The sequence below is a fragment of the Paraburkholderia phytofirmans PsJN genome, from assembly GCF_000020125.1.
Classification (GTDB): Bacteria; Pseudomonadota; Gammaproteobacteria; order Burkholderiales; family Burkholderiaceae; genus Paraburkholderia; species Paraburkholderia phytofirmans.
Map to the genome: position 1 here is coordinate 3,772,503 of NC_010681.1, position 57,671 is coordinate 3,830,173.

Genomic DNA, 57,671 nt, shown 5'->3' on the forward strand with positions numbered 1-57,671 from the left:
AAGACGCGTGCGACGGCGCTCTTGCGGCGGCCCGTGCCGTAATTCCAGTTACCGATCATGTGGGCTCCCCTTAGATCTCGAGCGCTTTCGGCTGTTGTGCCGAATGCGGATGCGTTGCTTCAGCGTAGACCTTCAGCTTCTTGATCATCGCGTAGCCGAGCGGGCCCTTCGGCAGCATGCCCTTGACCGCTTTCTCGAGCGCACGGCCCGGGAAGCGTTCTTGCATCTTGCCGAACGTCGTTTCATAGATACCGCCCGGGTAGCCCGAGTGACGGTAGTACTTCTTGTCAGTAGCCTTGTTGCCCGTGACGCGCAACTTACCCGCGTTGATAACGATGATGAAATCACCGGTGTCGACGTGCGGAGTGAATTCAGGCTTGTGCTTGCCGCGAAGACGGTGTGCCACTTCGCTGGCGACACGCCCGAGAACCTTATCCGTCGCGTCAATCACGTACCATTCACGCGTAACCTCATGGGCTTTTGCGGAAAACGTCTTCATGATCGATCCAAAAAAATTGCTGCGCCCAATGTGTTTGTTCCTGCTTGTAGTGTGCGCATCGAGGCGCGTGCAGGCTCTCCCTGGTTCTTCCTCCGCGGGCGCGGATGCGGAAAAGCCTTGAATTATAATGGAATTTGCTACGGCAAGTCAAAACGTACAGGAGTGAGCGCGAGATTCCGCTGGAATCTGGTAGCTGGAAGCGTAATTTAGCGAGCTATCCGGCTCTAACCGGCTGTGCGTCGCGCAGGACGCGGGCGAAAAAAAACCCGAACGAGCGGTTCGGGTTTAATCCACCAAAGGAGGAGGTGGAGGAGACAAAAACGATTATATGAGCCGACCTTGTGCGACGCAAGAACATTTGCAATGCGAAATGCGATTTCATAATGTGGCAGCGTAGTTTTTTGGCTAGAATTTTCTAAATTTTCTTTGAAATCAAGCGCCAAGCGAGAACCGCACGGCCATATCCATAGAGACGAACTAGAGTAAAACCCCTAAATCTGCTAGGGCATTCCCGAATCGGCTGGACATGCCGCGGCGCAACACGCAAGCCGTCATCCGGCATAACTTGGGGCAAAAGTCGCCTCGGGCAGACACGCAAACGCCGGGCTACAATGCCCTCTCGATAAGGCAAAAGCGCGGTGGAGCACAGCATGGAATGCAAAGTGACCTGGATGGGACAGGACGGGATGGCGTTCGCAGCCGAGACGGGCAGCGGCCACCTGGTGGCAATGGACGGCGCGCCTGAAGGTGGCGGCCGCAACCTCGCGCCGCGTCCGATGGAAATGGTTTTGCTCGGCACGGGCGGCTGCACCGCCTACGACGTCGTGATGATCCTGAAGAAAAGCCGTCAGGAAATCAGCGATTGCTCGGTGACACTGAAGGCCGAGCGCGCCAGCGAAGACCCGAAAGTGTTCACCAAGATCCACTTTCACTTCACCGTGACGGGCAAGAATCTGAACCCGGCCACCGTGGAACGCGCGATCAATCTGTCGCATGACAAATACTGCTCGGCCTCGATCATGATGGCCAAGACCGCCGAGCTGACGCACTCGTTCGACATCGTCGCGGGCTGAACGCTGTCAGGCGGTCGCCGCGCGGCGCGGGCCTGAGCGCTCGCCGCCGAATGTGCGCACAAAAGAAAAATGCCGGCGTCCATCTGGACGCCGGCATTTTTTTGTCAGGTGGCAAAGCAAGCCGATAAGCCGGATTCTGTGCACGCGCAACGTCCGAAGACGCGACGCGCGTGGCAGCCATTCCTCTAGACGCGCCATTGCTGACGCGCTCAAGCTTCCTACCCGCAGACGTGACAGGGGCCCCGTCCTGCATCTCGAAGATGCTAGCCTGCCTACTTGGAATTGCTCCGGGTGGAGGTTACCGTGCCGGTCTGCCTTGCAGCAGCCGCGGTGCGCTCTTACCGCACCGTTTCACCCTTACCTGATCCCGGCTTGCGCCGGGCCATCGGCGGTTTGCTTTCTGTTGCCCTGTTCCGCGTGTTGCCACGGATGGCCGTTAGCCATCACCCTGCCCTGTGGAGTCCGGACTTTCCTCGCCCTCTTTGGCCGAAGCCGCTAAGGCCGCGACTGCCTGGCCTGCTTTGCTGGGGCGGATTTTAACACCTGCGGGAGCGGCAGGCCGGTTCTACGGGTGAAATAGCCGAATCGCCAAGGAGTCCTGCGACAAACCTCATCGCGCTCAACGCGCACGCCGCCCTGAGCGGAACACGGAGGTGTCGTCGTAAAACGCGGGCGAATCGTTCTCCGGCCACCAGCCCGGAACGCCCAGCACGGGCAACGGCGCGAACATGCGGCTTGTCAGCGCATCGGTGGTCAGCAGCGCCGCCGCGACGGCCTCGTCCAGCCAAGCGTCTCGCTTCGCAGCGTCCCATTCGAAATACACGGGCGGCACTTCGACTATCCACGCATGCCCCGTGCAAGCCTTGAACGGCGCAATCAGCTTTTCCATCAGCGCATGGCCAAAACAGCGCACTTCGCAACGGCTTCCCCATGCGTCGCGCCGGGCCACGAGCAGCGTGTGCCAGTCGAATCCACGCAAAGCCGCGCTCAAAGCAGGATCAGCGCAAGCGAACAGCAATGCGTTCTCGTCAAACAAGGTTAGCGTATCGGGCACGCCGCCTCGCGTCGGACCGACGCCCAACACCTCGATGGCCGCCCACTGCCGCGCGTTCAGCGCTGCTTTGATGCGCGGAAAGGCAAACCACATCGACGCATTGAAGAAGTCGTGCAGATTGTGGCGCGTCGGAACGCAGCCGGTCGACGCGATATGTGCTTCGTACGCCGCGCCGGGTGGCAAATCGTCCTGGGCGATAAACGCGAGGCGCTGGCCGCGCCCGGTGCTCTGCCGCATATCACCGGCGTCGGCGTTCATTTCGGCGAGCAATGCCGCGTAGCTCGTCAGGGCCGCTTGCTGCCACCGCTTGCCGCGTTCGGCAAAAGGCGCGAGCCACGGCTTGGTCCAGTCGATTGCAGCGAAACCTGGCGGCTGCGCCTCATGCGCCTGCATCTTGCTGATGCCTTAAACCAGCCGCCAGCCAATCGACTCGCCGCCGCGCAGCGGCACGACCGGCGTATCGCCGACCGGCAATTCGGCCGGCAGCGTCCATTCCTCACGACGCAGCGTGACCTTCTCTTCGCTGCGCGGCAGACCGTAGAAGTCCGCGCCGAAAAAGCTCGCGAAGCCTTCGAGCTTATCGAGCGCGTTGGCGTTATCGAACGCTTCCGTGTACAGCTCCAAAGCGTGCAATGCCGTGTAGCAACCCGCGCAGCCACACGCGTGCTCTTTCAACCCCTTCGGATGCGGCGCACTGTCCGTGCCGAGGAAGAAACGCGGATTGCCCGACGTCGCAGCCTCGACCAGCGCCACGCGATGCGTCTCCCGCTTTAACACCGGCAGGCAGTAGTAATGCGGGCGAATGCCACCCTGGAAGATCGCGTTGCGGTTGTAGAGCAGGTGATGCGCCGTGATCGTCGCGCCCAGCAGCTCAGGCGCCGCGCCGGCTTCGCGGATATAGTCGACCGCGTCTTTCGTGGTGATGTGCTCGAACACCACTTTCAGCGCCGGAAACGCGCGGCGCAGCGGCGTCATGACCCGGTCGATGAACACCTTCTCGCGGTCGAACAGATCGATCGACGAATCGGTCACCTCGCCGTGCACGAGCAGCGGCATACCGACTTCCTGCATGACTTCGAGCGTTTTGGCGCACTTCATGATGTCGGTGACGCCCGCGTCCGAATTGGTCGTCGCGCCCGCCGGATACAGCTTTACGCCATGCACGAAGCCGCTTTCGCGCGCGCGGCGGATCTCGTCGGGCGGCGTGTTGTCGGTCAGGTACAGCGTCATCAACGGTTCGAACTTCGCGCCTTCAGGAATCGCGGCGACGATCCGCTCGCGATACGCCTGCGCCATCGCGGTGGTCGTGACCGGCGGCTTCAGGTTCGGCATGATGATCGCGCGGCCAAACTGGCGCGCGGTGTCCGGCAACACGGCGGCCAGCATTTCGCCGTCGCGGACGTGCAGGTGCCAGTCGTCCGGGCGGGCGAGTGTGATGGAGTCGATGGAAGCGTTGGAAGCGGTCATGGCGGCGGGAAACGAGATTCGACGACAAAAGCCAATCTATGCGGTCAAACCGCAACGTTGCGGCATAAACACACGTCAATTTTGCTATTTGGCGTTTCTGGCTCGGTGATATGCTTGGAAAATCATCATTGTAACGGCTCGCCCCGTTCACAGGCTTACCCGCAACATGTGCCAACTTCTCGGAATGAACTGCGCCGCGCCAACGGATGTCACGTTCTCGTTCACCGGCTTTGCGGCGCGCGGCGGCGTCACCGATCACCACGCCGACGGCTGGGGCATCGCCTTCTTCGAAGACAAAGCCTGCCGCCTGTTCATCGACCATCAATCGTCAGCGACCTCGCCGATCGCCGAAATGGTCAAGCGCTACCCGATCAAATCGAAGAACACCATCGCGCATATCCGCAAGGCGACGCAAGGGCACATCCTGCTGGAAAACTGCCACCCGTTCATGCGCGAATTGTGGGGACGCCACTGGATTTTCGCGCACAACGGCGATCTCAAGGATTATTCGCCCGTGCTATCGGGCGTGTATCAGCCGGTCGGTACGACTGACAGCGAACTCGCTTTCTGCGCGTTGCTCGAAGGCCTGCGCAAAGCGTTTCCCGGCGCGCAGCAGCCGCCGCTCGACGAACTGTTCGCCGCGCTCGAAACCCTCACGCGCGAAATCACGCAGTTCGGCGTGTTCAACTTCCTGATGTCGAATGGCCAGGCGCTGTTCGCGCATTGCTCCACACATCTGTATTACATCGTGCGGCGCTGGCCGTTTTCCACCGCGCATCTCGTCGACGCGGACGTTTCGATCGACTTCGCCAAATACACCACGCCCGAAGACCGCGTCGCGGTGATCGCCACCAAGCCGCTGACCGACAACGAAGTGTGGACCGCCTTCGAACCGGGCGATCTGATGATGTTCCAGCACGGCGAAGTGATCGGGCGCGTCAACGTGCCGGTGCCGGATTCGGTGCTGGAAAAGCTGCGCAATCCGGCTTTGGATGCGTCGGCCTCAGCAACCACGATCGCCGCTTCGGCCGAAACGCTAGCGCAGCCGGAGGCCGAACTCGACCTCGAAGCGGCCGACGACACCGCCGCGTTCGAATCCTGATCACTTGACCATCCGCTCAAAAGAGAGCCGCCACAAACGAAAAAGCCGCTTCGAAAGAAGCGGCTTTTTTCTGCCCGCGCCGCGCCGCATGAACGACGCGAGGCGACGCCATAACAAACTCAGTGCAGAATCTTCGCCAGAAAGTCCTTCGCGCGATCCGACTTCGGATTCGCGAAGAAGTCTTCCTTGCGGTCGTCTTCCACGATCAAGCCCTTGTCCATGAAGATCACGCGGTGCGCGACCTTCTTCGCAAAGCCCATTTCGTGCGTCACGCACATCATGGTCATGCCTTCCTGCGCGAGTTCGACCATCACGTCGAGCACTTCGTTGATCATTTCCGGATCGAGCGCCGAAGTCGGCTCGTCGAACAGCATGGCGATCGGATCCATCGACAACGCGCGCGCAATCGCCACGCGCTGTTGCTGACCACCCGACAATTGGCCCGGAAACTTGTCCGCGTGCGCACGCAGGCCGACGCGATCGAGCAGTTTCAACCCCTTCGCCGTAGCTTCGTCGTTCGAGCGGCCGAGCACCTTCACCTGCGCGAGCGTGAGGTTCTGGACGATCGACAGATGCGGGAACAGCTCGAAGTGCTGGAACACCATGCCAACCTTGGCCCGCAGTTTCGACAGATTGGTTTTCTTGTCGGTGAGCGACTGCCCGTTGATGACGATCTCGCCCTTCTGGAACGGCTCGAGGCCGTTGACGGTTTTGATCAGCGTGGACTTGCCCGAGCCCGACGGCCCGCACACCACCACCACTTCACCCTTTTTGACTTCCGTCGTGCAGTCGGTCAGCACTTGAAACTGGCCGTACCACTTCGAAACATTCTTGATAGAGATCATCTTGCGACCTTTTTCTGAAGACCTTTGACGAGGCTCGACGCGACCACACAGATCACGAAATAACACGCGCCCGCGAACAGTACCATCTCGACATTCGTACCGTCACGGTCGCCAATATTCGTGGCGGTGCGGAAGAAGTCGGCGAGGCTGATCACGTAGACGAGCGACGTATCCTGAAACAGCACGATGCCTTGCGTGAGCAGCAGCGGGACCATGGCGCGGAACGCCTGCGGCAGCACGATCAGACGCATGGACTGCGCGTACGTCATGCCGAGCGCGAACGAAGCGTTGACCTGCCCGCGCGCCACCGACTGAATGCCGGCGCGGATGATCTCCGAATAGTAAGCCGCCTCGAACAGCGAGAACGCGACCATGGCCGACGCGAGGCGAATGTCGATATCCGGCGACAAACCGAGCACGTTTTGCAGCACCTGCGGCACGATCAGGAAGAACCACAGCAGCACCATCACCAGCGGGATGGAACGGAAGATCGTCACGTAACCCTTCGCGAACCACTCGAAGGGTTTGAACGACGACAGCCGCATCATGGCGAGAATGGTGCCCCAGACGATGCCGAACACGATCGCGATCAGCGTGATCTTGAACGTGACAATGGCGCCGGTCCACAGCGTAGGCAATGCGCCCGGAATACCGCTCCAGTCGAAATGGTGCATTACTTGCCTCCGATATAGCCGGGCAACCGGGTCTTGGCTTCGACCCAGCGCATGAGTTGCATCACGACCAGATTGATCAGCATGTACGCGATCGTGACCGCGATGAACGACTCATACGTCTGCGACGTGTAGTCGACCAGTTGGCGCGCCTGAGCGGACAGATCGAGCAGGCCGATCGTGGACGCCACCGCCGAGTTCTTGAAGATATTCAGAAACTCGGAAGTCAGCGGCGGCACGATGATCCGGTAGGCGACCGGCAGCAGCACATAGCGGTACGTCTGCCATTGCGTGAAGCCCATGGCCAGGCCCGCGGCGCGCTGACCTTTCGGCAGCGCGTTGATACCCGAGCGCACCTGCTCGCATACGCGCGCAGCCGTGAAAAGCCCGAGACAGATGATCGACGACGAGAAAAACTGCGCGCCGGGCGGCAGTTGCTTGAACCAGTTGCCCATCGAAGCGGGCAGCAACTCCGGTATCACCAGATACCAGATGAAGAACTGCACGATCAGCGGGATATTACGGAAAATCGCCACATACAGCGTGCCGATGCCCGACGCCCATTTATTCGGCACCGTGCGCAGCACACCGAACAACGAACCGACGATCAGCGCGATCACCCACGCCGACAGCGACACGGTAATCGTCACCCAGAAGCCCGACAGCAGCCAGCCCAGATAGGTGGTCGGCTCGCCGGTGGAGACGGGACTCAGCAGAATGCCCCAGTTCCAGTGATATGACATGACCAAGACTCCAGCAAAAAGAAACGGAAGAAGCGCGTGGCCCCTTCCGTCTCGTTCAGCGTTTCAAAAAAACAGCTAAGGTTTAATCGATTGCCTTGTCATTCGGGCTCTTGTAGAGAGCCTTGATATCGTCGCTTTCCGGGAAGTTCAGATTCAGGCCCTTCGGCGGAATCGGCGATTCGAACCACTTCTTGTAGATCGCGTCGGCTTCGCCCGAGGTTTCGACCTTGGCGATCGCGTCGTCCACCACCTTCTTGAATTCCGGATCGTTCTTGCGAATCATGCAGCCGTACGCTTCATGCGATTGCGGCGCGCCGACGATCACAAAATCGCCCGGATTGTTCGACTTGGCGCGCTCGCCCGCGAGCAGCGCGTCGTCCATCATGAAGGCAGCGGCGCGGCCGGTGGAGAGCGTCAGGAACGACTCGCCGTGGTCCTTCGCGCTGATGATGTTCATGCCCATGCTCTTGTCCTGGTTCATCTTGCGAAGCAGGCGCTCGGACGTGGTGCCGGCGGTCGTGACGACCGTCTTGCCCTTCAGGTCCGCCCAGTCCTTGATGCCGGAGTCTTTCTTGGTCATCAGACGCGTGCCGATCACGAAGATTGTGTTCGAGAAGGCAGCCTGTTGCTGACGCTCAGCATTGTTCGTGGTCGAACCGCATTCCATGTCGACGGTGCCGTTCTGCACCAGCGGAATACGGTTTTGCGACGTGACCGGCGTGAGCTTCACCTTCAGGTTCGGCATGTTCAGCTTCTGCTTCACCGCCTCAACGACCTTCAGAGCGAATTCCTGCGAGTAGCCGATGACGTTCTGCTTGTCGTCGTAATACGAAAACGGAATCGACGATTCGCGATGACCCAGCGAAATGACACCCGTGTCCTTGATCTTTTTCAGCGTACCAGCGTCTTGCGCATGCGCGCCAACCGTAAACAGTCCGAGAGTCGCGAGCAGCAGCGCAGCTTTTTTAACCTTCATGTGTGATCTCCTTGGCAAGAACCGGCGCCAGTTTAGCAAAGTAATTATTCTGAAAGTATGGCTATAAACCATGTTGTTGCGTGTGCGCCGCTACGGGTTGGCGGCGCTTCCGGCCGGTCGGTCAACCTTTCCGCATATGCAAAGGCGGGCGGCATCGATACGATGCCGCCCGCCGGGTCGAACACGCCGTCTTGTGGACCGCGTTGAAGCAAGGATTGGCGGCGGCCCCGCGGAGTAGCGGAACCGCCGTTTGAAGCGGAAAAGAAGCCGATAGAAGCGGAAAGATCAGGGATACAGGCCGCGCAGTTCGCGCGCTTCCAGAATCCGCTTACACGCGACGATAAACGCCGCCGTCCGCACGGACACCTTCTGCTCGCTCGACACTTGCCACACCGCGGCAAACGCTTCACGCATCACACGCTCGAGGCGCTGGTTGATCTCGTCTTCCGTCCAGAAGAAGCTCGAGAAGTCCTGCACCCATTCGAAGTACGACACGGTCACGCCGCCGGCATTGGCCACCACGTCCGGAATCACGAGGATGCCGCGATCGTGCAGGATGTCGTCCGCAGCCGTGGTGGTCGGGCCGTTCGCGCCTTCCACGACGATCTTCGTCTTGATCTTGCTGGCGTTCTTTTCGGTGATCTGGTTTTCCAGCGCCGCCGGGATCAGGATGTCCGATTCGACGGTCCAGAATTCCTCGTTCGTCACCGAGTCGGCTTCGGGGAAACCACCCACGCCGCCCGTTTTGGCCACATGTTCGAGCAGTGCGACGGCGTCGATACCGGTCGACTTGTACAGCGAGCCGGTGTGATCCTGCACGGCGACCAGCTTCGAACCGGCTTCCTGGAACAGACGCGCCGCGATGCCGCCCACGTTACCGAAACCTTGAACCGCAATGCGCGCGCCCTCGATGTCGACGCCGATACGGCGTGCGGCTTCCGAAGCCGTCACGAACACGCCACGGCCCGTCGCCTCGCGGCGGCCGAGCGAGCCGCCCAGCGTAATCGGCTTGCCCGTCACGACGCCGGTGGCCGTTTGGCCCTGGTTCATGGAGTACGTGTCCATCATCCACGCCATGATCTGCTCGTTCGTGTTCACGTCCGGCGCGGGAATGTCGGTATTCGGTCCGATGATGATGCCGATTTCGCTCGTGTAGCGGCGCGTCACGCGCTCCAGCTCACCACGCGACAAGGTGCGCGGATCGACACGGATGCCGCCCTTCGCGCCGCCGTATGGCACGTTCACGGCAGCGTTCTTCACCGACATCCACGCCGACAGAGCCATCACTTCCGACAACGTCACGTCCTGGTGGTAACGCACACCGCCCTTGCCCGGACCGCGCGACACGTTGTGCTGCACGCGATAGCCTTCGAAGTGAGCGACCGTGCCGTTATCGAGTTCGATAGGCACGTCGACGATCAGAATGCGCTTCGGGCGCTTCAGGGTTTCGAGCCAGCGGGACAGGGAGCCGAGGTACGGCGCAACGCGATCGACCTGACGCAGGTAGTTGCCCCACGGGCCGAGATCGTCTTTATTCAGGTAGGAAGGAACCGACTGCAACGTTGATGCGGATTGGACTGCTTGTTGCTGGGATGACATGAACGCTCCGGCGTTGAACGAATGACAGCATTGTCGAAAAACGCCGTTTTGAAATCCAATGCCGTTTCCTTATCCGATTATGTTTTTTTTGCATAACGATTAAGAAGCCGCAAATTGGTGTCGTCGGGAGCCAGGATTTTCAGGCCGTGCCTTGCGCCAGTTCCTCCGACACCACTTCCCACAATTGACGCGCGAGGATTTGCCGCGCGTCGTCGCTCTTCGCCGCGAGCTTGTCGCGATAGAGACGAATCTCCATGGTCAGCGTGAGCTGGCCTTCCGGCGTACCGCGCGTGGCGCGGTCGAGGCGGATCAGCTTGCCATCGGCGACCGCGTCTTCCACCGCACTGTGCGGCAGGAAGGCGATGCCGTGCCCGGCCAGCGCCATCGCCTTAAGTCCCTCGGCCATGTCGGTTTCGTAGAGGCGGTCGAGGTACAGGCGCTCCGGTGCGTTGGCGAGGATCACTTCGGTCATGCGGCCCAGGTACGCGTTCGGCGTGTACGACAGGTAAGGCGTGGGCGCCTCGGCCGTGCCCGGCAACGTGTGACGCGGCCGGCCGGCGCGGCCCGGCGCCGAGAACGGACTGATCGGTTCGTTGCCGAGCGTCAGCATGTCGTAGCGGCCCAGATCGAGCGCGACCGGATGGCTGGGATGGTGATAGCCCATCATCAGATCACAGCCGCCTTCCACGAGCGATAACGCCGCGTCGTGCACGTTCAGGGCTCGCAGACGCGTGTGGATCGGACCCAGATGGGCTTCGATCCGCTGCAGCCAGCGCGGGAAATAGGTCAGCGACAGCGTATGCGGCACGGCGAACTCGATGGTCGCCTGCGGCGTCGCCGTGTGACCGCGCAGCAGCGCGCGCGCTTCGTGGAACTGTGAGAGCATCGCGAGCGCCTGCTCGTTGAACACCTGGCCGGCCGCCGTGAGCCGCGTCGGATAGACCGAGCGGTCGATCAGCTCCGTGCCAAGCCATGCTTCGAGCGCCTGGATCCGCCGGGAGAACGCCGGCTGCGTGACGTGGCGCAATTCAGCCGAGCGGCTGAAACTACGCGTTTCCGCGAGCGAAACGAAGTCTTCGAGCCATTTCAGTTCCATGCGGGGCCTGCTGCCGACGGGAGAGAGGAAGTCAGCATTCTAGTGGGTGTCGTGAAGCGGGCTGTCGCCGCAGTGCGCCAGAACGCCGCAATCTCGGCCTTCTCTCGGCCTTCGACATCGACCTGTGCGACGACGAGAGCTTCATCCGGCGCGTAGTCGAAGCAGGCCGCAACGTGATCGCAGTGGACGATCCGCAGGCCAGCTGCCTGCATCTGGTGCATCCCGCGTCCACCTCGCGCTGTTTTTCGCGCTACTCGATGCCGTCGTTCACGCTGCCTACCCTGTTTCCCGGCTATGACGGTTACCCGGGCTAGCCGCTGCACGGGCGTTATGCCGTCGCCGCGTGACGCCGCGTCGAAATCAGGCCGGTCAGCGTCCGGTGGTAAAATTCGCGGTTCCCGCAGTTTCCTCCGCGTTTTCATCCTTGCGCCACGCCCCCATCATGTCCGACACCCGCCCCGACACCCTGTTCGCGCTGAACGCGCTCTCCCCGCTCGACGGCCGCTACGCCTCGAAAACCGAAGCCCTGCGCGACTGGCTCTCGGAAGCCGCATTCATGCGCAATCGCGTGACGGTCGAAATCCATTGGCTGATCGCGCTCTCGCGCGCCGGTTTCGCCGAAGTGCCGCGCTTTTCCGAAGCGTCCGAGCAATTCCTGCTGCAGCTGGCCGAGCGCTTCACCGCGCACGACGCCGCGCGCATCAAGGAAATCGAGCGTGTGACGAATCACGACGTGAAAGCGGTCGAGTACTGGCTGAAGGAATCGGTGAAGGGTCAGGCGGAACTGGAGCGCGCGAGCGAGTTCATCCACTTCGCCTGCACGTCGGAAGACATCAACAACACCTCGCACGGCCTGATGCTGGCGGGCGCCCGCGAACACGTGATTCTGCCGGCGCTGCGCTCGGTGCATCAGCGTCTCGTCACTCTCGCCCACGCGCACGCCGAACAGCCGATGCTGTCGCGCACGCACGGCCAGCCGGCGAGCCCGACCACGCTCGGCAAAGAACTCGCCAACGTCGCGGCCCGCCTGGAACGCGCGATCGATCGTATCGCCAAGGTCGAACTGCTCGGCAAGATGAACGGCGCGGTCGGCAACTTCAACGCGCACATGTCGGCCTATCCGGAGTTCGACTGGGAAGCGTTCTCGCGCGAAGTGGTCGAGCAGCGCCTGAAGCTCACGTTCAATCCGTACACGATCCAGATCGAGCCGCACGACTACATGGCCGAACTGTTCGACGCGGTCTCGCGCGCCAACACGATCCTGCTGGATCTGGACCGTGACGTATGGGGCTACATCTCGGTCGGTTACTTCAAGCAGCGCACCAAGGCCGGCGAAATCGGTTCGTCGACCATGCCGCACAAGGTCAACCCGATCGACTTCGAAAACTCCGAAGGCAATCTCGGCTTGGCTAACGCCACACTGCGCCATCTCGCCGACAAGCTGCCGGTCTCGCGCTGGCAGCGCGACCTGACCGATTCGACGGTGCTGCGCAATATCGGCGTCGCGTTCGGCTACTCGCTGCTCGCGTACGACTCGCTGATCCGCGGCCTGGACAAGCTCGAAGTGAATGCCCAGCGTCTGAACGAAGACCTCGACAATTGCTGGGAAGTGCTGGCCGAGCCGGTGCAAACGGTAATGCGCCGTTACGGCATCGAGAATCCGTACGAGCAGTTGAAGGAACTGACGCGCGGCAAGGGCATCACGCGTGAAGCGCTGCAAACGTTCGTCAACGGCCTCGCGATTCCGCAAGATGCGAAAGACCGCTTGCTCGCTATGACGCCGGGTTCGTATATCGGCAAGGCCGTCGAATTGGCTAAGCGGATCGCTTAAGCGGTCTCGTTGCTGATTGCCTCGTTGAAGTCGAGGCGTAAAAAAACCGCTCCGTGGAGCGGTTTTTTATTTGCAGCAGCGAAACAAACTCACTTGCGAGCTTCGACTTGCTTCAGCACTTCGACGACGATCTCTTCCGGCGACAGCTCGATGCTCACCGTGATGGCTTCGTCCGGTCCCGGCTCTTCGAGCGTATCGAGCTGGCTTTGCAGCAGCGACGGATCGAAGAAATGCCCGGTGCGCGTGGTCAGCCTCTGCTCCAGCACTTCACGCGAACCCTTCAGATACACGAAGCACACGTCCTTGTCGCCGTCGCGCAAAACGTCGCGGTACGAGCGTTTCAGCGAAGAGCACGTGAACACCGCCGTTTCGCCCGCCTTCTGCTTCTCGACGATCGCCACGCGGATGGTTTGCAGCCACGGCCACCGGTCTTCGTCGGTAAGCGGAATGCCGTGGTGCATCTTCTCCTTGTTGGCGGCGCTGTGAAACGCGTCGCCATCCGTGAACGCGCAGTGCAGGCGTTCCGCCAGCATTTCGCCAATTCTCGTCTTGCCGGCGCCCGACACGCCCATTGCGATCAGAATCATCAAAAACTCCTTACACGACCGCCGCGAGTGCGAAGGTCAAACCCAAGCCCATCAGTGAAATGATGGTTTCGAGGAGCGACCATGTCTTGAAGGTCTGCCCCACTGTCATACCGAAGTATTCCTTGATCAGCCAGAAACCGCCGTCGTTCACGTGCGAGAAGATCAGCGAGCCCGAACCGGTGGCGAGCACCAGCAACTCCGGCTCGACATGCACGCCGCTAGCCGAAGCGATCGGCGCGACGATGCCGCATGCGGTCGTCATGGCGACCGTCGCCGAACCCGTGGCCAGACGAATCAATGCGGCCACCAGCCAGCCGAACAACAGCGGCGACAGATGCATGGCCGTCGCCACATTGACGATTTCCTTCGAAATGCCGCTATCCATCAGCACGCGCCCGAAACCGCCGCCTGCGCCGACGATCAGCGTAATGCCCGCGATCGGCGCAAGACAGTCGCCGCAGAATTTCTGAATCTGCTCGCGAGTGAAACCACGGCTCGCGCCGAAGGTCCAGAAGCTCACCAGCACCGCGATCAGCAGCGCGACGTCCGAATTACCGGCGAAATGCAGCAGATCGTTCGGCAAGGTTTTCGGCGTGGTGAAGAGATCGGCCCAGCTTCCGACCAGCATCAGAATCACCGGCAGCAGAATCGTGAGCAGCGTGATGCCGAAGCTCGGCAGTTCGCGCTTAGGTGCTACGTTCTGTGCTGCGGTCTGCGCGCCGTTTTTGGTTTCGTCACCGTGACCCAGGAATTGCGCGGCGAGCGCGTTCTCTTTCGGCAGCTTGATGTAGCGGCTGATCATCAACGCGAACAGCGGACCCGCGACGATCGCGGTCGGCACACCGACGATCAGCCCATAAGCGATGGTCCGGCCGATATCCGCGTGATACGCCTGCACCGCGAGCATCGCGGCCGGATGCGGCGGAAGCAGGCCGTGCACGACGGACAGACCCGCGACCATCGGCAAGCCGACCAGCAGCAACGACTTGTTGGTGCGCTTTGCGACGTTGAAGGCGATCGGAATCAGCAGCACGAAACCGACTTCGAAGAACACCGGCAAGCCGACAATAATCGCCACGATCATCATCGCCCAGTGGATGTTCTTCTCGCCGAAGAAGTCGATCAACGTGGTGGCGATGCGCTCGGCGCCGCCCGATTCGGCCATCATCTTGCCGAGCATCGTGCCGAGACCGACCACGATGGCGATGTGCCCAAGGGTATTGCCGTTACCCGTTTCGAACGATTTGACGATGGTCGCCATCGGCATGCCGGATGCAAGACCCAGCAGCAGCGACACGATGATCAGAACGAGGAACGGATAGACCTTGTAGCGTGTGATCAGCAGGATCAGCAATGCGATGGCGATCACCGCGAAGACCAGCAGCGTGCTGCCGTGGACAGCTTCCATGAAGCCCCTCCTTTTTGCGTTATTGATTTGAGTGCGTGCGGAACACAGCCAGCACCTTGTCTCATGGCGGCCTGTGCGGCACCTTGAAACCGGGCTGACCGCGCGGACGCTGAATTTTACTGTTTGTTATCTGCAAACGTGCGCCAATTCTGCGCGCATATCGCAAAAGAGCCTCGCCAAGACAGCCTGAGCAGCTGTATCGACGAGGCTCCTTTGTGTCGGACCTTGGATAACGGGTTAACGAGCGCGCGGCTTGAACTTAGTGAGCCGGTGCCGCCAACTGGCTCGCGGCACGCGCCAGACGCGTGACCTCGTCCCAGTTTTGCGCGGCGAGCGCGGCTTTCGGCGTGAGCCACGAGCCGCCCACGCACACCACGTTCGGCAGCGACAGGAAATGCGTCGCCGTTTCCGCCGTGATGCCGCCGGTCGGGCAGAACTTCAGATTCGGGAACGGGCCGTGGAATGCTTGCAGCATCGGCACGCCACCGGCTTGCTGCGCCGGGAAAAACTTCACGATCTCATAGCCGAGTTCCAGCGCCGTGATGATGTCCGTCGGCGTCATCACACCCGGCAACAGCGGCAAGCCCGCATCCTGCGCGGCCTTGTGCATGTCTCTCGTCAAGCCAGGGGAGACGCCGAACTGCGCGCCCGCCTTCTTGGCCTGAGCGCAGTGCTCGGGCTTCGTAATCGTGCCGACACCGACCACGATATCTTCGGCCAACTGGCTCGCACGTTCGATCGCTTCGAGGCCTGCTGCGGTGCGCAAAGTAATTTCCAGCACCTTCACGCCGCCCGCATGCAGCGCTCGCGACACGTTCTCACCCTGCTCGACCGAATCGAACGCGAGCACCGGAATCACCGGGCCGAGGCGCACGATATCGCTTACTGTTTTCGACGTCATAGTCAGACTCCTTGTTCTGCAGCACTTAGCTGGCGTGAGTGGTGCTTGTGTGTTTTGCGGTGTGAGCTTTGGCTGCTTCGCCGTGATGAGCCGAACGCTCGCCCACCATCGCGCCGAATACCGACGCACCCTGCTCCGCCGGCGCCGCCGCCGCACGGAATACACTGAACAGTTCGCGGCCGAAGCCGACTTCGTTTTCCGCCTGATGCTGCGGCACGGCGTTAGGGCGGGCTGCCCATTCGGCTGCGTCGATCTCGATGTCGAGCACGCCGGCTTCGGCGTCGATCACCAGCATGTCGCCGGTGCGCACCTTGCCGATCGGCCCTTGCAGCAACGCTTCCGGCGACAGATGAATCACCGCCGGCACCTTGCCCGACGCGCCGGACATGCGGCCGTCCGTGACCAGTGCAACATGGAAACCTTGATCCTGCAACACACCGAGCAGCGGCGTCAAACGATGCAGCTCAGGCATGCCGTTTGCCCGCGCGCCCTGGAAGCGCACCACGGCGATGAAGTCGCGCTTCAGCTCGCCCTTGTCGAATGCTTCCTGCACGGCTTCCTGCGAATCGAATACGATCGCCGGCGCCTTCACCTTGCGATGCTGCGCCGCCACCGCGGAAATCTTGATCACGCCGCGCCCGAGCTTGCCCTGCATCAAGCGCAAACCGCCGTCCGGCTGGAACGGTTCCTTGATGCCGCGCAGCACCGCCGTGTCTTCGCTGGCTTGCGCGCCCGGCACCCATTGCAGCTTGCCGTCGATCAGCTTCGGCTCTTCGGTGTAATGCTTCAGGCCCTTGCCCGCGACTGTGTTGACGTCTTCGTGCAGCAAACCGCCTTCCAGCAGATTGCGCACCAGGAACGCGACGCCGCCGGCCGCGTGGAAGTGGTTCACGTCGGCCTTGCCGTTCGGATAAATCTTCGCGAGCAGCGGCACGGCTTGCGACAGTGTGTCGAAGTCGTCCCAATCGATCACGATGCCCGCCGCGCGTGCAATCGCGACCAGGTGCAGCGTGTGGTTGGTCGAGCCGCCCGTCGCCAGCAGCGCGACGATACCGTTGACGATCGCTTTTTCATCGACCACGTGGCCGATCGGCGTGTAGTTGCCGCGTTCTACGGTCAGCTCCAGCACACGACGCGCGGCTTGCGCGGTCAGCGCGTCGCGCAGCGGCGTATGCGGATGCACGAAAGCCGAACTCGGCAGATGCAGGCCCATGACTTCCATCAGCATCTGATTGCTGTTCGCGGTGCCGTAGAACGTGCAGGTGCCGTGGCTGTGATACGCGGCGGCTTCCGCTTCGAGCAGCGCGCCGCGGTCGCACTGGCCAGTCGCGAAGAGCTGGCGCGTCTTGGCTTTGTCGTCGTTGGACAGGCCGCTGCCCATCGGGCCGGCCGGCACGAAGATGGTCGGAATATGGCCGAACTGCAGCGCGCCGATCAGCAGGCCCGGCACGATCTTGTCGCAGATGCCGAGGCACAGCGCCGCGTCGAACATGTTGTGCGTGAGCGCGACCGCAGTGCTCATCGCGATCACTTCGCGCGAGAACAGCGACAGTTCCATGCCGGCATTGCCCTGCGTGACGCCGTCGCACATGGCCGGCACACCGCCCGCGAATTGCGCGACGCCGCCGTTTTCACGCGCGGCCTGCTTGATGATGTCCGGGTAGTTTTTGTACGGCGCATGGGCCGACAGCATTTCGTTGTACGAGGACACGATGCCGATGTTCGGCTCGCGGATCTGCTTGATGACGAGCTTGTCGTTGCCTTCGAGGCCGGCGAAACCGTGAGCGAGATTGGCGCAGGAGAGCGCGCCGCGCGCCGGAAACTTGCCCTGCGCCTGGTGGATGCGGGCGAGATACGCCTCACGCGTCGGCTTGCTGCGCTCGACCACACGTTGCGTGACCTTCAACAATTGCGAATGCGGGGAAACCATCGGAGCTCCTTCGTCGCTGGCTGAAGAGGTGCGTGTGCGCGCACTGTGCCAGGTAGGTATCGCGGGGATGTCGAATCAGTTGACGACGCCATCTTAGTAGAAAAACTACACGATCGCAATGTTCATTGCTGCTGCGCTGCGGCATATTCAAACTGCCTAAAACGCCCATGGGCTTTGACTTCGCGGGTTTCATTCGAAACCTAGGGATTACACCTACGGGCTAAAATGTAGTTTTTGTACCTTTCCGGCAATCGGTATATAGTCCACGCATTCTTCAGCATAGTGCGAGTTTTCCAATGATGCTGTCCCAGGTGGAAGAGATGCGCGAGCAGTTGCGGCCCTCCGAGCGCAAACTCGCCGACTACGTGATCGAGGCGCCACGCGAGGTGCTCGATCTGTCGATGACGGAAGTGGCCGCGCGCGCAGGCGTGAGTCAGCCAACCATCGCGCGGTTCTGTCATGCGCTCGGGTTTTCGGGGTTTCGCGAGTTCAAGATACGGCTGGCGCAGGGGATTGCGTCGGGCGTGCCGACCGTCTATCGGGATGTGCGGCCGGATGAAGGCGCGCCCGGACTGATTGCCAAAGTGTTCGATCGAACCATCGGCACGCTGATCGAGGTGCGCAACAGCCTGTCGCCGGATAGCGTGGAAGCGGCCGTTGAGTTGCTAGCGAACGCGGCGCGTATCGAATTCTATGGAGCGGGCGGATCGGGCATCGCCGCGCAGGATATCCAGCACAAGTTTTTTCGGCTCGGCATGCCGAGCGTCGCGTACTCCGATCCGCATACTTACTCGATGTCGGCGGCGCTGCTGGGGCCTGGCGATGTCGTGGTCACGGTGTCCAACACGGGTCGAACCCGCGACATCATCGAAGCGGCGCGCTCGGCGCTCGCTCGCGGCGCGAAAGTGATCGCGATCACGCATGGCAGTTCGCCGCTTGCGCGTGTCGCGTCGATTTGCCTGTTCTCGAACGTGGTCGAGGAAAACGACGTGTTTTCGCCGATGACATCGCGCATGTCGCATCTGGCGATCGGCGATATTCTCGCGGTGGGCGTCGCGCTCAAGCGTGGGCCTGAGTTGGTGGAGCGGGTTGGGCAGGCGAAAGGGGTGATCGGCCGGTTGAGGATTGACGGCGAAGGTTGAAGGGGTGCGGATAAAAAGGCCTGCGCGATGGCAGGCCTTTGGGGTCGAACATCAAACGATGCGTGTCGCTGCTTACTCGGCGAACACGCGGACATCGACGCGACGGTTCTGCGTGCGGCCCTCGGCCGTCGCATTCGGCGCCACTGGATCAGCGCTGCCGAGACCACGCGCGACGAACTGATCGGCGTGGAGACCGCCGTCTCGCAGATATTGCATGACAGCCGCAGCGCGCGCTTGCGACAGTTTGAGGTTATGCGCTTCCAAACCTGTCTTGTCGGTATAACCCGTCACCGTCACGCGATGCAGGTTGACGCCCTGGTTCACGTTCATGAAGCGGTCGAGGTTTTCCTTCGCAACCGAGCTAAGCGCCGCGCTGTCAGTGGCGAAGTTGGCGTTGCCTTGCAGCAGTAGACGAACCTGCGGAACCACCGGCTTCACTTGCGACTGCGGAGCCGGTTGTGGCGGCGCTGCCTGCGGAGCAGGCTGTTGCGCGACCGGCTGCGGGGTCGGCTGTTGCATGACCGGCTTGCCACACATGAAGGTCCATTCGCGCGGATCTTGCTTCGGCGCGCCGCCGCTTACGCGATCGACTGCTTCCACCCACGTCACAGGCTGGGCCTTACAGGTTTCCTCGGCGACCCGCACACAGGTCTGCGAGCTTTGGAAGAGTCCTGAGCAACTCACCCGGTAGATCGGCGCCTGCTGATTCGGCACGCTGATCGCGTGAAGCGTATAAGTCGCCCCCGATTGGGCGGTACATGCAGCAAGGAATGTCACAAACGCGCCGAGCAACAGCGCGCGCAAGGATTTGAAAAGAGTTACGTTCATTTTCACGGATTCAGTCAATTGAAGCGGCGCCCTTGCCGCGTGCATTGCGGACAAGAGCGCGCTTGCAGTTAAGTCAGAGCAGACCCGGCTGACAGGACGAGGCTTGCGCCCCATCCGTCACACCATTTACCACTGGTACGAAGCACCCAGGCCCACCGTCGTGCCTTGCGAGCTCGTACCCGCACCGACCTTCATCTTCAAGTTCTCGGTGATACGTGCCGACACGCCGAGCGCGACAGCCTGCGAACCCTTGTACGTGCCGCCGCCGACACCGACCGCGATCGTCTTGCCTTGATCGACATCCGGAATCATCGTCAGCGCGGTAGCTGCCGCGATACCTGCGTAGGCGTTCTTCGCGACCTGGCTGACGCTGTTCTGCACCGAATTGATCTGCTTATCGGTGTAGTCCTTTGCCGTCATGCCGGCCGGCAGATTGCCGAGCGACGAGCCGATTGCTTCGTTCAACTGGCCGACGTTGACTGCGTCGGTCGTTGCCGTACCGGCTGCCACATTGGTGACCTGGCGTTCGTTGCCCGCCGAGCCGACCGACACCGTGTTGTCACGGTCCGCCACCGAACTCGCACCCAGTGCCACCGAGTTGGCCCCGGTCGCCTTCGCGTTCGCGCCCATCGCCGTGGAATGCGTGCCGCTGGCGACTGCTGCTTCCGTGTCACGGTTGCCGTCTGCTGCGAACATCGGGTTGCTCGCCGCGGTGGCAATGTTCGTGACGGCGGAGATCACCGCGTTCATCTGGTTGACGTTGACTGCATCGTCACCGGCCGTGCCTGCTGCCACGTTGTGGATCGTCGTACCGCCTGCAGCGCCGTTACCCATCGTGACGCTGTTGTAGTTGGTCGTACCGTCCGCCTTGCGGTCATAGGTCACGGCAGCATTGGTCGTGCCGTCCGGATTGATCACGCCCGACGCCTTCAACTGCGCGACGTTCACCGCATCCGTATCGGCCGTTCCAGCCGCCACGTTGGTGATCTGGCGTTCGTTACCCGCCGAACCGACCGACACGGTGTTGACACGATTAGCCACCGAGTTCGAACCCAATGCAACCGAGTTCGCCGCCAGCGACTGGGCGTTACCGCCGATCGCTACCGATTCCATGCCCGTCGCCTGCGAATCAGCCAACGAGGAATTAGCGTGGAAGTATGTGACGCCCGAACCACTGTTGATGTTATTCAGCACGTTGTTGATGTTGCTGATTGCCGTGGTGTTCTGCGTCACGCGACCGTCGATGTTGGTGATCACCTCACCCACATTGTTGAAGGTCGAGCCACCGGCCACGTACGTCGGCGCCGAAATCGTGCCATCCGGGTTCACCGTCGAACCACCGCCAAGCGCATCCGCGGTCGACTGGCTCACGCCGTACAGTTGCGAACCGTTCACGGCGTCCACACTCATCGCGTTCACCGCGCCGGCCGTCAAACCCGTCAGAGTGCGCGTGCCTGCCGTGCCCGTGAAGTCCACCATCGCGCCGTCGGTATCCTTCGCCACCGTGATGTTGCGTGACGTCGAATCCTGCTGCACCAGACCCACCGAACCGTTGTTGATGTTCGTCGTCAGGTTCTTGATTTCAGTGGTGTTCTGCGTCGTACGGTTATCGATGTTCGTGACCACGTCGCCCACGTTGCTGAACGTCGAGCCGCCGGCCACGTACGTGGGGTTCGTGATTGTGCCCGTCGTCGTGTTGTAGGTCGACCCGCCGCCCAGCGACGAAGCCGTGCTCGTGCCGATCTGGTTCACCTTCGCGTCTTCCGACTGCAGTTGGCTCACGTTCACCGCGTCCGTCGCGTTCAGACCCGCTGCGACGTTCGTGAGGCGGCGTTCCTTGCCTGCCGCGCCGACCGACACTTCACCGCCAGTAGCGGTCGCTGCTGAGATTGCGCTGCCGCCCGGGTTGAAGCCTGCCGTGGTCAGCGTGGTTGAGTTCGCCACCGAGTTCGAGCCCAATGCCACCGAGTTCGCCGTCGTCGCTGATGCGTTGCCGCCGATTGCTACGGCATCCACGCCCGTTGCCGACGAGTCCGCCAGCGTCGAGTTCGTGTGGAAATACTTGATGCCGTTGCCACCGTTGGTGATGTTGTTCACCGTGTTGCTGATGTTCGTGACGTTGCCCGCGATGTTGCTGACATTGTTGCTCAGGTTGTTCACGTTGTTGTTGACCGTGTTCACCTTCGCGTCTTCCGACTGCAACTGGCTCACGTTCACCGCATCCGTCGCGTTAAGACCCGCTGCGACGTTTGTCATGCGACGTTCCTTGCCTGCTGCGCCGACCGACACTTCACCGCCGACCGCCGTGGCTGCCGAGATCGCCGTGCCGCCCGCCGGCGTGTAGCCTGCCGTTGCCAGCGTCGCCGAGTTCGCCACCGAGTTCGAGCCCAGCGCCACTGAGTTCGCCGTCGTCGCCGATGCGTTGCCGCCGATTGCTACGGCATCCGTACCGGTTGCCGACGAGTCCGACAACGTCGAGTTCGCGTGGAAATACTTGATGCCGTTGCCACCGTTGGTGATGTTGTTCACCGTGTTGCTGATATTCGTGACATTGCCCGCGATGTTGCTGACGTTGTTGCTCAGGTTGTTCACGTTGTTGTTAACCGTGTTCACCTTCGCGTCTTCCGACTGCAACTGGCTCACGTTCACCGCGTCCGTTGCGGCCGAGCCGGCTGCAACGTTCGTGATGCGACGTTCCTTGCCTACGGAACCCATCGACACTTCGCCGTTTGCTGCCGAAGCCATACCCGACAACGTGCCGCTGCCCGGGTTGTATCCCGCTGCCGACAGGTTCGCCGTCGTCGTCGAGTTCGAGCCCAGCGCCACCGAGTTCGCCGTCGTCGCCGAAGCATTGCCGCCGATCGCCACCGCATCCGCACCGGTTGCCGACGAGTCCGCCAGCGTCGAGTTCGCGTGGAAATACTTGATGCCGTTGCCACCGTTGGTGATGTTGTTCACTGTGTTGCTGATATTGGTGACGTTATTGCTCAGGTTCGAAACGTTGTTGCTGACGTTACTGACCTTCGCGTCTTCCGACTGCAACTGGCTCACGTTCACTGCATCGGTGCCGTTCAGGCCTGCTGCCACGTTCGTGATGCGACGCTCGCTACCCGACTTGCCCACCGACACTTCACCACCGACCGCCGTGGCTGCCGAGATCGCGCTGCCACCGGCCGGCGTGAAGCCTGCCGTCGCCAGCGTCGCCGAGTTCGCTACCGAGTTCGAGCCCAGCGCCACCGAGTTCGCCGTCGTCGCCGATGCGTTGCCGCCGATCGCCACTGCATCCGTACCGGTTGCCGACGAGTCCGCCAGCGTCGAGTTCGCGTGGAAATACTTGATGCCGTTGCCACCGTTGGTGATGTTGTTCACCGTGTTGCTGATATTCGTGACATTGCCCGCAATGTTGCTGACGTTGTTGCTCAGGTTCGAAACGTTGTTGCTGACGTTATTGACCTTCGCATCTTCGGACTGCAGCTGGCTCACGTTCACCGCATCCGTCGCGCTCAGGCCCGCTGCGACGTTCGTGATACGGCGTTCCTTGCCTGCTGCGCCGACCGATACTTCACCACCAGCTGCGGTGGCCGCCGAGATCGCCGTGCCGCCCGCCGGCGTGAAGCCTGCCGTTGCCAGCGTCGCCGAATTCGCCAGCGAGTTCGAACCCAGCGCCACCGAGTTCGCTGTCGTCGCCGAAGCATTGCCACCGATTGCCACTGCATCCGTACCCATTGCCGACGAGTCCGCCAGCGTCGAGTTCGCGTGGAAATACTTGATGCCGTTGCCACCGTTGGTGATGTTATTCACCGTGTTGCTGATATTCGTGACATTGCCCGCGATGTTGCTGACGTTATTGCTCAGGTTCGAAACGTTGCTGGAAACGTTGTTCACCTTCGCGTCTTCCGACTGCAGTTGGCTCACGTTCACCGCATCGGCGCCGTTCAGGCCCGCTGCCACGTTCGTGATGCGACGCTCCTTGCCTGCTGCGCCGACCGATACTTCACCACCAGCTGCGGTGGCCGCCGCGATCGCCGTGCCGCCCGCTGGCGTGAAGCCTGCCGTCGCCAGCGTCGCCGAGTTCGCCACCGAGTTCGAACCCAGTGCTACCGAGTTCGCCGTCGTCGCCGATGCGTTGCCACCGATTGCCACAGCGTCCGTACCGGTTGCCGACGAGTCCGCCAGTGTCGAGTTCGCGTGGAAATACTTGAGGCCGGAGCCACCGTTGGTGATGTTGTTCACCGTGTTGCTGATGTTCGTGACGTTGTTGCTCAGGTTCGAAACGTTGTTGCTGACGTTACTGACCTTCGCATCCTCCGACTGCAACTGGCTCACGTTCACCGCATCGGTGCCGTTCAGGCCCGCTGCCACGTTCGTGATGCGACGCTCCTTGCCTGCTGCGCCGACCGATACTTCACCGCCGACCGCCGTGGCTGCCGAGATCGCCGTGCCGCCCGCCGGCGTGTAGCCTGCCGTTGCCAGCGTCGCCGAGTTCGCCACCGAGTTCGAGCCCAGCGCCACTGAGTTCGCCGTCGTCGCCGATGCGTTGCCACCAATTGCCACTGCATCCGTACCCGTTGCCGACGAGTCCGCCAGCGTCGAGTCCGCGTGGAAGTACTTGATGCCGTTGCCACCGTTGGTGATGTTGTTCACCGTGTTGCTGATATTCGTGACATTGCCCGCAATGTTGCTGACGTTGTTGCTCAGGTTGTTCACGTTGTTGTTGACCGTGTTCACCTTCGCGTCCTCCGACTGCAACTGGCTCACGTTCACCGCATCGGTGCCGTTCAGGCCCGCTGCCACGTTCGTGATGCGACGTTCCTTGCCCGCCGCGCCCACCGACACTTCACCACCAGCAGCGGTCGCTGCCGAGATCGCCGTGCCGCCCGCCGGCGTGAAGCCTGCCGTCGCCAGCGTCGCCGAGTTCGCCACCGAGTTCGAACCCAGCGCCACCGAGTTCGCCGTCGTCGCCGATGCGTTGCCACCGATCGCCACTGCATCCGTACCGGTTGCCGACGAGTCCGCTAGCGTCGAGTTCGCATGGAAATACTTGAGGCCAGCACCGTTGGTGATGTTGTTCACCGTGTTGCTGATGTTCGTGACGTTATTGCTCAGGTTCGAAACGTTGTTGCTGACGTTACTGACCTTCGCATCCTCCGACTGCAACTGGCTCACGTTCACCGCATCGGTGCCGTTCAGGCCCGCTGCCACGTTCGTGATGCGACGCTCGCTACCCGACTTGCCCACCGACACTTCACCACCGACCGCCGTGGCTGCCGAGATCGCCGTGCCGCCAGCCGGCGTGAAGCCTGCCGTCGCCAGCGTCGCCGAGTTGGCCACCGAGTTCGAACCCAGTGCTACCGAGTTCGCCGTCGTCGCCGATGCGTTGCCGCCGATTGCTACAGCATCCGTGCCCGTTGCCGACGAATCCGCCAGCGTCGAGTTCGCGTGGAAGTACTTGATGCCGTTGCCACCGTTGGTGATGTTGTTCACCGTGTTGCTAATATTCGTGACATTGCCCGCAATGTTGCTGACGTTGTTGCTCAGGTTGTTCACGTTGTTGTTGACCGTGTTCACCTTCGCGTCCTCCGACTGCAACTGGCTCACGTTCACCGCATCGGTGCCGTTCAGGCCCGCTGCGACGTTCGTGATACGGCGTTCCTTGCCTGCCGCGCCCACCGACACTTCACCGCCGACCGCCGTGGCTGCCGAGATCGCCGTGCCGCCCGCCGGCGTGTAGCCTGCCGTTGCCAGCGTCGCCGAGTTCGCCACCGAGTTCGAACCCAGCGCCACCGAGTTCGCCGTCGTCGCCGATGCGTTGCCGCCGATCGCCACTGCATCCGTACCGGTTGCCGACGAGTCCGCCAGCGTCGAGTTCGCGTGGAAATACTTGAGGCCAGCACCGTTGGTGATGTTGTTCACCGTGTTGCTGATGTTCGTGACGTTATTGCTCAGGTTCGAAACGTTGTTCGAAACGTTGTTCACCTTCGCATCTTCCGACTGCAACTGGCTCACGTTCACCGCATCGGTCGCTGCCGAGCCGGCTGCCACGTTCGTGATGCGACGCTCCTTGCCTGCCGAACCCACCGACACCTCGCCATTGGCCGCCGATGCCGTGCCCGACAGCGCAGCCGTGCCCGGGTTGTACCCCGCCGCCGACAGGTTCGCCGTCGTCGTCGAGTTCGAACCGAGTGCCACCGAATTCGCTGCCGTCGCTTTCGCATTGCCGCCGATCGCCACTGCATCTGTGCCCGTGGCCGACGAATCCGCCAGCGTCGAGTTCGTGTGGAAATACTTGATGCCGTTGCCACCGTTGGTGATGTTGTTCACCGTGTTGCTGATGTTCGTGACATTGCCCGCGATGTTGCTGACGTTGTTGCTCAGGTTCGAAACGTTGTTCGAAACGTTGTTCACCTTTGCATCTTCCGACTGCAACTGGCTCACGTTCACCGCATCCGTCGCGTTAAGACCCGCTGCGACGTTCGTGATACGGCGTTCCTTGCCTGCTGCGCCGATCGACACTTCACCACCAGCCGCGGTCGCTGCCGAGATCGCCGTGCCGCCGGCCGGCGTGAAGCCTGCCGTTGCCAGCGTCGCCGAATTCGCCAGCGAGTTCGAACCCAGCGCCACCGAGTTCGCTGTCGTCGCCGAAGCATTGCCACCGATTGCCACTGCATCCGTACCCGTTGCCGACGAGTCCGCCAGCGTCGAGTTCGCGTGGAAGTACTTGATCCCCGTGCCGCCGTTGGTGATGTTGTTCACCGTGTTGCTGATGTTGGTGACGTTGCCCGCGATGTTGCTGACATTGTTGCTCAGGTTCGAAACGTTGTTGCTGACGTTATTGACCTTCGCGTCTTCCGACTGCAGCTGGCTCACGTTCACCGCGTCCGTCGCGTTCAGACCGGCTGCCACGTTCGTGATGCGACGCTCCTTGCCCGCGACACCCACCGACACTTCACCACCAGCCGCCGTGGCTGCCGAGATCGCCGTGCCGCCCGCCGGCGTGAAGCCTGCCGTTGCCAGCGTCGCCGAGTTCGCCACCGAGTTCGAGCCCAGCGCCACCGAGTTCGCTGTCGTCGCCGACGCATTGCCACCGATTGCCACTGCATCCGTACCCGTTGCCGACGAGTCCGCCAGTGTCGAGTTCGCGTGGAAGTACTTGATGCCAGCACCGTTGGTGATGTTGTTCACCGTGTTGCTGATGTTCGTGACGTTGCCCGCAATGCTCGTCACGTTGTTGCTCAGGTTGTTCACGTTGTTGTTGACCGTGTTCACCTTCGCATCTTCCGACTGCAACTGGCTCACGTTCACCGCATCGGTCGCTGCCGAGCCGGCTGCCACGTTCGTGATGCGACGCTCCTTGCCTGCCGAACCCACCGACACCTCGCCGTTGGCCGCCGATGCCGTGCCCGACAGCGCAGCCGTGCCCGGGTTGTAGCCCGCTGCCGACAGGTTCGCCGTCGTCGTCGAGTTCGAACCGAGTGCCACCGAATTCGCTGCCGTCGCTTTCGCATTGCCGCCGATCGCCACTGCATCCGTACCGGTTGCCGACGAGTCCGCCAGCGTCGAATTCGTGTGGAAATACTTGATGCCCGTACCACCGTTGGTGATGTTGTTCACCGTGTTGCTGATGTTCGTGACATTACCCGCGATGTTGCTGACGTTATTGCTCAGGTTCGAAACGTTGTTGGAAACGTTGTTCACCTTCGCGTCCTCCGATTGCAGCTGGCTCACGTTCACCGCATCGGTCGTATTCAGACCGGCCGCCACGTTCGTGATGCGACGCTCTGCACCTGCCGAACCCACAGACACTTCACCACCAGCCGCGGTCGCTGCCGAGATCGCGGTGCCGCCAGCCGGCGCGAAGCCCGCCGTCGCCAGCGTGGTCGAGTTCGCTACCGAACTCGCGCCCAGTGCCACCGAGTTCGCCGCCGCCGCGATCGCGCCATTACCTACCGCCACGGCCGAACCGGCGTTTGCCATGGAATAGCTGCCAATGGCCAGCGAATTGAAGCCAGTCGCCGTCGAAAAGCCACCTACAGCAGATGCATGTGCGGCGGTCGCCAGCGCGCCGGTGCCCACTGCAAGGGCGTCATAGTTTGAAGATGTTGCATTGAAGCCCAACGCAGTATTCTGGCCCCAAGCTCCCGCGACTGTCACCGCGTATGCGCCTTGGCCAATGGCGATTCCCTGTCCATTCGACATCCCATGATTACCGGCCTGAGCGCCGGTACCCATTGCTATTGAATTACCCAGGTTCGTGGTTGCGCCGGTGCCTATCGCGATCGAGTTACCCGAGCTTGCCATAGCTGCGTTCGTTTCGGCGCTCGCTCCCACTCCGATTGCGATATCGCCCGCATTACCTGATGCTGCGGCCGGACCAACTGCTATCGAATCTGTGCCCGTTGCCGATGAGTCCGCCAGCGTCGAGTTCGCGTGGAAATACCTGATGCCGCCACCGTTAGTGATGTTGCTCAGGATGTTAGAGACGTTAGTGACCTTCGCATCTTCCGACTGCAACTGGCTGACGTTCACTGCATCCGTTGCTGCCGAGCCGGCTGCCACGTTCGTGATGCGACGCTCCTTGCCTGCCGAACCCACCGACACCTCGCCATTGGCCGCCGATGCCGTGCCCGACAGCGCAGCCGTACCCGGGTTGTAGCCCGCCGCCGACAGGTTCGCCGTCGTCGTCGAGTTCGAACCGAGTGCCACCGAATTCGCTGCCGTCGCTTTCGCATTGCCGCCGATCGCCACTGCATCTGTGCCCGTGGCCGACGAATCCGCCAGCGTCGAGTTCGTGTGGAAATACTTGATGCCGTTGCCACCGTTGGTGATGTTGTTCACCGTATTGCTGATGTTCGTGACATTACCCGCGATGTTGCTGACGTTATTGCTCAGGTTCGAAACGTTGTTCGAAACGTTGTTCACCTTTGCATCTTCCGACTGCAACTGGCTCACGTTCACCGCATCCGTCGCGTTCAGACCCGCTGCGACGTTTGTGATGCGACGCTCGCCACCCGAGGTGCCCATCGACACTTCGCCCGCAGCCGTGGCGGCCGAAATCGCCGTGCCGCCCACCGGCGTGAAACCTGCCGTTCCCAACGTTGCCGAATTTGCAACCGACTTGTAGCCCAATGCAACCGAGTTATTCGTCGAAGCGCTAGCGCCTTGCCCAACCGCTGTCGAGTTTGTGCCAGTCGCAGATGTGAACGCACCAACGGCCGTCGCCTGGTCGCCAGTTGCGCGAGCCTGCGAGCCCAACGCCGAGGAGTAGTTGCCCGAAGCCGTGGACCAGGCGCCAATCGCGTCAGTGGACCAGTTCGTCGCGGTCGCACTCGCGCCGAGCGCCAATGCTTGTGAAGACGTCGCGCCAGAGTTGCCCGCAACTGCGCTGGAGCCGATGGCAACGTTCGCGCCATACGCCACAGAGTTGCCGCCGTATGCGGTGGAATTAGCGCCAATGGCTATCGCACCGGCGCCGTTGCCCGCGCCTGCCCCAGTGGTTGCATTTAGACCCATCGCGATATCGTTCGCCATGGCTGTGGTTGCTAACGGACCTATTGCAACGCTGTTGACGCCGACCGCCGACGAATCCGCCAGCGTCGAGTTCGTGTGGAAATACTTGATGCCGTTGCCGCCATTGGTGATGTTGTTCACCGTGTTGCTGATGTTCGTGACGTTGCCCGCAATGTTCGTCACGTTGTTGCTCAGGTTGTTCACGTTGTTGTTAACCGTGTTCACCTTCGCATCTTCCGACTGCAGTTGGCTCACGTTCACCGCATCGGTCGCGTTCAGGCCCGCTGCAACGTTTGTGATACGGCGTTCCTTGCCTGCTGCGCCGACCGATACTTCACCGCCGACCGCCGTGGCTGCCGAGATCGCGCTGCCGCCCGCCGGCGTAAAGCCTGCCGTTGCCAGCGTCGCCGAGTTTGCTACCGAGCTCGCGCCCAGTGCCACCGAGTTCGCCGTCGTCGCGCTCGCGGCCTGGCCGATGGCGGTTGCCGAAGCGGCTGACGCGGTCGCTGCATCGCCCAGTGCCACTGATCTGATACCGCTCGCCAGCGCCCTGCCGCCCAACGCCTGCGAAAAGTCCGCCGTCGCGGTGGACAGATACCCGAGCGCTACAGAATTGGCGCCGGATACGTTAGCGAGATAGCCCACACCCGTGGAGTTGGCCCCAGAGGCAGTGGCGCTGTAACCCATCGCCTCACCATAGTTGCCCGACGCCAAGGCCCCGCCGCCCACAGCGGCGGAGCCGGTACCCGTCGCGGAGGCTTGGGTACCGAGTGCGGTTGCCCATGTACCTGCGCCCGAAGCCGTTGTCGAGGCACCGAGCGCAATGTCGCCCACGCCGCTAGCGACTGCGAGGTTACCCATCGCCTGACTGTAGTTGCCCAATGCTTGAGCGGTGGTGCCCATCGCGATCGAGCTCGTACCCGTAACGGTACTGGCACCCCCTATTGCGACGCCGCCGGCCTGGCTAACCAACGAGTTCTCACCGATGGCGATAGCGTAGCCTGTAGCACCGGTGCTTCCATTCGAAGCTGGTGTGGCGTGCGCGTTGCCGCCGATGGCGATGCTTGTGCCGTACGACGCGGAGGAATTGGCGCCGATGGCAATCAGATCTATGGAGTTCGCAAGACTGCCGCCGTTGATACTGGCGTTGTAGCCAATAGCCACGCTGTTCTTAGCACCGTTGATATTGGAAAACCCGCCCACAGCCGTGTTTCCAGACGACATGGCGGTACCAGTGGCGGTGTCGACAACGGAGTTGTACCCGATTGCCGTGTCATAGCTGCCGCCTGGGCTGGTCGCGTTGCCTGTGATCGCGCCGGTGCCGTAGGCGATCTGTCCTGTACCTGTATTCACGGTACCGCCATCCAACGCGCCAGCATGAGCCTGCAGCGCAGTAGCGCCAGCCACAAGCGCCATGGCCAGCGCTTTCCCGCTGCTCGTTTTCTTCCCGCGCGCCTTCGCTGTTTCCGACGCTGCCACATAAGTACCTGTGGTTTCGTTCCAGACCGATTTATAAGACTTATTCACGTTCCAAATTCCAAAAAAAATTTCTGAACTCACCTGGCACAAGCCACGCGAAGAACTTTCGATGTCAGAGGTTCGGAAAGGAATCACGCGAGAACAATCGGGAGACCAACATCACGAAGCGCTATCTCATTAACCCTCTGACGATGACGTAAATCTAAATTTCAGAAGGACCGAACTAAATAAGATGAATCCGAAACGGCCTGAAATGTACGGAAATCGCCCAAGACAAGCGAGATGGCATGGATTTAAAGCGAGGAATGTTCTACGTATCTTTGGGAATATTCTTGGCACCCCCCGTTAACTAAGAAAAGTCTTATTTTTCTTGGTAGCTCCACCAATCAAACTAAGAAATTAAACGTTAAGCGCGGTATGAAAGGAGCGGCTGAAATGAGAAAGCACTGTCTTGCAATAGTTTGGGGATTGGCGATGATTGGCTCTCACGCCCTTGCCCAGCCGAAGTCCGACGAGGACGTCATCACGGCAATGGAGCAAACGTGGGTCCGCGCAACGGCAGTCGGCGACAAGGAAACGGTGAGGGAACTGTTGGACGACAGCTATATCGAGCGCACCCCTACCGGCGCAACGCGCACCAAGGAGGATGTGCTGCAAGCGCCGCCGCCATCCATGACGTCCACTCAAGATCTGGACGACCTGATTGTCGTGGTTCGCGGAGATACCGCATCCGTGACCGGCACCAACAGGTATCGCGCCGCACCGGGCGTAACGCCGGTGGATTACGTGTTCGTCGATGCGTTTCAGAAACGTGAGGGTGTTTGGCGAATTGTCAGATCACAGATGGCCCGACGCGGTGGCGAATTGTCAAAGTAACATCGCCAGCATAAAAGACGCCGTGATCGCAATTTGGACCGGTGCATAGCTTCGCATCCACGGGCGATCAAGACGAGGTTGTGGGATTTTTTTCTATGCCTGGCCCCGGTGCGGTTTCCCGCGCAGTTTCTTGGTAACCCGGCAAGAGGGCGGCTCGCCAACCGGCAAACCGCCCTTCCTCTGTAAAACAAATTGGAATCGAGCTATCAAACTGCGCAAAACCCAAAGCTCAGAACGGCTTGATCACCATCAACGCCACCGCCGCGAGCAGGCGTGGGCATGTCATCCGTTGTAGAACGAGGCGCACATGGGGGCGGCACATAAGCGCGCACGCAACGTGCGGTATCGCCAAGTCCGAAGAGCCCTGATTCGATCGAATCGCGTCTCTTCTTAGTTGCCGCAACGTATCTAAGCCCCTCTCAGTGCGAAGCCACAGCCAACGCGGGATCGGTTTTGCGTTCCGCCGGTTTGCGCGTCATCGCCGCACTTCTTGCAGAACCTGCCTCTTGCTTTTGCGCACCTGCAAGCAGTTTCGCCGCACCGCCAGCCGTAATCCGTCGATGAGCAATCCCACGCGCATCGAGCGCGATCACTTGATACAACTCGCGGTCGCATTCGACTTCCCGCTCATACTCCTCGCACGTTTCAACCAGCAACTCGAGCAGCACTTGACGGCTGCGTCGTTCGTGGTTCGTCAGTGCAGGATTCCTATATATCGAGGTCGCAAGTGTGGCCAGTCTGTTGAGTTGAGTCAGTTGTCGTTCGCACGAACCGAATGCCGACATGGCGAGTTTTTCGTACTGCAAGGCATCGACTGGCGGACGTGAGGCGGGTTGCTTTTTGTTGGACTTGCTCATGGTGCGATCTCCCTAAAACTTACCTGGATCGCCCGACACTCGCTTGCAAAGAGGGTGAGCGGGCATGTAGCGAAGTTGACAGACCGGGCTTGAAACAATCCGGCGAGCCTTGCGGCTCCTCCACCACAGCCCGCCCATAGAAAATACAGACGTGCAGAGATAGACGCACGACCCGCCTGGGCGGGTGTGCGGTTTCAAGCGCGGGCTGTCAAACCCGACCACCGGTTGGTGCCGATGGTGCGGAAATTATAAATCACCCCGCACGTGCATCGGCCGTCCCAATATAGGCTGGCAAGCGAACTAGCCATTCGGCCTAGAACGCCGCATCGCGCCCCAGCGCCGCCCATAAAAAAGGCGGTTTGCCGAACCCGGCAAACCGCCTTCTATAAAATCAAAACCCCATCCTAAAACGGCTTAATCACCACCAACGCCACCGCCGCCAACATCCCCAGCACCGGCAGTTCATTAAACATCCGATACCACTTATCCGAGCGACGATTCTCTCCCCGCTCGAACGTCCGCAGCAGCACACCGCAATAAGCGTGGTAAATCAAAAGCAGCACCACCACGCCGACCTTGGCATGAATCCACCCCTGCCCGCGCCCAATCCCGATCACCAGCCACAACCACAACCCACAAGCCAGCGCCGGCACCGCAATAAACGTCATGAACCGGAACAGCTTACGCGCCATCGTCAGCAGACGCGCCGTCGCCGCGGGTTCCGTTTCCATCGCCAGATTGACGAAGATGCGCGGCAAATAGAACAGGCCGGCGAACCATGAAGCAATCAGAACGATGTGAAACGTCTTTACCCAAAGCATCAGCGTTCCTCGTGTTTATTGCCGGCCTTCGCCGTGGCCCAGCACAACGTACTTGAGCGACGTCAGCCCTTCCAGTCCCACCGGCCCACGCGCATGCAGCTTGTCGTTCGAGATGCCGATTTCCGCACCGAGGCCGAACTCGAAACCATCCGCGAAACGGGTCGATGCGTTCACCATCACGCTCGCCGAATCCACTTCGCGCAGGAAGCGCATGGCGCGATCGTGGTCTTCCGTGACGATCGCGTCGGTGTGCTGCGAGCTGTACGTGTTGATGTGATCGATCGCGGCATCGAGGTTCTCGACCACCTTGATCGCCAGCACCGGCGCGAGATATTCGGTGCGCCAGTCTTCCTCGGTGGCATCGACGAGCGGACCCACGCCCGCGTCCGCCAGCACCGCGCGCGCCGCCGCGTCCACGCGCAGTTCGACTTGCTTGTCGCGATACAGCTTGCCCAACGGCGGCAGCACTTCCGCTGCAATGCCGCGCGCGACCAGCAGCGTTTCCATCGTGTTGCACGTGCCGTAGCGGTGCGTCTTGGCGTTGTCGCAGACGGTCAGCGCCTTGGCCAGATCCGCCCGATCGTCCACGTACACATGGCAGATGCCGTCGAGGTGCTTGATCATCGGCACGCGCGCTTCGTTCATCAAGCGCTCGATCAGGCTCTTGCCGCCGCGCGGCACGATCACGTCGACGTATTCCGTCATGGTGATCAGCTTGCCCACCGCTGCGCGATCGGACGTGGCGACCACCTGCACGGCTTCCTGCGGCAAGCCCGCTTTTTCCAATCCTTCGCCGATCAGCTTCGCCAGCGCCGCGTTGCATTCGAGCGCTTCGGAACCGCCGCGCAGAATCGTCGCGTTGCCCGACTTCAGGCACAGCGCGGCAGCATCGATAGTCACGTTCGGACGCGATTCGTAGATGATTCCGATCACGCCCAGCGGCACGCGCATCTGGCCGACCTGAATGCCGCTCGGCCGGTACTTCAGATTGCTGATCTCGCCGATCGGATCCGCCAGCGCGGCGACTTGCCGCAAACCTTCGACCATCGTTTTCAGCGCTTTGTCCGACAGCGTCAGACGGTCGATAAATGCGGCGTCGTGGCCTTTCTCGCGAGCCCGCGCGACGTCGCGCGCGTTGGCTTCCTTCAGCAGCGCGGCATCGCGTTCGATACCCTGCGCAACAGCCGCGAGCGCGGCGTTCTTCGCCGCCGTCGACGCCCGTGCCATCGCCCGTGAAGCTTGGCGGGCGCGGCGGCCGAGGTCGGTCATGTACTGGTCGATATCCATGGTGAGTCTCGTGATGCCGCGCACGTCGAGGTGCGGCGGACAGGCAGAATTAGCGAAAGATCAAGCGATTGTAAGTCGGGTGAAGGCGCTTTGCTTGCGGCGGCAGTGCCGGCGGCATCCAGGTAGCCTGAGCCGCCGACTGCCGAATGTCGCTCGCCTGAAAGCGGTTCGGCGCACTAGCGCCAGCAGTTCCGCACACTCCGCGCAGGCCAATCAAACTAGCCGCTGCGGCTCAGACAGGCCTTCGCGCCGGCGCAGCTGTCAAGCTTCGAGGTCGTGGCGGCGGCACGGGCGCCGTCTTCGGCGAAGCCACCGTCATGGCGAGTTCAAACAGACCGTCCCACGGATCAGGCGGAGGATCGTTGCGATGATTGCCCGGCGTTCCGCCCGACAACCCCTTCACCTGACGATCGAGCCGCGCCGCCAGCGCGAGCGCCTTTTCCAGCGCGCCTTCGCTCACGCGCGACAAGGCCGGGCCGATCAGCCGCTCACGCGGACCCCACACGCGGTTCTCGCGCACCAGCATTGCAAGCGCCTTGCCGGCCGCTACGCCGCGCTTGATCCGCAGCAGCGTGCGCACTTCTTCGACCACGGCCCATAGCACCAGCACCGCGGCCTCGCCTTCGCCACGCAAGCCGTCGAGCATGCGCGACAAGCGGCCTACATCGCCCGCCAGCATCGCTTCGTTCAGCTTGAAAACATCGTAACGGGCGACGTTGAGCACGGCGTCCTGAACCTGTTCGAAGCTCAACGAACCCGCCGGATACAGCAGCCCGAGCTTCTGGATTTCCTGATGCGCGGCGAGCAGATTGCCTTCCACGCGCTCGGCGATGAACGCCAGCGCGCGCCGCCCTTCTTCGCCTGCGGCGACTCGCTGGCCTTGCGCGGCGAGCCGCTGCCCAACCCAATTCGGCAACTGCGCGCGCTCGACCGGATCGATCTTCAACGCGACGCCCGCATCGGACAAAGCCGTAAACCACGCCGACTTCTGCGTGGCCACGTCGAGCCGCGGCAGCGTGATCATGGTGAGCACGTCGTCGTTGACGGCAGCCGCGAGCGCTTTCAGCGCGTCCGCGCCTTCCTTGCCGGGCTTGCCTGATGGAATGCGCAGCTCGACCAGTTGCCGGTCGCCGAACAGCGACATCGACTGGCTCGCGCCCAGCAGCGAACTCCAGTCGAAACCGCGCTCCACCGTGAACACCGAACGATCGGTAAAGCCGGCCGCGCGCGCCGTGGCGCGAATGCGGTCGCACGCTTCCTGCGCGAGCAGGTGCTCGTCGCCGTACACGACGTACAGTCCGGCGAGTCCTTTGGCGAAATGCGCTTCAAGCGCGTCAAGTCGCAGTTGCATGGCTACCGATCGGCGAGGTTGAACAGGTGCAGCACATTGAACGAAGCACGACGCTCACAGTGGCGGCGGTGGCAACGGCGCGCGCGGCGCAACCGACGGCACTTCCTCGCCCGGCGCCGGATGCATCGAGCGCACGACGGCCAGACGGCGCGTGAGCTGGTCGATCGCGTCTCTTTCCATGTCGTCGAAGAGAATGTTGCTTTCGGAGGCTTTCGCTTGCGAGAACTGATCGCTATAGGTCATCGCGCGATTCAACGCGATCACGCTCGGCGGAATCAGCAGCGTGCCGTCTTTGGCCGTCAGCGAATAGTTCATGTTGAGATTCAGCTGATACTCTTCGACCACGCCCAACGAGTTCAGCGTCAGCGTGCCGATGCCGCGGCCTTCGGTGATCTGCAACGTGGCGTCGGCATTCGCGATCGACGTGACCACCACCGTGTCGCTGCCGCCTTCCACGATACGCGCGAGACGCGCGCCCGCCGCCGCGGAACCGCCGGAGATATAGAGGCGTTTGAATGCGTAGTTCTGCTGGCCGCGCAACTGGAAGCCGCAAGCGGTCAACATCAATACGCTGCAAGCCAGCGTCAAAAACGATCTGCGAGTCACATTGGCTCCTGGTTCGCAGTAGATTCCGCAGCGCGGACAAGCGCCGCCACGCGCGGCGGCGTCCTGCCTGCTGTCATGTCTTCGTCGAAGCTCACACGACCACGTTCACGAGGCGACCCGGCACCACGACGATCTTCTTCGGCGCCTTGCCTTCGCTGAACTTCGCGACCATCTCATGCGCGGCCGCGAGCTGTTCGATCGCTTCGCGCGAGGCTTCTTTCGCCACCGTGATCGCACCGCGCACCTTGCCGTTCACTTGCAGCACGAGTTCGATCTCGGATTGCTCCAGCGCTTTCTCGTCGACCTTCGGCCACGGCGCGTCGAGCAGCGAGCCGAGTTCGTCGGCGTAACCGAGTTCCTGCCACAACTGGAACGTGAGATGCGGCACAACCGGATACAGCACGCGCAGCAGCACGCTGTGGGTTTCGCGCAGCACCGCCGGGCGGGCGCCCTTCGCGCTGTCGAGCGCGTTGAGCATCTTCATGGCCGCCGATACCACCGTGTTGTACTGCAGACGCTGGTAATCGAAATCAGCCTGCTTCAGCACGCTGTAGATCTCGCGGCGCAGCGTCTTCTCCACGTCGCTGAGTTGCGCGGCGTCGAACGTGCCGCCCTGGCGCAAAGCGGCTTCGTTCGCCTGACTGAAGCTCCACACGCGGCGCAGGAAACGGCTCGCGCCTTCCACACCCGAGCCGGACCACTCGAGCGACTGCTCGGGCGGTGCGGCGAACATCACGAACAGACGCGCGGTGTCCGCGCCGTGCTGATCGATCAGCAATTGCGGATCGACACCGTTGTTCTTCGACTTCGACATCTTCTCGACGCCGCCGAGCACCACCGGCTGACCGTCCTCATTCAGGACTGCGCCGACCGGGCGGCCTTTATCGTCGAACGAAACGGTCACGTCGGCCGGGTTGTACCAGGTCTTCTTGCCCGCTTCGTTTTCGCGGTAATACGTTTCGTTGAGCACCATGCCCTGCGTGAGCAGATTTTTCGCCGGCTCACCGAAGTTGACGAGGCCCATGTCGCGCATCACCTTCGCCCAGAAGCGCGAGTACAAGAGGTGAAGAATGGCGTGCTCGATCCCGCCGATGTACTGGTCCATCGGCGCCCAATAGTCGGTGCGCTCGTCGACCATGGTCTTCGCATCCGGCGACGCGTAGCGGTAGAAGTACCACGACGAATCGACGAACGTGTCCATCGTGTCGGTTTCGCGTTTGGCCGCGCCGCCGCAGGTCGGGCAGGTGCAGTTCACGAACGCTTCGGACCTGGCGAGCGGATTGCCCGTGCCGTCCGGCACGAGATCTTCCGGCAGCACCACCGGCAGGTCTTTTTCCGGCACCGGCACGTCGCCGCAAGTCGGGCAGTGGATGATCGGAATCGGCGTGCCCCAGTAACGCTGACGCGACACGCCCCAGTCACGCAGACGCCACGTGATCTGCTTGTCGCCGAGGCCGAGTTCTTTTAGGTCCGCGGCGATCTGATCCACCGCTGCTTCATAGCCAAGGCCGTCGTATTTGCCGCTGTTGATCAGCGTACCGGTCTTGTCGGCGTACCATTCCTGCCAGGCATCGGTGGAGTATTCCTTGCCTTCAACCGCGACCACCTGCTTGATCGGCAAACCGTATTTCTTCACGAACGCGAAGTCGCGCTCGTCGTGCGCCGGCACGCCCATCACGGCGCCTTCGCCGTAGCTCATCAGCACGTAGTTGCCGATCCACACTTCGACCTGTTCCTGCGTGAGCGGATGCGTGACGGTGAAGCCGGTCGCCATGCCCTTCTTTTCCATGGTCGCGACGTCGGCTTCAGCCACGCCGCCGCGCTTGCATTCCTCGATGAAGGCCTGCAATTCCGGCTTGTCTTTCGCGAGGCGCGTGGCGAGCGGATGCTCGGCGGCGATTGCGCAGAACGTGACGCCCATGATCGTGTCGGCGCGCGTGGTGAACACGCGCAGCAGCTTCTGTTCGCCGTCGATCTCGTACGGGAAGCCGAAGTTCACGCCGAAGCTCTTGCCGATCCAGTTCTGCTGCATGATCTTGACGCGCTCGGGCCAGCCGAGGCCTTCGAGGTCGTTCAGCAGTTCGTCCGCGTACTGCGTGATGCGCATGTAGTACATCGGGATTTCGCGCTTTTCGACGAGCGCGCCCGAACGCCAGCCGCGGCCGTCGATCACCTGCTCGTTGGCAAGCACGGTCTGATCGACCGGATCCCAGTTGACGGTGCCGGTTTTCTTGTACGCGATGCCCTTTTCCAGCATCTTCAGGAACAGCCACTGGTTCCACTTGTAGTAGTCCGGGCTGCACGTGGCGACTTCGCGCGACCAGTCGATCGCGAGGCCCATGGACTGCATCTGCTTCTTCATGTAAGCGATGTTGTCGTAGGTCCATTTGGCCGGCGGCACGTTGTTGGCCATTGCGGCGTTTTCCGCCGGCATGCCGAACGCGTCCCAACCCATCGGCATCAGCACGTTGTAGCCGTTCATCCGCAGATAGCGGTACATCACGTCGTTGATCGTGTAGTTGCGCACGTGGCCCATGTGCAGCTTGCCCGACGGGTACGGCAGCATCGAGACGCAATAGAACTTGGGCTTGTCGGTGGTTTCCGTCGACTTGTACGCGTCGATGGCGCGCCATTGCCCTTGCGCGGCGGATTCGACGTCGGAGGGAACGTATTTTTCGTGCATGGTGTGATGGAGTCGCTGGGTCGGTGCTTTCGCACCGGCCGCTTTGGTGCTCTGCTGGATGAAATGGCGTCGTTTCCCCGTCGGCGGGGGAAAGGGCTGATTATACCGTCCGCGGACGGGTCCGCCGCGCGGCGTGCTGCATGCCTCGGCTCGGCTCGGCTCGGCTCGGCTCGGCTCGGAAAGTGTTTGCGTCGTGCGGTGCAAAAGCAACTCGCACGCGATCCGGAAGCGCAACGGCCACACTAGCCGCCCGCTCCGAAGATTTTGGCGCTGCTACGGCTTTGCAGCCGGCGGAGGCGGATCCGTCACGAAACCGATCCGCTCGAGACCGGCCTGCTGCGCCGCGCCCATCACCTGCGCAATCACCTCGTAGCGCGTGGAGCGCTCGGCGCGCAGCTGGATCTCCGGCTGATCGCTCTCTTTGCCCGCTTGCGCGAAACGCGCGCGCATCTGCTCGAGCGTGATCACGCTGCCGTCCCAATAGAGCTTGCCGGCGGCGTCGATGGAAAGGGAAATGGTTTGCGGCGTCTGGCGCGCCGGTGCGGCCGCGACTTTCGGCAAATCGAGCCGGATCGCGTGCGTGAATAAAGGCGCGGTAATGATAAAAATCACCAGCAGCACCAGCATGACGTCGATCAGCGGCGTCATGTTGATCTCGGCCATGGGCGCGGCCGTCTGCTTCTTCTCGAGTCCGCCGAATGCCATATCGCTCCTTCCGCCCGAGCGCGCTTAGTGGGTCGGGGCCTGCTGGACCCGCGCCGGCGCCTGCGTATGGCCCTGCTCCGCCGGCGCGCACACGTAGGCGTGCAGGTCGTGCGCGAAGCCGTCGAGTTCCTCCGACAACTGCCGCACCATCCGTCCAAGCACGTTGTAGGCAAGCACAGCCGGAATCGCGACCACGAGGCCGAAGGCGGTCATGATGAGCGCTTCGCCGACCGGTCCGGCGACGTTTTCGATCTGCGCCTGACCGCTCGCCGCGATGCTGCCGAGCGCATGATAAATGCCCCACACGGTGCCGAGCAGGCCGACGAACGGCGCGGTGCTGCCCACCGACGCCAGCAGCACCTGGCCGAATTCGAGCCGCCGCTGCGAAGCGCTGAGCGCCTGACGCAGCGCCCGCAGCACCCGCTCGCCGCGTTCGACACGCGCGAGCAGCGCGCCCGGAATGTCCACTTCAGACGCATGCAGCGCCGCTTCGGCCAGCGGCGTGAAGACGCGCTCGCGGTCCGCGCGCTTTAACGCCGCGACGCCTTCGGACAGCGTGGGCGCCTGCCAGAACAGCGCAATGGCTCGCGTGGCTTGGCGCTTGGCGCGCGTAAGAATCCAGCTTTTGACGATCAGAAAGCACCAGCTCGCAATCGACATGGCCAGCAGCACGTACGCGACGCCATGCGTGATGGCATCGCTGGTTTGCAGGTAATGGATGATGCCGCTGCTGCCTGCCATCTGACCTCGCCGTGGCGTTGTGATTTCAGGGGGCGAACGCGGGGCGCAATGCCACTTCGGTTCGCTCAGGACACGTTCAACGCAGACCGAGCACGTCCTGCATGTCGAAGAAGCCGGTTGCGTGGCTTTCGAGGAAACGCACAGCACGAAGCGCGCCTTGCGCGTACGACAGACGGCTCGCCGATTTGTGCGTGATTTCGATGCGCTCGCCGATGCCCGCGAACAGCACCGTATGGTCGCCGACGATATCGCCACCGCGAATCGCCGAAAAACCGATCGTGGACGGGTCGCGTTCGCCGGTCACGCCTTCGCGGCTGTAGACCGCGCAGTCGTCGAGATTGCGGCCGAGCGCGTTGGCGATCACCTCGCCCATGACCAGCGCTGTGCCGGACGGCGCGTCGACCTTGTGACGATGATGCGCCTCGATGATTTCAATGTCGTAGCCGGTCGCGAAATGCTTGGCCGCAAATTCGAGCAGCTTCAGCGTGACGTTCACGCCCACGCTCATGTTCGCCGAGAACATGATGGCGATCTTGTCCGCCGCCGCGCGCAGTTGCGCCTTCTGCTCGTTGTCGAAGCCGGTCGTGCCGATCACCATTTTCACGTTGTGACGCTGCGCCGCTTCGAGATGCATCAGCGTGCCTTCGGGGCGCGTGAAGTCGATCAGGTAATCGGATTCGGCGAACACGCGCTCGACGTCGTCGGTCAGCACGACGCCCGTCTGTTTGCCCAGAAATGCGCCGGCGTCCTGACCGAGTTGCGGGGAGCCCGCGCGGTCGAGCGCGCCGGACAACGTGGCGTCGGAATCGTTGAGGACTGTTTCGATGAGCATGCGGCCCATACGGCCCGATGCGCCAGCAATGGCAATTTTCATGGCTACGAGGGTTCGAAAGGCAAAACCCGGCAAAGGGGCAAAAGCGGCGGCGGGCAGCACACCCGGGCGCCGCGCATGACTGAAAGAACGACGAACCGGACGGACGCTTTGCACGGTGCGGTCGCCCGCGCGCAGCGCCCGTCTTAACACACGGACCGCGAGATTAGCCGCCCGTTCCCGAAGCCGGAGTAGAGGTCAGCGGCGCGTTGTGCGTAGGGCCGCCGTTGCTGCTTTGCGGGCCCGTCGGTCCAACCGGATTGCTGTTGTCCGTACCCGGATTTTGCGGCGGCGGCGGACGGTGGAACTGGAACTGCGGCTGACCCGCGGCGGTCGGGCTTTGCTGCGGAATGCCGCCGCCGTTGGCGGTCGGCGCGCTCGGCACGCTCGGACGCACATTGGGCGACAACTGCACGGCATTGGTCGCACGATTGGCGGCTTGCGCGGCTTCGGCGTTGGCGTCCGTGGACGGAACGCCTGCTGCGGCAGCGCCGGCAACGGTCGGCGAACGCGTGGTGTCCGGCGTAGCCGGCGCTGCAACCGCCTCCGGTGCGCTTGCAGCGCTCGCACCACTTGCCACGGCCGCTGCGGCCTTCTTCTTGCCCAGCTTGTCGCCGTCGATTTCAGCCAGCAACTCGAGGTTGGACGGCAGATCTTCGCCACCCGACCAGCTGGCGACGCGGTCGCCCGCGAACATGACTACAAAGTCGCGCTGCTGCACGACGCTAGTCGAGCCGCGCTTGAAATAGAACACGTAGTCCCAGCGATCCGCGTGGAACATGTCGGTCAGGAGCGGCGTGCCGAGCAGTTGTTTGACCTGCGCGCGGGACAAGCCGACCTGCATCTGTGCAGCCGCTTCTTTCGAGACGAAATTGCCTTGCACCACGGTAATGCGGTACGGCGTGATGCTTTGGGCAATACGCTGTGTCAGGCTGTCGTAAGTGGAACATCCGGCAAGAACCGCGACAGTCGCAACAGCGATCAAGGTACCCCGCATGCGGCTCCCCCGGTAGATCAATTGAGATTTTGAAATCATTTCACTCACCGTGCGGGCCCGCTGACGAGCCGCGCGAGTTTCATTCCATCGAAGATGACCAGAACGGCAAAAACACATTACTATGAGAGCCCAGCATTGTACTCTAGGGATCCCTTGTCATGACCAATCCAACCGATCTCAAGAATATCGGGCTCAAGGCGACCCTTCCGCGCCTCAAAATCCTTGAGATTTTCCAGCACAGCCCGGTGCGCCACCTGACGGCCGAAGACGTGTACCGCAACCTGCTGCACGAAGAACTCGATATCGGTCTTGCAACCGTGTATCGCGTGCTGACGCAATTCGAGCAGGCGGGCCTGCTCTCGCGCAGCAATTTCGAGTCGGGTAAGGCTGTGTTCGAACTGAACGAAGGCTCGCACCACGACCACCTCGTGTGCCTCGATTGCGGGCTCGTCGAAGAATTTTTCGACTCGGAAATCGAGAGCCGTCAGCAGTCCATCGCGAAGGAACGCGGCTTCAAGCTGCAGGAACACGCTTTGGCGCTGTATGGCGCCTGCACCAAGGAAAACTGCCCGCATCGCAAGCATTGACGCGGTGTCGGCCGCGCTGGGGTGCGCGGTCAGGCGTGCAAAAAAAGACCCGGCCGATGCGAATCGGCCGGGTCTTTTTGCATCCGCGGCGGTGTTTTTTGGGGGAGCGGTTGCGATCCTATTCCACCAGTTCGGCGCTGGCTTCGAACGTGAGCCGCCACGGCTCCGCCAATGACAATTCGTCGCAATTAGGCTGCTCGCCGCCACGATCGACCACCACGAAATCGCTCACCCGATCGAGCGCGAGCAACGGGTGATGCCAGACGCCTTTCGCATAGTTCACGCCCTGCCACGCGTCGGTCCAGAAGGCGCGCATCTGCGCCGGATCGAACTCGCCGGCCTGCGCGACGACCACCAGATAACGCCCCGCAGTTAAGGGAATGAAAGCCTGACTGCCGAGCGGATGCCGCTCCATCATCGTGATCTCGACCGGCAGCGCGCGCGGCTGCGCGCGAAACAGGTTGATCAGCGGCCGGCCGCCGTTCTCCGTCACGTCGACGCTGGCCAGGTCGTGATAGCGCTCGGTGGTGCCGCCGTTGATGGCGAAATGCCGCGCGCCGTCCAGTTCGATCACATCGCCGAACGGCGCGAAGGCCGCGCGCGTGAGGCGTTTCATCTGCAATGTCTTCATCGACGCCACTCCGCTATGCGATTTCGCCCCACAGGCGCAGGCGCGACACGCCGCCGTCAGGAAAGATATTGAAACGAACATGCGTGACCGGGCCCAGCGCAGCGAGGTTGTCCGCGAAGGTGTGGACGTGGTCCATCTGCAATTTCTGTTCGCCGAGCAGTACCGGCCAGAACATCGCCTGCGTTACGAGCGAATCGTCTGTGCCGCCCGTCACCGATGCGGCTTGCAGCGAACAGCGGTCCGGGAAGTTGCCCTTGAAGTGCGCCGTATCCACTTCGATCTTGCGGATCACGCCCGGCCGCGCCAACGCGACGATCGCCCAGTCGTTGCCCGGCTCGCGACGGCGCCGGGTTTCCCAACCGTCGCCCATGTTGACGCCGCGGCCCGGCATCAGCATCTGCGAGGCCGGCCCGAAATGCTGGTTGTTCGCCGCGACCAGGTAGGCGCCGTTCTCGATCGCCGCCAGATCCAGCAGCGTACCGCGCTCCACGCGCTCCCAATCGCGCTTGGGTTGGCCGTACACGCGCAAGCGCGCGAGGCCGCCGTCCGGATACAGATTCACGCGCAGATGCGTGAAGGCGCGCGCGTCGCTCACGTCGACGTAGTGGTGCTGATTGCCCTGCAGCGTGGTGGCCGGCACGAGGGTTTGCCAGTCGGCGTTATCGGGCGGCGCGTCGCCGTCCACGTAGCAGGCGTCGATCGACGCCGCCGGTGGGAAGTTGCCGGTGAAGTGGCTCGTATCGAGATCCACGCCGTGCACGACGCCCGGGTGCGCGAGGCGGATCACGCAGTAGTCGTGGCCGGTGGTGCGCTTGCGGCGGGTTTCCCAGCCGTCCATCCACTTGCCGTGGTCGTCGTATTTGCCGGGGATGAACACCGCAGGCTGCGGCTCCAGCATGCGTTCTTTCGGCGCGAAGAATTCGTCGCTGGCGAAAAGCGCCTTTGCGCCCAGACGCGGGTCGGCGAGGTTCATGTAGCGGCGCGTGAAAGCGGGAGCGTTGGGGTCGAGGATCGGATTAGCCATAGTCTCTGGTCTCGGTCAGGCAGCGAAAAGTGAAGGGAAGCCGGCATTCTTCAGATCTGCCGGCGCCAGGAGCGCGCTGCAATGGCGCGCGGTTTCTATTGAGGTTCTCAGGTTCAGACAGCCGGAGCGTGCTCGCCGGCAGCCGCGGGTTCGGCATCTTCGCCGGCCGGCACGTAGCGCAAGGCTTCGTCGCGATTCAACACGCGATGCGCGCGCGCCCGGTCGATATCGTTTTCCCACACGGCCACCACCACCGTCGCCACGCAGTTGCCGATCAGGTTGGTCAGCGCGCGGGCAATGCCGACAAACCAGTCGACCGGCAAGATCAACACGAGGCCGAGTACGGGAATCGCCGGAATCGCAGACAAAGTGGCAGCCAGAATCACGATCGCCGAGCCGGGAATGCCGTGCGCGCCCTTGGACGTCACCAGCGACACCAGCACCACCACGATCAGGTCATGCACCGACAACGGCGTGTTGGTGGCCTGAGCGATGAAGATGACCGCGAGCGTGAGATAGATGGAGAAACCGTCGAGATTGAACGAGTAGCCGGTCGGGATAACGAGCCCGACGGTCGAATCCTTGACGCCCATCCATTCGAGCTTGCGCATGATTTGCGGCAGCACGGCGTCCGAGGAAGCGGTGCCGAGCACGATCGACAGCTCTTCGCGCAGGTAGCGAATCAGCTTGAAGATGCTGAAGCCGGCGAGCCGCATAACGACGCCCAGCACCACAACCACGAACACGAAGCAGCTCAGATAGAACACAAGCACCAGCATGCCGAGCTGCTTGAGCGACTCGACGCCGTACGTGCCGGTGGTGAACGCGATCGCGCCGAGCACGCCGAGCGGCGCGAGCTTGATGATGAAGCCCATCACGCGGAAAAACACTTGCGACAGTTCGTCGATCAGACTGCTCACGCGCTGCGCCTTATTGCCGAGCAGCGACAGCGCCGAGCCGAACAGCACCGAAAACACGAGGATTTGCAGAATGTCGCCGGTAGCGAACGCGTTGATCGCCGTGTCGGGGATGATCTTCAGCAGAAAGCCGGCCGTGTCCTTGAGGCTCTTCGCATGCTCGGTGTAGGTCGAGAGCGAGGCCGGATCCAGCGAGTGCAGATCGATGTTCATGCCGACGCCCGGACGCGTGACGTACGCCAGGATCGCGCCGATCACGAGCGCGATCGTCGTCATCACCTCGAAGTAGATCACGGCCTTAAGACCGACGCGCCCTACCTTGCGCAAGTCGCCGGCATGCGCCATGCCGCTGACCACCACGCAAAAGACGATTGGGCCGATCACCATCTTGATCAGCTTGAGAAAGCCGTCGCCGAGCGGGCGCAGCGATTGGGCGAAGTGCGGAAAAACGGCGCCGACCACAATGCCCGCCACCAGCGCTATGACGACCCGGCCAAACAGCGAATTGAAAAATTTCAACACGGCTTCCTCCTGGTTGCGATTCACATCTGTTCAGACTGGTCCGACCAGTACTGTTATCTCGAATAGTAGGAAGCCGATATACTGACGTCAAGGATTCGTAGAACGGTGTTTACCCGCTGTTTTTGCAGCGGTTTCAGGCCCGCTCAGCGGCGGCGCGCAGCAAGCCACACGAGCGTTGAGAGCGCGTACTACAATGCTGGTCAGACCGCGCCACCACAGTGAGACAACGATGAAAAACGTCCCGCATACCGTTACCGATGCCGCCATCGCGACCATCCGCGAGCGGATCGAAGCGGGCGTCTATCCCGTGGGCAGTCTGCTGCCGGCGCAGCGTCAACTCTCCGAAGAACTCGCGATCAGTCGCGCGTCGTTGCGCGAAGCGCTTTCGACGCTCGAAGCGCTCGGTCTGCTGGTGATCCGGCCCGGTAAGGGTGTGTACGTGGAAAGCGCGCAGGCCTCGGCCGCGCATGCATGGCGGTTTGCAGAGCAGTCGTCGCTGCCGGACACTTATCAGATGCGCTTCGCGCTGGAAGGCTTTATCGCGCGCATGGCGGCGCTGGCGGTCAGCGATTCCGACCTCGCCTGGTTCGAAGACAACATCACAGCCATGCAAACGGCGCTTGCCTGCGACGAACTCGACGAAGCCGCCCGCCTCGACTACGACTTCCACATGCGGATCGTCAACATTGCCGGCAACGCGGCGATCGAATCGATTCTGAGCAGCAGTGCGGAAATCATGAAGGAAAGCCAGCGCATGCCGTTCTACCGGCGCGAACTGGTGCTGTCCACGTACAACGAGCATCGCGTGATTCTGGATGCGCTCAAGGCGCGCGATTCGGCCGCGGCCGGCAAAGCAATCGAGACGCATATTTCGAACGCCGCGCAGCGCGCAGGCGTCTATTTCCCGACGCCGCAAGCGTAAGCGCACGCGCAGGCGCAGGCGAAAAAAAACCGCTCCGAAGAGCGGTTTTTCTTTGCCCAGCCACTGCCGGTTCGAAGCCGGCTTTGCAGGGCGTAATGCGCGCAAGGCGCAGTCGGTTACTTCGCGTTGGCCAGCGCCACAGCCGTGTCCAGCATGCGGTTCGAGAAGCCCCACTCGTTGTCGTACCAGCTCGACACCTTCACCAGACGGCCCGACACCTTGGTCAGCGTAGCGTCGAACGTCGACGAAGCCGGGTTGTGGTTGAAGTCGATCGACACCAGCGGTGCCTCGTTGTAGCCGAGAATGCCCTTCAGCGAGCCTTCCGACGCTTCCTTCATGATCGCGTTGACTTCTTCGACCGTCGTGTCGCGCGCGGCGATGAACGACAGATCGACCACCGACACGTTGATCGTCGGAACACGAATCGCGTAGCCGTCCAGCTTGCCGTTCAGTTCCGGCAGCACCAGGCCAACAGCCGAAGCCGCGCCGGTCTTGGTCGGGATCTGGCTGTGCGTGGCCGAGCGCGCGCGGCGCAGGTCTTCGTGATACACGTCCGTCAGAACCTGGTCGTTCGTGTAAGCGTGGATCGTGGTCATCAGACCGTTCACCAGGCCGATCTTGTCGTTCAGCGGCTTGACGAGCGGCGCCAGGCAGTTCGTCGTGCACGATGCGTTCGAGATCACCGTGTCCGATGCCTTCAGCACGTTGTGGTTCACGCCGTAGACGATTGTGGCGTCGACGTCTTTACCGCCCGGCGCCGAGATGATCACCTTCTTCGCGCCGCCCTTGATGTGCGCGCTCGCCTTTTCCTTGGTCGTGAAAAAGCCCGTGCATTCCAGCACGACGTCGACATTCAGCTCGCCCCACGGCAGTTCAGCCGGGTTGCGGTTAGCCAGTACGCGGATCTTGTCGCCGTTGACAACGAGGTAGTCGCCGTCCACCGACACTTCGCCCGGGAACTTGCCGTGCGCCGTGTCGTATTGCGTCAGGTGAGCGTTGGTCTTGGCATCGCCGAGATCGTTGATGGCGACGATTTCGATATCGTGCTTCTTGCCGTTTTCATAGAAGGCGCGCAGCGTGTTGCGGCCGATCCGGCCGTAGCCGTTGATTGCGACGCGAATCGTCATGGTCTATCTCCTGAGGGCTAAAAAAATACGTCCAGGTTCGTCTGACTGACAGCGTTGCCGCGCGTTCGCACGCCAGCGGCAACGCTTGCTCAGGATCAGCCGAGGGCGGCTTTTGCCGTCTCTACCACGTGTTCGACGGTGAAGCCGAAATGCTTGAACAGCACGCCCGCCGGGGCCGATTCGCCGAACGTGTCGATGCCGACCACGCCGCCTTCCAGACCCACGTACTTGCGCCAGAAATCCGTGACGCCCGCTTCGATCGCGACGCGGCGCACGCCTTGCGGCAGCACGCGTTCACGGTACTCGGCGTCCTGCTTGTCGAACACGGTGGTCGACGGCATGGACACAACGCGCGCCGCGATGCCTTCGCGCGCCAGCGGCTCGATCGCGTTCAGCGCCAGTTCGACTTCCGAGCCGGTGGCGATCAGGATGACCTTGCGCGCGACGATTTCGTCGTTCCAGTCGCGCAGCACGTAACCACCCTTCTCGATGTTGGCGATCTGCGCGTCGGTACGCTCCGAGAACGGCAGGTTCTGACGGCTGAAGATCAGGGCCGACGGGCCATGATGCTCGACCGCGTGGGTCCAGGCCACCGCGGTCTCAACGGTATCAGCCGGACGCCACACTTGCAGGTGCGGAATCAGACGCAAGCTCGCAACGTGTTCGATCGACTGGTGAGTCGGGCCGTCTTCGCCGAGACCGATCGAGTCGTGCGTGAACACGAAGATCGACGGCGCTTTCATCAGAGCGGCCACGCGCAGCGCGTTGCGGCTGTAGTCCGAGAACGTCAGGAACGTGCCGCCGAAAGCCTTGAAGCCGCCGTGCAGCGCGACGCCGTTGATCGCGGCGCTCATGCCGAATTCGCGCACGCCATAGTTGACGTAGTTGCCGGCGGCCTGGCCTTCCGCGTTCACACGCACGGGCTTGGCGGCCTTCCAGTTGGTCAGGTTCGAACCGGTCAGGTCGGCGGAGCCGCCGAGCAGTTCCGGCAGCACGGCCGACAAAGCTTCGATAGCCTGCTGCGACGCCTTGCGAGTCGCGACGGTTTCAGCGCGTTCGTTCGCGCCGGCGATGATTGCCTTGGCCTTTTCTTTCCAGTCGGCGGGCAATTGCTTCGCGTCGCGGCGCTTGAATTCAGCAGCTTCCTGCGGATATTTGGCTGCGTACGCGGCAAACGCCTTGTCCCACTCGGACTCGTTGCGCGCGCCGGCTTCTTTCGCGTCCCACGCTGCGTAGACTTCTTGCGGGATCACGAACGGCTCCCACTTCCAGCCGATCTTTTCGCGCGTGGCCGCGACTTCCTTTTCGCCGAGCGCCGCGCCGTGCGAATCGTGGCTGCCGGCCTTGTTCGGCGAGCCTTCGCCGATCACCGTCTTGCAGCAGATCAGCGTGGGCTTGTCGGATTGCTTGGCTTGCTTGATGGCCGCGTCGACCGCTTCGACGTCGTGGCCGACCACGTTCGGGATCACGTTCCAGCCGTACGCTTCGAAGCGCTTGGGCGTGTCGTCGTGGAACCAGTGCACCACTTCGCCGTCGATCGAGATGCCGTTGTCGTCGTAGAACGCGATCAGCTTGTTCAGCTTAAGCACGCCCGCCAGCGAGCAGGCTTCGTGCGAGATGCCTTCCATCAGGCAGCCGTCGCCGGCGAACACGTACGTGTGGTGGTCGACGATCTTCGCGTCAGGCTTGTTGAATTCAGTGGCGAGCAGCGACTCGGCGAGCGCCATGCCGACCGCATTCGCCAGACCCTGGCCGAGCGGGCCGGTGGTCGTCTCGACGCCCGGCGTAATGCCGTATTCCGGGTGACCCGGCGTCTTGGAATGCATCTGGCGGAAATTCTTCAGCTCGTCGATCGGCAGATCGTAGCCGGTCAGGTGCAGCAGCGAGTAGAGCAGCATCGAGCCGTGACCGTTCGACAGCACGAAACGGTCGCGATCGGCCCATTGCGGGTTCTTCGGATTGTGGCGCAGATGACGCGACCACAAAGCCACGCCGATTTCGGCCATGCCCATCGGCATGCCGGGGTGGCCGGAATTCGCTTTTTGAACGGCGTCCATGGACAACGCGCGGATTGCGTTGGCCATCAAGGAGGTGGGTGCGGGAGACGGGGTCGTCATGTCGAGTCCGGAGACAGAGTCAGAAAGCGGTGCGCGCTTGAGGCCCGGATGCTCGAATGCCGGTTCACTTTGGCGCACGGTGCGGCGCCAGGAGACGCGAAACGGGCAGAGCAAACGGACAAGGCTGAAAGCGTGACATTCTAACAGAACGTTGCCTGCGCCCTGCTCCGAAAGCCGTCCGGCCATGTGGCTCGATGCGGCCGCCGAACCGCGCCGCGCTTCGGCCTTTACAATTGCCCAATCTCGACCTACCGCGCTCCGGACGGAGCCCGCCATCCGTGAGCGCTCCACTGCTGTTTCAACCGAGTCCCGACGCCGTCTACGGATTTCCGCACGCGAAACGCCTCGCGCGCGTCGATTCGCCTTTTCAGCGGATCGAGGTTTGGGACACACCGCAACTCGGCCGGCTTTTCACCCTCGACGGCCGCCCGATGACGTCCACCGGCGACGAGTTCATCTACCACGAATGCATGGTGCATCCGGCCGCGCTGGCGCATCCGTCGCAGCAAGCGGCGCTCGTGCTGGGCGGCGGCGACGGCGGGGCCGCGCGGCAATTGCTGAGGCATGCTGGAATCGGACGGATCGTGGTGGCGGAGTTGGATGCGCAAGTCGTACGTTTGACGCGCGAATATTTGCCCGAGGTGCACGGCGGCGCATTCGACGATCCACGCGTCGAACTGATAATCGGCGACGCCGCGCAATATGTCGAGGCAGCCGCGCCGGCGCAGTTCGATCTCGTCGTGTTCGACCTGACGCCGCCGGATTCACCCGCCGCCGGTCTTTACACGCAAGCCTTCTATCAGCGGCTCAAGAGGATCATGAGGCCGATTGCCGCGGTCTCCGTGCATCTCGGCTCGCCGTATTTCCATGCTGAGCGCGTGGCCCGCCTGCTCGGCGATCTGCGCGCGACCTTCGCCGTGGTCCGCACCATGAGCGCGTTCGTGCCGCTGTACGGCTCGCTCTGGATGATGGCCACCGCCAGCGACACGCTCGACCCCGCCGCTCTTACCGTCGATACACTCACGGAGCGCATCGACGCGCGCGCAATCGGCAGCCTGAAACATTACGACGCGCTCATGCATGCCGGACTGTTCTCGGCATCGCCCGCTGTGCGCGATAAACTAAGTCAATTCTTAAAGCCAGCAAGCTAACGCGTGGGCAAAATGCACGGCTCCGTCGGATTGCGCGATTGCAATAGCGATACGCAAATTTCCGCTTGGACTCGCACCACGTGCCCCGCCAACCCCATCGATCCGGAGAATCGCATGACCGCCTCCCGCCCAGCCGGTGTGCCCTGGTTGACCCCCTATCTGACGGTGCGCGACGCACGTGCCGCGTCCGCGTTCTTCACAGCGGCGTTCGGCTTTGAAGTGCGTGACAGTGTCCAGGACGACGGTGTCGTCATGCATGTCGAGATGACCTATCAAGGCCAGTTGATTGTGATGTTCGCTCCGGAAGGCGCGTTCGGCTCGGCGGCGAAAACACCCAAAAGCGCGGGCGCAATCGCACCGCAATCGTTCTATGTCTATGTCGACGATGTCGACGCGATCTATGCGCGGGCGCTGGCCGCCGGCGCAAAGTCGCTGAGCGAGCCCCAGGATCAATTCTGGGGCGATCGCTTCGCCCAGGTCGAAGATCTGGACGGCTATCGCTGGGCGCTCGCTCGCCACCTTTCGTGAACCAATGAGTATTTTTCTGATGCCTCGCTTTTTCGTCGGTACGCCTCTGCAGCCCGAGGACGTCTTGCCGCTTCCCGATGACGTCGTTCGGCACGTGCTCGTGCTGCGCCTGCAGCCAGGCGATTCGATCGTCCTTTTCAACGGCGAAGGCGGCGAATACAGCGCCGAACTCGTCGAAGTCGAAAGGCGCTCGGCCATGGTGAAAATCCGCGAATTCCGCGATATCGAGGTCGAGGCGCCCTATCGCCTTACGCTCGCGCAGGGCATTGCCGGCGGCGACAAGATGGACTGGCTGATCGAAAAAGCCGTCGAACTGGGCGCGTCCAGCTTCGTGCCGTTGACCACCACGCGCAGCGTCGTGCGCCTCTCCGGCGATCGCGCGCAGCGGCGCCACGCGCATTGGCAAGGCATCGTGCGGGCGTCGTGTGAACAGTGCGGGCGCAATCGCCTGCCGGAAGTGATGCCGGTGCGCGAGATCGCCACCTGGCTCGGCTCGATGCCCCGCACGCCCGAGGAAGGCGACCTGCGCATTCTGCTTTCGCCGCGCGCGAGCATCAGCTTTTCCGCGTTGCCCTCCGAACCGCCGAAAGGACGCGTGACGGTGCTGGTGGGCCCGGAAGGCGGCTTTTCAGCGACGGAAGAAGCCGCCGCGGCCGCGCACGGTTTCACCGCCGTCGGCCTCGGCCCGCGCGTGATGCGCACCGAAACCGCCGGCATCGCCGTTCTCTCGGCGCTGGCGGCCGGCTGGGGCGGCTGGTAAGCCGCTTGCGTGACGGGCTGGTCGCCTTGATTAAGAGCGGCAAGCCCAAGCCGACATTCGCACCAAAAGCAGAAAGGCCCGCCGATCGGCGGGCCTTTCTCACTTAGCCCAAGCGCGCAACGCGCGGGCAAAAACTCAAGCGAACGAGTAAAACACGCGGAACGCCACTTTGCGCTCGGCCCAGAACTCCGCGGCCTCGCGGAACACGTCCAGCAGCGTCTCGCGCCCTTCCTTATCGAACTTCTGGGCGACCGGCAACTGCTCGAGCACGATCACGAAGCCCGGCTGCGCACCCGCCTTATGCACGAGATCGGTCAGGCAGTCGTATAGCGCGTCGTAATTCTTGCCGAAATGCTTCGGAAACAGGAACGAGGTCGCGATAGTTTCGAGCACTTCCTGCTTCGACTGCGCGTTGGCGCAATACGCATAGAGAAAGTGCTGGCCGAGCTGGCTGGCCTCGTCGGCGAGATCCTGCACGCGGAACGCGCGGATCGACTGTACGATGTTCGGTCGTACGGTCTTGAAAAGACTCATGGGCTCCTCATTCGATGAAACCACAGTGCCTGCTTCGCTCTGGTTCTCGCGGCCCTGATCGCCGGCGCGCATCTGCATGACGCGTTGGAACAAATTGCCGTCGCCGGCCGCGAAAAGATCCGTCGCGACTCCGGAGTCGTGCGCGTAGACGTTGTCGCTCATGCCGTTCATCCCGATGTCATTCAACAATACGATTAAAACTGGTGTAGTGGTCGTCCGAGTAGTAACAATTGTCGGTTCGCTTCAGCGGACCTCCGCAGACGATGCGACGCGCCCCGCGATTACGTGAGCGAGGCGTGGGAACGGTGTATTCGTGGTAATAGCCGCGCCGATGGGCCGGCAGCAACCGTTCGCGATTGCCGAATACGATGCCGTCCTTCTCATACGGGTAAGGCCCGCCTGCGGCAATCAAGTTCAATGTATTGACCGCTTCGCGCGGCAACTGCGCCAGCGCGATGGTGCCCTGCAACTGCGCGTTCGCGTCGACGGGTGCCGTGGAGTCGCGCGCGAACGCGCCTGGCACGGGGCCGGATAAAACGCACAGCGTAATAGCACCGATCAGCACGCCTTTCATGCGTTGCCACTTGCGTGCCATGTATCAGGGTTCCCCGCTGTTAGATCACGAGTTTGACGACCATGAAAGTCGTAAGGGTATCGCTAATGGCCCCCGGAATCAACGCTCGCCGGGCAGGCGAAATCCTTAGATGGGGCGCGAAACGGCCACCGGCGCCGCTTTGACGAGTTTTGACAGAATGTTTAGCTTAGGCAAGCTAAACTTAGCTCAACGGCGCGAATCAAAGTGAGGGCGGGCAAGTGGGAGCGGTCGGCAAGCCGCTTTACACAAATCTGCGGACAGTTCGATTTTCCCGTGGCAAGGGCAACGAGCCCTTGTGCGTTTCGAGGCGGAATTTTCTGACTTGTCGTTTTTCCTGGGTGGCAATCCCCGGTTCACCCTAAGGCGCGCCCGTTGCAGGCGCGCCTTTTTTTTGCATGGTGACCCGTCCTGAAATAGGTTGACACTTTTTCGACGAATCGAAGAGGTGCCAAGTGGAGCAAGGGGTCAAGCGGACGCAGCGGGATTACAGCCTGGCTTTTAAGCTGTCGGTGGTGGAGCAGGTAGAAAAAGGCGAACTGACTTACAAAGGGGCGCAGTTGCGCTACGGCATCCAGGTCGCTCGACAGTGCTGGTATGGTTAAGGAAGCACGGCTTGCAGGATTGGGCCGATCCATCCGGCCGTGCGCAATCGGATTCCACCATGCCGAAGCGAGAATCGAAGCCGCTCACGCCGGAGCAGCGCATCAAGGAGTTGGAGACGCAACTGCGTGAAGCGCAGGAGAAAGCCGCGCTGTTCGAGGCCGTGCTCGACGTGATGCGCAAAGACCACGGAGTCGTCGTAAAAAAGCCTTCGGGCAGGTCGTCGCGCAAAGGCTCGTCAAGAAGCTGAGCGTCGAGCGAGCCTGCCGATACATGGGCATCAGCCGCCAGGCGTATTACAAGCGTCGCCAGAGCGAGAACTGCCGCCGCTCAGAAGCCGAGACCGTGACCACGCTGGTTCGTCACGTCCGACTACGCCAGCCGAAGCTCGGCACACGCAAGCTGCACCACGTGCTCCGCCCGGCGCTGGTCGAGCGCGGAATCAAGCTGGGCCGCGACCGGCTGTTCGACGTGCTGCGCGCGGCGCGTCTGCTGGTGGTGCCGCACCGGGCATATCACAAGACCACCAATAGCCATCACCGCTTCCGGCGCCATCCGAATTTACTGAAAATCGGGCCGGGGCAAGTCGTGCCGAGCGCACCCGAACAGGTCTGGGTCGCCGACATCACCTATCTGCCGACCGCCGGTCCGTTCGTGTACCTGAGCCTCGTGACCGATGCGTTCTCGCGCAAGGTCGTCGGCTATCACGTCCACGACAGCTTGCAGACCGAGCAGGTCAGTCAGGCACTCAAGATGGCGTTGCGTACCCGCCGGACCCGCCATCCGTTGATTCACCACTCCGATCGCGGAATCCAGTACTGCGCGGCGTACTACCAGGACATCCATCGCCGTCATGGCTTGCGCTGTTCGATGACGCACGGCTACGACTGCTATCAGAATGCCCTGGCCGAGCGGATCAACGGCATCCTCAAGGGTGAATTCCTGTTACAGCGTCCCGCCGACCTCGGGCAGGCGATCAAGATGGTCGAACAATCGGTGCGCATCTACAACCACGAGCGGCCGCATACCGCCCTCAAATACAAAACGCCCGATGCAGTGCATCGAGCGCTCTAGACCAAAAATACTGTCAACCTATTCCAGGACTTGACATGGCACACGGTGTTCAAACCGGCGCCATGCTTCGTCTGGAACGCCGATTAACGGGCCGCGATCACATCCGCCACCAGCAGCGCCGTCATGTTGACGATCCGGCGTACCGTTGCCGAAGCCGTCAGCACGTGCACCGGCTTGGCCGCACCGAGCAGCATCGGACCAATCGCGATGTTGTTGCCCGCGGCGGTCTTCAGCAGGTTGTACGAGATGTTGGCGGCGTCGATGTTCGGCAGCACCAGCAGATTCGCGTCGCCTTCGAGCGTCGAGTCGGGCATCACTTCGCGGCGCAGATTCGCGTCGAGCGCGATGTCGCCGTGCATTTCGCCGTCCACCTGCAGGTCCGGCGCCCGTTCGCGCAGGATCGCCAGCGTGTCGCGCATCTTCTGCGCGGTCGGCGCGTTGCTCGTGCCGAAGTTCGAATGCGACAGCAGCGCGATCTTCGGCTCGATACCGAAACGGCGCACTTCTTCAGCCGCCATGATCGTGATTTCGGCCAGTTGCTCCGGCGTCGGATCGACGTTCACGTGCGTATCAACGAGGAAAATCTGGCGGTTCGGCAACACCAGCGCGTTCATCGCCGCGTAGACTTTCGCGCCTTCCTTCTTGCCGATCACCTGATCGATGAAGTGCAGGTGGCGATGCGTGGTCGACACCGTGCCGCAGATCATGCCGTCGGCCTCGCCCTTTTCGACCAGCATCGCGCCGATCAGCGTGGTGCGGCGGCGCATTTCGAGCTTCGCCATCTGCGCGCTGATGCCCTTGCGCGACATCATCTTGTGATATTCCTGCCAGAAATCACGATAACGCTCGTCGTGGTCGGTGTTGACGACCGTGTAGTCCTGCCCTGCGATGAGACGCAGACCGTACCGCGCAATACGCTGCTCGATCACGGCCGGACGGCCGATCAGGATCGGCTTGGCCAGCTTTTCGTCGACGATGATCTGCATCGCGCGCAGCACGCGCTCTTCTTCGCCTTCCGCGAACACAATGCGCTTCTTCTCCGGCTCGACGCCGCGCGCGAGCTGGAAAATCGGCTTCATGGTCGTGCCGCTGTGATACACGAACTGCTGCAGATGCTGTTCGTAGGCTTCCATGTCTTCGATCGGACGCTCGGCGACGCCCGAATCCATCGCGGCCTTCGCCACGGCCGGCGCGACCTTGACGATCAGACGCGGGTCGAACGGCTTCGGAATCAGGTATTCCGGCCCGAACGAGAGATCCTGAATGCCATACGCCGTCGCGACGATGTCGCTCTGCTCCTGGCGCGCCAGCTCGGCGATCGCGTTGACCGCCGCGATTTCCATTTCCCGTGTGACCGTCGTCGCGCCGGCATCCAGCGCGCCGCGGAACAGGAACGGGAACACCAGCACGTTGTTCACCTGGTTCGGGTAGTCGGTGCGGCCCGTGCACAGCACGGCGTCCGGACGCACTTCCAGCGCCAGTTCGGGCAAGATTTCCGGGGTCGGGTTGGCCAGCGCCAGAATCAGCGGCTTGTCCGCCATCTGCTTGACCATGTCCTGCTTGAGCACGCCACCGGCCGACAAACCGAGGAAAACGTCCGCGCCGCCAATCGCTTCAGCGAGCGTACGGGCATCGGTTTCACGCGCGAAGCGCTCCTTGTCCGGGTCCATCAGTTCGACGCGGCCTTTGTAGACCACGCCGGCCAGATCGGTCACGGTGATGTTTTCGAGCGGCAGGCCGATATCGACCAGCAGATCCAGACAGGCCAGCGCCGCCGCGCCCGCACCCGAGGACACCAGCTTCACCTCTTTAATGTCCTTGCCGACCACCTTCAAACCGTTGGTGATGGCCGCCGCGACGACGATCGCCGTGCCGTGCTGGTCGTCGTGGAAGACCGGAATCTTCATGCGCTTGCGGCATTCGCGTTCGACGATAAAGCAGTCCGGCGCCTTGATGTCTTCGAGGTTGATACCGCCGAAGGTCGGCTCCAGCGCCGCGATTACGTCGACCAGCTTGTGCGGATCGGACTCGTTCAGCTCGATATCGAAC

Annotated in this window: 45 protein-coding genes, 1 other RNA gene and 2 pseudogenes (2 of these 48 cut by a window edge); 12 read left to right on the forward strand and 36 right to left on the reverse strand. The window is 62.1% G+C overall.

What is annotated here, in order from left to right:
- Together rpsI and rplM are read right to left on the reverse strand one after the other, a co-directional pair.
- On the reverse strand, nucleotides 1-59 hold the 5' portion of the coding sequence (gene rpsI, locus BPHYT_RS16655; RefSeq protein ID WP_011489810.1) for a 30S ribosomal protein S9. 334 nt of this gene lie to the left of the window's left edge; 59 of the gene's 393 nt are visible here — the first part of the coding sequence; it begins with the start codon at nucleotides 57-59; its stop codon lies off the left edge, out of view.
- Nucleotides 60-70: 11 nt separating this feature from the next.
- Nucleotides 71-499, reverse strand: coding sequence for a 50S ribosomal protein L13 (gene rplM, locus BPHYT_RS16660; RefSeq protein WP_007180422.1), 429 nt, complete (start codon nucleotides 497-499; stop codon nucleotides 71-73).
- A gap of 650 nt (nucleotides 500-1,149) precedes the next feature.
- On the opposite strand from rplM, the gene BPHYT_RS16665 reads away from it, so the two are divergent.
- The gene (locus BPHYT_RS16665; RefSeq protein WP_012434310.1) at nucleotides 1,150-1,572 is read left to right on the forward strand and encodes an OsmC family protein; all 423 of its coding nucleotides are present in this window, start codon (nucleotides 1,150-1,152) and stop codon (nucleotides 1,570-1,572) included.
- 109 nt (nucleotides 1,573-1,681) lie between these two features.
- On the opposite strand, the gene rnpB is transcribed toward BPHYT_RS16665, so the two are convergent.
- From rnpB to pyrC, 3 genes are all read right to left on the reverse strand, one after another.
- An RNA gene (gene rnpB, locus BPHYT_RS36695) (RNase P RNA component class A) lies at nucleotides 1,682-2,095 on the reverse strand.
- Between the two features lie 96 nt (nucleotides 2,096-2,191).
- On the reverse strand, nucleotides 2,192-3,019 hold the full coding sequence (locus tag BPHYT_RS16670; RefSeq protein ID WP_012434311.1) for a DUF3025 domain-containing protein: 828 nt from the start codon (nucleotides 3,017-3,019) through the stop codon (nucleotides 2,192-2,194).
- A 12-nt stretch (nucleotides 3,020-3,031) separates the two neighbouring features.
- Entirely contained in the window at nucleotides 3,032-4,093 is a 1,062-nt protein-coding gene (gene pyrC / locus BPHYT_RS16675; RefSeq protein WP_012434312.1) for a dihydroorotase, read from the reverse strand.
- Between the two features lie 166 nt (nucleotides 4,094-4,259).
- Between pyrC and BPHYT_RS16680 the strand changes: the two genes are divergently transcribed.
- Complete coding sequence (locus BPHYT_RS16680) at nucleotides 4,260-5,195, forward strand: class II glutamine amidotransferase (protein ID WP_012434313.1); 936 nt, start codon at nucleotides 4,260-4,262, stop codon at nucleotides 5,193-5,195.
- Between the two features lie 119 nt (nucleotides 5,196-5,314).
- Here the strand turns inward: BPHYT_RS16680 and BPHYT_RS16685 are convergent, their stop codons facing one another.
- The 6 genes from BPHYT_RS16685 to BPHYT_RS16710 form a co-directional block, all read right to left on the reverse strand.
- Complete coding sequence (locus BPHYT_RS16685) at nucleotides 5,315-6,040, reverse strand: amino acid ABC transporter ATP-binding protein (RefSeq protein ID WP_012434314.1); 726 nt, start codon at nucleotides 6,038-6,040, stop codon at nucleotides 5,315-5,317.
- Nucleotides 6,037-6,714 carry a glutamate/aspartate ABC transporter permease GltK gene (gene gltK / locus BPHYT_RS16690; RefSeq protein WP_012434315.1) on the reverse strand — a complete coding sequence of 226 codons (678 nt, stop codon included), beginning with the start codon at nucleotides 6,712-6,714 and terminating at the stop codon, nucleotides 6,037-6,039. The genes BPHYT_RS16685 and gltK overlap by 4 nt, the downstream gene beginning before the upstream one ends.
- Nucleotides 6,714-7,454 carry an amino acid ABC transporter permease gene (locus tag BPHYT_RS16695; protein WP_012434316.1) on the reverse strand — a complete coding sequence of 247 codons (741 nt, stop codon included), beginning with the start codon at nucleotides 7,452-7,454 and terminating at the stop codon, nucleotides 6,714-6,716. Before BPHYT_RS16695 ends, gltK begins: the two co-directional genes overlap by 1 nt.
- 82 nt (nucleotides 7,455-7,536) lie before the next feature.
- Nucleotides 7,537-8,430, reverse strand: coding sequence for a glutamate/aspartate ABC transporter substrate-binding protein (locus tag BPHYT_RS16700; protein WP_012434317.1), 894 nt, complete (start codon nucleotides 8,428-8,430; stop codon nucleotides 7,537-7,539).
- 285 nt (nucleotides 8,431-8,715) lie between these two features.
- Nucleotides 8,716-10,029: a Glu/Leu/Phe/Val family dehydrogenase gene (locus tag BPHYT_RS16705; RefSeq protein WP_012434318.1), complete on the reverse strand. Its 1,314-nt coding sequence runs from the start codon at nucleotides 10,027-10,029 to the stop codon at nucleotides 8,716-8,718.
- 139 nt (nucleotides 10,030-10,168) lie between these two features.
- Nucleotides 10,169-11,125, reverse strand: a complete 957-nt coding sequence (locus BPHYT_RS16710; protein ID WP_012434319.1) for a LysR family transcriptional regulator — start codon at nucleotides 11,123-11,125, stop codon at nucleotides 10,169-10,171.
- A 173-nt stretch (nucleotides 11,126-11,298) separates the two neighbouring features.
- Between BPHYT_RS16710 and BPHYT_RS37325 the strand changes: the two genes are divergently transcribed.
- The gene (locus BPHYT_RS37325) at nucleotides 11,299-11,439 is read left to right on the forward strand and encodes a hypothetical protein (RefSeq protein ID WP_238535599.1); all 141 of its coding nucleotides are present in this window, start codon (nucleotides 11,299-11,301) and stop codon (nucleotides 11,437-11,439) included.
- Nucleotides 11,440-11,567: 128 nt separating this feature from the next.
- Entirely contained in the window at nucleotides 11,568-12,956 is a 1,389-nt protein-coding gene (gene purB / locus BPHYT_RS16715; protein WP_012434321.1) for an adenylosuccinate lyase, read from the forward strand.
- A gap of 89 nt (nucleotides 12,957-13,045) precedes the next feature.
- On the opposite strand, the gene BPHYT_RS16720 is transcribed toward purB, so the two are convergent.
- The 4 genes from BPHYT_RS16720 to edd form a co-directional block, all read right to left on the reverse strand.
- Complete coding sequence (locus BPHYT_RS16720) at nucleotides 13,046-13,543, reverse strand: gluconokinase (protein ID WP_012434322.1); 498 nt, start codon at nucleotides 13,541-13,543, stop codon at nucleotides 13,046-13,048.
- A gap of 10 nt (nucleotides 13,544-13,553) precedes the next feature.
- A complete protein-coding gene (locus BPHYT_RS16725) occupies nucleotides 13,554-14,951 on the reverse strand; it encodes a GntP family permease (protein ID WP_012434323.1) in 1,398 nt (465 codons plus the stop codon).
- A 259-nt stretch (nucleotides 14,952-15,210) separates the two neighbouring features.
- Entirely contained in the window at nucleotides 15,211-15,852 is a 642-nt protein-coding gene (gene eda, locus BPHYT_RS16730) for a bifunctional 4-hydroxy-2-oxoglutarate aldolase/2-dehydro-3-deoxy-phosphogluconate aldolase (protein WP_012434324.1), read from the reverse strand.
- A gap of 25 nt (nucleotides 15,853-15,877) precedes the next feature.
- On the reverse strand, nucleotides 15,878-17,782 hold the full coding sequence (gene edd / locus BPHYT_RS16735; RefSeq protein WP_012434325.1) for a phosphogluconate dehydratase: 1,905 nt from the start codon (nucleotides 17,780-17,782) through the stop codon (nucleotides 15,878-15,880).
- Between the two features lie 296 nt (nucleotides 17,783-18,078).
- Between edd and BPHYT_RS16740 the strand changes: the two genes are divergently transcribed.
- Complete coding sequence (locus BPHYT_RS16740; RefSeq protein ID WP_012434326.1) at nucleotides 18,079-18,924, forward strand: MurR/RpiR family transcriptional regulator; 846 nt, start codon at nucleotides 18,079-18,081, stop codon at nucleotides 18,922-18,924.
- 72 nt (nucleotides 18,925-18,996) lie between these two features.
- Here BPHYT_RS16740 and BPHYT_RS16745 read toward each other — a convergent pair whose 3' ends face one another.
- The 3 genes and pseudogenes from BPHYT_RS16745 to BPHYT_RS39645 form a co-directional block, all read right to left on the reverse strand.
- Nucleotides 18,997-19,752 (reverse strand): OmpA family protein, encoded by a 756-nt coding sequence (locus tag BPHYT_RS16745; protein ID WP_041758572.1) that lies wholly within the window; start codon nucleotides 19,750-19,752, stop codon nucleotides 18,997-18,999.
- 126 nt (nucleotides 19,753-19,878) lie between these two features.
- A complete protein-coding gene (locus BPHYT_RS16750; RefSeq protein ID WP_407669195.1) occupies nucleotides 19,879-30,612 on the reverse strand; it encodes a YadA-like family protein in 10,734 nt (3,577 codons plus the stop codon).
- 45 nt (nucleotides 30,613-30,657) lie between these two features.
- Nucleotides 30,658-30,873: pseudogene (locus BPHYT_RS39645) on the reverse strand (ESPR domain-containing protein); the annotation flags it as partial.
- Between the two features lie 300 nt (nucleotides 30,874-31,173).
- On the opposite strand from BPHYT_RS39645, the gene BPHYT_RS16755 reads away from it, so the two are divergent.
- Nucleotides 31,174-31,614, forward strand: a complete 441-nt coding sequence (locus BPHYT_RS16755) for a nuclear transport factor 2 family protein (protein WP_012434329.1) — start codon at nucleotides 31,174-31,176, stop codon at nucleotides 31,612-31,614.
- 419 nt (nucleotides 31,615-32,033) lie between these two features.
- Here the strand turns inward: BPHYT_RS16755 and BPHYT_RS16760 are convergent, their stop codons facing one another.
- From BPHYT_RS16760 to BPHYT_RS16805, 10 genes are all read right to left on the reverse strand, one after another.
- Nucleotides 32,034-32,471: a hypothetical protein gene (locus BPHYT_RS16760; RefSeq protein WP_012434330.1), complete on the reverse strand. Its 438-nt coding sequence runs from the start codon at nucleotides 32,469-32,471 to the stop codon at nucleotides 32,034-32,036.
- Between the two features lie 404 nt (nucleotides 32,472-32,875).
- Nucleotides 32,876-33,292, reverse strand: coding sequence for a CopD family protein (locus BPHYT_RS16765; protein ID WP_012434331.1), 417 nt, complete (start codon nucleotides 33,290-33,292; stop codon nucleotides 32,876-32,878).
- Between the two features lie 15 nt (nucleotides 33,293-33,307).
- Entirely contained in the window at nucleotides 33,308-34,579 is a 1,272-nt protein-coding gene (locus BPHYT_RS16770; protein WP_012434332.1) for a glutamate-5-semialdehyde dehydrogenase, read from the reverse strand.
- A 232-nt stretch (nucleotides 34,580-34,811) separates the two neighbouring features.
- Entirely contained in the window at nucleotides 34,812-35,930 is a 1,119-nt protein-coding gene (gene holA / locus BPHYT_RS16775; protein WP_012434333.1) for a DNA polymerase III subunit delta, read from the reverse strand.
- Nucleotides 35,931-35,984: 54 nt separating this feature from the next.
- Complete coding sequence (locus BPHYT_RS16780) at nucleotides 35,985-36,536, reverse strand: LPS-assembly lipoprotein LptE (protein ID WP_012434334.1); 552 nt, start codon at nucleotides 36,534-36,536, stop codon at nucleotides 35,985-35,987.
- Nucleotides 36,537-36,627: 91 nt separating this feature from the next.
- Nucleotides 36,628-39,219: a leucine--tRNA ligase gene (gene leuS, locus BPHYT_RS16785; protein WP_041758574.1), complete on the reverse strand. Its 2,592-nt coding sequence runs from the start codon at nucleotides 39,217-39,219 to the stop codon at nucleotides 36,628-36,630.
- A 273-nt stretch (nucleotides 39,220-39,492) separates the two neighbouring features.
- Entirely contained in the window at nucleotides 39,493-39,924 is a 432-nt protein-coding gene (locus BPHYT_RS16790) for an ExbD/TolR family protein (protein ID WP_012434336.1), read from the reverse strand.
- Between the two features lie 24 nt (nucleotides 39,925-39,948).
- Nucleotides 39,949-40,665, reverse strand: a complete 717-nt coding sequence (locus BPHYT_RS16795) for a MotA/TolQ/ExbB proton channel family protein (RefSeq protein ID WP_012434337.1) — start codon at nucleotides 40,663-40,665, stop codon at nucleotides 39,949-39,951.
- Between the two features lie 76 nt (nucleotides 40,666-40,741).
- Nucleotides 40,742-41,539, reverse strand: coding sequence for a 4-hydroxy-tetrahydrodipicolinate reductase (dapB, locus tag BPHYT_RS16800; protein ID WP_041758577.1), 798 nt, complete (start codon nucleotides 41,537-41,539; stop codon nucleotides 40,742-40,744).
- A 163-nt stretch (nucleotides 41,540-41,702) separates the two neighbouring features.
- Nucleotides 41,703-42,533 (reverse strand): outer membrane protein assembly factor BamE, encoded by an 831-nt coding sequence (locus tag BPHYT_RS16805; protein WP_012434339.1) that lies wholly within the window; start codon nucleotides 42,531-42,533, stop codon nucleotides 41,703-41,705.
- 158 nt (nucleotides 42,534-42,691) lie between these two features.
- Between BPHYT_RS16805 and fur the strand changes: the two genes are divergently transcribed.
- Entirely contained in the window at nucleotides 42,692-43,120 is a 429-nt protein-coding gene (gene fur / locus BPHYT_RS16810; RefSeq protein ID WP_012434340.1) for a ferric iron uptake transcriptional regulator, read from the forward strand.
- Nucleotides 43,121-43,238: 118 nt separating this feature from the next.
- Here fur and BPHYT_RS16815 read toward each other — a convergent pair whose 3' ends face one another.
- The 3 genes from BPHYT_RS16815 to BPHYT_RS16825 all read right to left on the reverse strand — a co-directional run bounded on the left by BPHYT_RS16815 (nucleotide 43,239) and on the right by BPHYT_RS16825 (nucleotide 46,214).
- Nucleotides 43,239-43,751, reverse strand: coding sequence for an ureidoglycolate lyase (locus BPHYT_RS16815; RefSeq protein ID WP_012434341.1), 513 nt, complete (start codon nucleotides 43,749-43,751; stop codon nucleotides 43,239-43,241).
- A gap of 13 nt (nucleotides 43,752-43,764) precedes the next feature.
- Entirely contained in the window at nucleotides 43,765-44,775 is a 1,011-nt protein-coding gene (gene alc, locus BPHYT_RS16820) for an allantoicase (RefSeq protein ID WP_012434342.1), read from the reverse strand.
- A 113-nt stretch (nucleotides 44,776-44,888) separates the two neighbouring features.
- Entirely contained in the window at nucleotides 44,889-46,214 is a 1,326-nt protein-coding gene (locus tag BPHYT_RS16825) for a C4-dicarboxylate transporter DctA (protein ID WP_012434343.1), read from the reverse strand.
- 229 nt (nucleotides 46,215-46,443) lie between these two features.
- On the opposite strand from BPHYT_RS16825, the gene BPHYT_RS16830 reads away from it, so the two are divergent.
- Nucleotides 46,444-47,136, forward strand: coding sequence for a FadR/GntR family transcriptional regulator (locus BPHYT_RS16830; protein ID WP_012434344.1), 693 nt, complete (start codon nucleotides 46,444-46,446; stop codon nucleotides 47,134-47,136).
- Between the two features lie 116 nt (nucleotides 47,137-47,252).
- Here the strand turns inward: BPHYT_RS16830 and gap are convergent, their stop codons facing one another.
- Both gap and tkt read right to left on the reverse strand, forming a co-directional pair.
- Nucleotides 47,253-48,263 (reverse strand): type I glyceraldehyde-3-phosphate dehydrogenase, encoded by a 1,011-nt coding sequence (gap, locus tag BPHYT_RS16835; protein WP_012434345.1) that lies wholly within the window; start codon nucleotides 48,261-48,263, stop codon nucleotides 47,253-47,255.
- 95 nt (nucleotides 48,264-48,358) lie between these two features.
- Nucleotides 48,359-50,380, reverse strand: coding sequence for a transketolase (tkt, locus tag BPHYT_RS16840; RefSeq protein WP_041759038.1), 2,022 nt, complete (start codon nucleotides 50,378-50,380; stop codon nucleotides 48,359-48,361).
- Between the two features lie 278 nt (nucleotides 50,381-50,658).
- Here tkt and speE point away from each other — a divergent pair, with 278 nt between their 5' ends.
- The 3 genes from speE (at nucleotide 50,659) to BPHYT_RS16855 (ending at nucleotide 52,819) form a co-directional block, all read left to right on the forward strand.
- Nucleotides 50,659-51,531 carry a polyamine aminopropyltransferase gene (gene speE, locus BPHYT_RS16845; protein WP_012434347.1) on the forward strand — a complete coding sequence of 291 codons (873 nt, stop codon included), beginning with the start codon at nucleotides 50,659-50,661 and terminating at the stop codon, nucleotides 51,529-51,531.
- 114 nt (nucleotides 51,532-51,645) lie between these two features.
- A complete protein-coding gene (locus BPHYT_RS16850; RefSeq protein ID WP_011489849.1) occupies nucleotides 51,646-52,059 on the forward strand; it encodes a VOC family protein in 414 nt (137 codons plus the stop codon).
- 19 nt (nucleotides 52,060-52,078) lie between these two features.
- On the forward strand, nucleotides 52,079-52,819 hold the full coding sequence (locus BPHYT_RS16855; protein WP_041759039.1) for a 16S rRNA (uracil(1498)-N(3))-methyltransferase: 741 nt from the start codon (nucleotides 52,079-52,081) through the stop codon (nucleotides 52,817-52,819).
- 135 nt (nucleotides 52,820-52,954) lie between these two features.
- Here the strand turns inward: BPHYT_RS16855 and BPHYT_RS16860 are convergent, their stop codons facing one another.
- Together BPHYT_RS16860 and BPHYT_RS16865 are read right to left on the reverse strand one after the other, a co-directional pair.
- Nucleotides 52,955-53,524, reverse strand: a complete 570-nt coding sequence (locus BPHYT_RS16860) for a barstar family protein (RefSeq protein ID WP_193372812.1) — start codon at nucleotides 53,522-53,524, stop codon at nucleotides 52,955-52,957.
- A 7-nt stretch (nucleotides 53,525-53,531) separates the two neighbouring features.
- Nucleotides 53,532-53,948 (reverse strand): ribonuclease, encoded by a 417-nt coding sequence (locus tag BPHYT_RS16865; RefSeq protein WP_012434350.1) that lies wholly within the window; start codon nucleotides 53,946-53,948, stop codon nucleotides 53,532-53,534.
- A gap of 452 nt (nucleotides 53,949-54,400) precedes the next feature.
- On the opposite strand from BPHYT_RS16865, the pseudogene BPHYT_RS16875 reads away from it, so the two are divergent.
- Nucleotides 54,401-55,622, forward strand: a pseudogene (locus BPHYT_RS16875) (IS3 family transposase).
- A gap of 83 nt (nucleotides 55,623-55,705) precedes the next feature.
- On the opposite strand, the gene BPHYT_RS16880 reads toward BPHYT_RS16875, so the two are convergent.
- Nucleotides 55,706-57,671 carry the 3' portion of an NADP-dependent malic enzyme gene (locus BPHYT_RS16880; protein ID WP_012434352.1) on the reverse strand. The gene runs 374 nt beyond the window's last position, so the window shows 1,966 of its 2,340 coding nt (coding positions 375-2,340); its start codon lies off the right edge, out of view — the gene reads right to left on this strand; the stop codon is at nucleotides 55,706-55,708.

Bases quoted from the DNA above. Each gene is read 5' to 3' on its own strand.
- dapB (WP_041758577.1), bottom strand. From the start codon at position 41,539: ATGAAAATTGCCATTGCTGGCGCATCGGGCCGTATGGGCCGCATGCTC.
- BPHYT_RS16710 (WP_012434319.1), bottom strand. From the start codon at position 11,125: ATGGAACTGAAATGGCTCGAAGACTTCGTTTCGCTCGCGGAAACGCGT.
- fur (WP_012434340.1), top strand. From the start codon at position 42,692: ATGACCAATCCAACCGATCTCAAGAATATCGGGCTCAAGGCGACCCTT.
- edd (WP_012434325.1), bottom strand. From the start codon at position 17,782: ATGGTTTCCCCGCATTCGCAATTGTTGAAGGTCACGCAACGTGTGGTC.
- BPHYT_RS16755 (WP_012434329.1), top strand. From the start codon at position 31,174: ATGAGAAAGCACTGTCTTGCAATAGTTTGGGGATTGGCGATGATTGGC.
- pyrC (WP_012434312.1), bottom strand. From the start codon at position 4,093: ATGACCGCTTCCAACGCTTCCATCGACTCCATCACACTCGCCCGCCCG.
- BPHYT_RS16855 (WP_041759039.1), top strand. From the start codon at position 52,079: ATGCCTCGCTTTTTCGTCGGTACGCCTCTGCAGCCCGAGGACGTCTTG.
- BPHYT_RS16815 (WP_012434341.1), bottom strand. From the start codon at position 43,751: ATGAAGACATTGCAGATGAAACGCCTCACGCGCGCGGCCTTCGCGCCG.
- BPHYT_RS16665 (WP_012434310.1), top strand. From the start codon at position 1,150: ATGGAATGCAAAGTGACCTGGATGGGACAGGACGGGATGGCGTTCGCA.
- leuS (WP_041758574.1), bottom strand. From the start codon at position 39,219: ATGCACGAAAAATACGTTCCCTCCGACGTCGAATCCGCCGCGCAAGGG.
- BPHYT_RS16795 (WP_012434337.1), bottom strand. From the start codon at position 40,665: ATGGCAGGCAGCAGCGGCATCATCCATTACCTGCAAACCAGCGATGCC.
- gltK (WP_012434315.1), bottom strand. From the start codon at position 6,714: ATGCACCATTTCGACTGGAGCGGTATTCCGGGCGCATTGCCTACGCTG.
- BPHYT_RS16790 (WP_012434336.1), bottom strand. From the start codon at position 39,924: ATGGCATTCGGCGGACTCGAGAAGAAGCAGACGGCCGCGCCCATGGCC.
- BPHYT_RS16760 (WP_012434330.1), bottom strand. From the start codon at position 32,471: ATGAGCAAGTCCAACAAAAAGCAACCCGCCTCACGTCCGCCAGTCGAT.
- rplM (WP_007180422.1), bottom strand. From the start codon at position 499: ATGAAGACGTTTTCCGCAAAAGCCCATGAGGTTACGCGTGAATGGTAC.
- BPHYT_RS16725 (WP_012434323.1), bottom strand. From the start codon at position 14,951: ATGGAAGCTGTCCACGGCAGCACGCTGCTGGTCTTCGCGGTGATCGCC.
- gap (WP_012434345.1), bottom strand. From the start codon at position 48,263: ATGACGATTCGCGTCGCAATCAACGGCTACGGCCGGATCGGCCGCAAC.
- tkt (WP_041759038.1), bottom strand. From the start codon at position 50,380: ATGACGACCCCGTCTCCCGCACCCACCTCCTTGATGGCCAACGCAATC.
- holA (WP_012434333.1), bottom strand. From the start codon at position 35,930: ATGCAACTGCGACTTGACGCGCTTGAAGCGCATTTCGCCAAAGGACTC.
- BPHYT_RS16745 (WP_041758572.1), bottom strand. From the start codon at position 19,752: ATGAACGTAACTCTTTTCAAATCCTTGCGCGCGCTGTTGCTCGGCGCG.
- BPHYT_RS16850 (WP_011489849.1), top strand. From the start codon at position 51,646: ATGACCGCCTCCCGCCCAGCCGGTGTGCCCTGGTTGACCCCCTATCTG.
- BPHYT_RS16700 (WP_012434317.1), bottom strand. From the start codon at position 8,430: ATGAAGGTTAAAAAAGCTGCGCTGCTGCTCGCGACTCTCGGACTGTTT.
- BPHYT_RS16685 (WP_012434314.1), bottom strand. From the start codon at position 6,040: ATGATCTCTATCAAGAATGTTTCGAAGTGGTACGGCCAGTTTCAAGTG.
- BPHYT_RS16860 (WP_193372812.1), bottom strand. From the start codon at position 53,524: ATGAACGGCATGAGCGACAACGTCTACGCGCACGACTCCGGAGTCGCG.
- BPHYT_RS16770 (WP_012434332.1), bottom strand. From the start codon at position 34,579: ATGGATATCGACCAGTACATGACCGACCTCGGCCGCCGCGCCCGCCAA.
- purB (WP_012434321.1), top strand. From the start codon at position 11,568: ATGTCCGACACCCGCCCCGACACCCTGTTCGCGCTGAACGCGCTCTCC.
- alc (WP_012434342.1), bottom strand. From the start codon at position 44,775: ATGGCTAATCCGATCCTCGACCCCAACGCTCCCGCTTTCACGCGCCGC.
- BPHYT_RS16695 (WP_012434316.1), bottom strand. From the start codon at position 7,454: ATGTCATATCACTGGAACTGGGGCATTCTGCTGAGTCCCGTCTCCACC.
- BPHYT_RS16720 (WP_012434322.1), bottom strand. From the start codon at position 13,543: ATGATTCTGATCGCAATGGGCGTGTCGGGCGCCGGCAAGACGAGAATT.
- BPHYT_RS16865 (WP_012434350.1), bottom strand. From the start codon at position 53,948: ATGGCACGCAAGTGGCAACGCATGAAAGGCGTGCTGATCGGTGCTATT.
- BPHYT_RS16830 (WP_012434344.1), top strand. From the start codon at position 46,444: ATGAAAAACGTCCCGCATACCGTTACCGATGCCGCCATCGCGACCATC.
- BPHYT_RS16670 (WP_012434311.1), bottom strand. From the start codon at position 3,019: ATGCAGGCGCATGAGGCGCAGCCGCCAGGTTTCGCTGCAATCGACTGG.
- eda (WP_012434324.1), bottom strand. From the start codon at position 15,852: ATGACGTCGAAAACAGTAAGCGATATCGTGCGCCTCGGCCCGGTGATT.
- BPHYT_RS16740 (WP_012434326.1), top strand. From the start codon at position 18,079: ATGATGCTGTCCCAGGTGGAAGAGATGCGCGAGCAGTTGCGGCCCTCC.
- BPHYT_RS16805 (WP_012434339.1), bottom strand. From the start codon at position 42,533: ATGCGGGGTACCTTGATCGCTGTTGCGACTGTCGCGGTTCTTGCCGGA.
- BPHYT_RS16705 (WP_012434318.1), bottom strand. From the start codon at position 10,029: ATGTCATCCCAGCAACAAGCAGTCCAATCCGCATCAACGTTGCAGTCG.
- BPHYT_RS16680 (WP_012434313.1), top strand. From the start codon at position 4,260: ATGTGCCAACTTCTCGGAATGAACTGCGCCGCGCCAACGGATGTCACG.
- BPHYT_RS16765 (WP_012434331.1), bottom strand. From the start codon at position 33,292: ATGCTTTGGGTAAAGACGTTTCACATCGTTCTGATTGCTTCATGGTTC.